Origin of the sequence: Calothrix anomala FACHB-343 (assembly GCF_014696435.1) — a bacterium.
Taxonomy (GTDB): Bacteria; Cyanobacteriota; Cyanobacteriia; order Cyanobacteriales; family Nostocaceae; genus Aulosira; species Aulosira anomala_A.
The window spans coordinates 1-57,671 of record NZ_JACJQG010000013.1 but is presented as its reverse complement, the minus strand read 5'-3'; the positions used below and the strand labels follow the sequence as shown (position 1 = coordinate 57,671).

Here is a 57,671-nt window from a genome sequence, read left to right as displayed (position 1 = left end):
ATCATCCCTACTGCTAAATTGCTGGTAGAGTTAGATTCTGTCCCCCTGGGGATATAGTCTTGGAACAACTCCCAAGGTATAGCAGTCAATATCCCTGCACCATCCCCTGAATCTCGATCGGCACTACAACCACCCCGGTGTTCTAAGCAAGTCAAAGCTGTTAAAGCTTTGTCCACAATTTCGTGGCTGGCAGAATTTAGGCGATGGGCGATAAACCCTACACCACAAGCATCCCGTTCCTCAACTAACCACCTTTGTCCTTGGTAATTACCCTGTGAGTCAGTATCTGAAAATGTCATATTCTGCACTTGCTTCCTTGGTTGATTATTCATAGACTGTTCCTGAAATCCTGAGTTACGAATTTTGCTGCTGCTTGTGAGAAAAACTTCTCAACCTTGAGCAATGGGGGAAAAATATCAACACCGAAATTTAGGGGAAAAATTTAACTTCGGTTCTATCTATAGGTTTACCCGTGTTAAAATATTCGCGTTATTTTTATGTGTTTATGCTGAGTTAGCTAAATTACTTTTCAACTATTAGCTTTATATTTATATCGTGAAGCTAAGTGTTTTCTCAATTCTTTTCCCGATGACAGTGATTTTTCAGGTAAAGGTAGTTATTACCAACCTGACAGCAAAGTTGCTGAAGTTACCTGAATACAGTCAGAAAATTCAGCCTATTCCACTATATGCCCATTTGACACTTCCTAAATATTGCTCTTGGTATCTAAAATTTTTGTTGATTTTATTGATTGCCACTGGCGTCACTACTAGCTATACCTCACTCAAGTAGCAACAGTAGCAAACATCGGTGAGGAGGGAATAATTCAATCCAGCATTAATTACCATGACGATTGTCTTGGGCTGCTGAAAGTGCCAGTTAAAACACTGAGTTGCAGTAGTTTTATGAAGAAATGGTTATTTTCGTCTACAAGAGATAACGAGCCATTATATATACTATCACTTTTATTTCCAACTCAGCTCGTGATTGTTTAATAATTCTGCATCATAAGTGAACCTATATCTTGGGTGAACACTTTTCCAAGTATCTCGTAAATAATGTTAAAAATGCCGAATTGCGATCGCCAAAAATACAGTCACGCTATTGTCAACCAGGGTCATAGCAGATGGTTTCTGACTTATATCTCACCTGTAGTTGTCACAGCACTGTGTTTATATACTACCAGTCTTACCAGGGCCCAAGAGTTACCGACAAGCAATATCCCCGCACCAAATGTAAAACCAGAGGTTTCTACAATACCCGGAGCTTGGGGTATCATCTATGGCAATCAAATTTCCCTTAATGGTCGGACTGTTGCAGGCGCTTGGTTACAGCGTCCGGGAAACGCAGATCAACCGACAATTTACATCAGTGACGGTGTACTCCGGCAATTAATCGGAGTGGATTTATTAAATACTAACAATCCTGTCGAACAACCAATAGATTGGTTTTCACCCAGTAACACCCCAATTTCTTTAAATGCTTGGCTGCAAAGAGGATACCGCTATTTAGAAATTACAAATTTAGTGCAGACAGCAGGATGGCAAATCCAAGCCAATGGCAACATTTTGGTGATTTCTACTCCATCTGCCAATGTCAGAGAAATTTCACAAACTCGAGAAAATTTTGGCGAGCGGTTGACTGTCAATCTCGATCGTCCCGCACCTTGGCAAGTTAGACAAGAGTTACCCGTCAAAAGTCCTCAAGATCCAGATACGCCAACTGCTAAACCAAGCAAAATCCCCAATCGCATCTGGAAAATTACTATCGATGGAATAGCTGACCCGGCTTTAATACAAAAGTATACTCCTATACCACCAGTTCCTTTACCAGCGCCTTTACCAGCACCAGTACCAAATCTGCTTAAACAGTTATTACCTGCACCAGAACCTTTGATTCAACAAGTAGAGGTAGTCAACAATCAAACAGTCATTAGTTTGAGCATTCCTTTTGGGATGTCACCCAGAATTACTACTGTTGCTAATCCTAATCGCCTGATCGTTGATGTGCGACCGGATGCACTAGTAGCAAAAGATATTACTTGGGCTAGGGGATTACGCTGGCGACAGCAGATAGTTAATTTAGGAAAAGAACGCTTTCCAGTTGTTTGGCTAGAAATTAATCCCCGCGCCTTTGGGCTAACCCTCAAACCGATTCGCAGTAATCCTAATGCAGTGGAGGGAACTGCCCCTTTAATGCAAATAGCACCGAGATATTCAGCCGCAGCTGCGATTAATGCTGGTTACTTTAACCGCAATAATCGCTTACCTTTAGGTGCAATTCGCCAAAATGGTCAATGGATATCCGGGCCGATATTAAACCGAGGTGCGATCGCTTGGAACGATGCCGGAGAATTTTACTTCGATCGCCTCACCTTACAAGAAACATTAACAACAGCGAATAATCTGCGATCGCCGATATTATTCCTTAACAGTGCCTATATTCAAACTGGTATAGCCCGTTACACCAGCCTTTGGGGACAGTTTTACACCCCCCTTTCAGATAACGAAATCATCTTGACAGTCCAGAAAGAGCAAGTTATCACTCAATTACCGGGTGGTAAAGCTGGGCAAACAAGCTTTCCTATTCCCCCTGATGGCTACCTGCTTGTTTTTCGAGGTAACGCTGTCAATACGGCTGCCCAATTACCAATAGGTACCGCACTAAACATTACTAGCACCACAATTTCTAGTGAATTTAGTCGTTATCCCAACATTATCGGTGCTGGGCCGCTACTCATCAAAAATCGTCAAATTGTCCTCGATGCTAAAGCCGAAAAATTTAGCGATGCCTTTATTACGGAAAAAGCAATTCGCAGTGGTATCTGTACCAATAGTACAGGTCAATTGATGATTACAGCCACACACAACCGTGCAGGCGGCCCCGGCCCAACTTTAGCGGAACATGCTCAACTCATGCAACTTCTAGGTTGTGTAGATGCCCTCAATTTAGACGGTGGCAGTTCCACCAGTCTTTATCTAGGTGGGCAATTGCTTGACCGTTCCCCTAATACTGCTGCCCGCGTTCACAACGGCATTGGTATTTTCTTGGAACAAAAGTAAGGAATTGGGCATTGGGCATGGGGCATGGGGCATTGGGCATTGGGTAGAGACGCGATTAATCGCGTCTTTACAATTGTCTCCCTTGTCCCCCTTGTCTTCCTTGTCCCCCTTGTCCCCTCTCTGCCTACTCAACACATTTCCTGCACTATATTTTTCTCTTTGTTATGGTAGGCAAGGTACGACTCAATTCTTGATGTTCGCAACTACAAGGTAACACCAGAGTTCTCATCAATAGTTCTTAGAGTACAGACGGTTTTTAATGTCTTTAAATGAGGTTACTATGGTTCAAATTTCCGAAACAACCCAAACTAACACTCTTCCTTTACCTTCATCTGTGACTTCTAGAGGCGTTGCAGCTACAGAATTACGCCCTTGGGGTTCTTTCACAGTGTTGGAAGAAGGACGAGGATATAAAATTAAACGCATTGAAGTTAAGCCAGGACACCGCCTCAGCCTGCAAATGCACCATCACCGCAGCGAACACTGGATTGTTGTCTGTGGTACAGCTAGGGTATTGTGCGGCGATCGCGAAATTTTATTAACCAATAATCAATCTACCTATGTACCTCAGTGTACAGCCCACCGTCTAGAAAACCCTGGTGTGATTCCCTTGGTTTTAATAGAAGTCCAAAATGGCGAGTACCTGGGTGAAGACGACATTATCCGCTATCAAGATGATTACGCCCGTACTGGCGAACCAAGCCGTTAAATTGTCTTAAATTAAAATTATTTCCACTCATCCCATCTGCTTGTCGGGTGGGATTTTGCGTTATGGTCAGTTGTCAGTTGTCAGTTGTTAAGAAGGCAATAGTCCTTTTCTCTCAATGCCCCATGCCCAATGCCCAATGCCCCATGCCCAATGCCCAATGCCCCATGCCCCATGCCCCATTCTGTAATACTCTAAAGATCGGGTTGAAAATGTCTCAAAATAAATTCTATGATTCAGTTGAGTCCCGCAGCTGCCAGTGAAATCAGGCGGCTAAAATTAAAACAGCCACAAAATGTTTTATTTCGATTAACAATTAAGTCTGGTGGTTGTTCTGGCTGGTTTTACGATTTGTCTTTTGATGAAACTGTCAAAGTTAGCGATCGCACTTTTGACCTCAATGGCATTCCCTCAGTTATCGATGCCGATAGTTTAAAATATATTAATGAATTAACAGTAGATTATTCAGAAGATCTAATGGGTGGGGGCTTTCGCTTCCAAAATCCTCAGGCGATCGCTATTTGTGGTTGTGGAAATTCTTTTGAAATGAATCCAGAATCTATAGTCAACAATCAATAATTCAGAACATTCCCAGACCCAAAAATCCCTCAAAAATACCAATTGACATGAAATCCTAAAAAAAGTTATAATTAGGATTTGTTAAAACTTAGACCCTAAGCAGCTTCACGCGCTGTAACTCATGCCAACTATACAGCAGCTCATACGTAATGAACGCGAAAAAGCGCGTCAGAAAACCAAGTCTCCCGCTCTGAAGCAATGCCCCCAACGCCGGGGCGTATGTACCAGAGTATACACGACTACTCCTAAAAAGCCTAACTCAGCCCTCCGGAAAGTGGCAAGAGTCAGGCTAACATCTGGATTTGAAGTCACAGCTTACATTCCAGGTATCGGTCACAACCTCCAAGAACACTCTGTTGTGATGATTCGCGGTGGTCGGGTTAAGGATCTCCCAGGCGTGAGATACCATATTATCCGTGGCACCTTAGATACAGCAGGGGTCAAAGACCGCAAGCAAGGACGTTCCAAATATGGAACCAAGCGTCCCAAAGAAGCGAAAAAATAGTAACTAGGCGGTTAATCGCATCAAAATATACGATTAATCGTCTGGTTTCAAAAGACGCACCGAACAAAAAAAGGCATTCGCCGCAGCATTAGTTATACTTCTTTTGTCTGTGTCAACAAATCAAGTTTTGCACTAAGCGAGCAAGTGTCAGAACTTTTGACCAGAATCTAAAGTAAAGTGACAGCAACGCTTTAATCTAGATATTAAGGTTTATTACTGTTGTCGCCTTGTTTATCTGAAGTCGGGTAACAAGTGAATTAGGTTGACCTGGCTGCATCTGTAAAAGAAAAATTCAGGAAGTTTGAGCGGCGGTTCGTACCGCTTTTAGTTTCCGGTGTCTGATAGCATATAATTTCGTTGCCAAAACCGAATTAAGGGTGAAGTATGTCTCGTCGTGGTGTTAGTCAAAGGCGCCCAGTTCCGCCTGACTCAGTTTATAATAGTCGCCTAGTTAGCATGATGATGCGGCGCGTAATGCGTCATGGAAAAAAATCACTAGCGGCACGCATCGTTTATGATGCAATGAAAACTATTGAAGAACGTACTGGTAATCCAGCGTTAGAAACCTTTGAAAGAGCAGTGCGCAATGCAACGCCTTTAGTAGAAGTCAAAGCCCGCCGAGTAGGTGGCGCTACATACCAAGTACCAATGGAAGTGCGTTCCGAACGGGGTACTACCCTAGCACTACGTTGGCTGGTACAATTTTCTCGTTCTCGACCCGGACGCACAATGGCTGGCAAATTAGCCAATGAGTTAATGGATGCAGCCAACGAAACCGGAAATGCTATTCGTAAGCGGGAAGAAACACACCGCATGGCAGAAGCCAACAAAGCCTTTGCTCATTATCGTTACTAAATCCAAAAGCGGTATATCGTTTATATGGTAACGATATATCGCGGGTTTCAAAAAAAAGACGGTTTTCCGTAAAAGTATAGAATCTTAACAAAGAGTAATATACAAGATATCATGAGGCGAAAACTATAGGAGGCTACTGTGGCACGCACGATCCCGCTAGAGAGAGTACGCAATATCGGCATTGCGGCGCATATAGATGCGGGCAAGACAACAACAACAGAGAGAATATTGTTTTACTCTGGGATAATTCATAAGATTGGCGAAGTCCATGAAGGAACCGCCGTCACAGACTGGATGGAGCAAGAGCGGGAAAGAGGAATTACCATCACCGCAGCAGCTATCAGTACCAGCTGGAAAGATCATCAAATAAACATTATCGATACTCCAGGTCACGTTGACTTCACAATTGAAGTTGAACGCTCCATGCGTGTGTTGGATGGTGTAATCGCCGTGTTCTGTTCTGTAGGTGGCGTACAACCCCAGTCAGAAACAGTATGGCGACAAGCAGATCGCTATAAAGTACCGCGCATCGCCTTTATCAACAAGATGGATCGTACAGGCGCGAACTTCTATAGAGTTCACGAGCAAATGCGCGATCGCTTGCGAGCTAACGCCATCGCCATTCAATTACCAATTGGTAGCGAAACCGACTTTAAAGGTATCGTTGACCTGGTACGGATGCGTGCCTATATTTACAACAACGATCAGGGAACAGATATTCAGGAAACTGAAATTCCCGCCGAATTGCAAGAGCAAGCAGCAGAATACCGCACCAAACTCATCGAAGCAGTATCAGAAACCGATGACGATTTGATGAATAAGTACTTCGAGGGTGAAGAACTTACAGAAGCGGAAATCCAAGCTGCTCTGCGCAAAGGAACCATCGCGGGTACAATTGTGCCTGTGCTGTGCGGTTCAGCCTTCAAAAATAAAGGCGTACAGCTGATGCTGGATGCGGTTGTAGATTACCTACCAGCACCAATTGATGTCCCCGCAATTCAAGGTACATTACCCAACGGCGATACCGTTGAGCGTCGTGCTGATGATAACGAACCTTTATCAGCTCTGGCATTCAAGATTATGGCTGACCCATACGGTCGCCTAACCTTCGTGCGCGTTTATTCAGGTGTCCTGAAGAAAGGTAGTTACATTCTTAACGCGACCAAGAATAAGAAAGAACGGATCTCCCGCCTCGTAATTTTGAAAGCGGATGAACGACAAGATGTCGAAGAAATGCGGGCTGGCGATCTAGGTGCAGCGTTGGGTTTGAAAGATACCCTAACAGGAGACACCATTACTGATGAAGGCGCGCCAGTAATTCTGGAATCTTTATTCATCCCTGAGCCTGTAATCTCGGTGGCGGTTGAACCCAAAACCAAGAATGACATGGATAAATTATCCAAGGCACTGCAATCGCTTTCAGAAGAAGACCCGACCTTCCGCGTCCACGTCGATCCTGAAACCAACCAAACAGTGATTGCAGGGATGGGAGAGCTACACCTGGAAATTCTGGTAGACCGGATGTTACGTGAATTTAAAGTGGAAGCAAATGTGGGTGCGCCCCAAGTAGCTTACCGCGAAACAATTCGTAAAGCAGTCTCCAAAATCGAAGGTAAATTTATCCGCCAAAGTGGTGGTAAGGGTCAATACGGTCACGTAGTGATCGATTTGGAACCAGGCGAACCAGGAAGCGGCTTTGAATTTGTTTCTAAAATTGTCGGTGGTGTCGTACCGAAAGAGTACATCGGCCCTGCAGAGCAAGGAATGAAAGAATGCTGCGAATCTGGTATTTTAGCTGGGTATCCGCTCATTGATGTAAAAGCTACATTGGTAGATGGCTCTTACCATGATGTAGACTCTTCAGAAATGGCTTTCAAAATCGCCGGATCTATGGCGTTGAAAGAAGCAGTAACCAAAGCTTCGCCTGTCCTCTTAGAGCCTATGATGAAAGTCGAAGTCGAAGTTCCAGAGAACTTCCTGGGCGATGTCATGGGTGACCTCAATTCCCGTCGCGGACAAATTGAGGGTATGGGATCTGAGCAAGGTCTTGCTAAAGTGACTGCTAAAGTCCCATTAGCAGAAATGTTTGGCTACGCCACCGATATCCGGTCTAAAACCCAGGGTCGGGGCATCTTCTCAATGGAGTTTAGCCACTACGAAGAAGTGCCTCGCAACGTGGCTGAGGCAATCATCGCTAAAAGCAAAGGGAACGCTTAATTAAAAAAGGAAACGAGCATTCATGGCACGCGCAAAGTTTGAACGGAATAAACCCCACGTTAACATCGGTACTGTTGGCCACGTTGACCACGGTAAAACAACATTAACAGCAGCTATCACCATGACCTTGGCAGCCCTGGGCCAAGCAGTAGCTAAAGGCTACGACCAAATCGACAACGCACCCGAAGAAAAGGCCCGGGGTATCACGATCAACACAGCTCACGTTGAGTATGAAACCACCAATCGCCACTATGCTCACGTAGACTGTCCCGGACACGCTGACTATGTGAAAAACATGATCACTGGTGCGGCACAAATGGATGGAGCCATTCTGGTAGTAGCTGCTACCGATGGCCCTATGCCCCAAACCCGCGAACACATCCTGTTAGCAAAACAAGTAGGGGTTCCCAGCTTGGTTGTCTTCTTGAACAAAGAAGACATGATGGAAGACGAAGAACTGTTGGAACTAGTGGAATTAGAATTGCGGGAATTGCTTTCCAGCTACGATTTCCCCGGTGATGACATCCCCATTATTAGAGGTTCTGGTCTGCAAGCTTTAGAAGCAATGACCAAGAATCCTAAGACCCAACGTGGTGAAAACCCCTGGGTAGATAAAATCTACGCCCTGATGGATGCTGTAGACTCCTACATTCCTACTCCTGAGCGCGATGTAGACAAGCCTTTCTTGATGGCGGTAGAAGACGTATTCTCCATCACAGGTCGTGGTACAGTTGCTACTGGCCGGATTGAACGCGGTAAAGTGAAAGTCGGTGATCCTGTCGAGTTAGTGGGTATTAAAGACACCCGTAACACCACCGTCACCGGGATCGAGATGTTCAAGAAGAGTCTCGAAGAAGGTATGGCTGGGGATAACGCAGGTGTACTCCTACGTGGTATCCAAAAGACAGATATTGAACGCGGTATGGTGCTAGCTAAACCCGGTTCAATTACACCTCACACTCAATTTGAAGGTGAAGTATACGTTCTCAAAGACTCTGAAGGCGGCCGGAAAACTCCATTTTTCCCTGGCTACCGTCCCCAGTTCTATGTACGGACAACTGATGTAACCGGCACCATCACAGCTTTTACCTCCGATGAAGGTGCTGCGGCAGAAATGGTCATGCCAGGCGATCGCATCAAAATGACTGTAGAATTGATCAACCCAATCGCGATTGAGCAAGGGATGCGCTTTGCGATTCGTGAAGGTGGTCGTACCATCGGTGCAGGTGTTGTTTCTAAGATTCTCAAATAGCAACACCGTTTGTAGCTCTCATTAAAAAGGAGCAGAGATAGCACAATCATTCTCTGCTCCTTTCTCTTCCCTTTGTTGAAAGGATTGGCAATTGGGAATCCCAGTCTCCAGTTCTTTCTAGTAACTTAACTAACCAGAACCTAGAAAACTAAAGATGGCAACTCTACAGCAGCAGAAAATTAGAATCCGCTTACAAGCTTTTGATCGTCGCTTATTGGATACATCTTGCGAGAAGATTGTAGACACCGCTAACCGCACCAACGCCACAGCTATTGGGCCTATTCCTTTGCCGACAAAACGTAAGATCTATTGTGTATTGCGATCGCCTCACGTAGATAAAGATTCCCGAGAACATTTTGAAACTCGCACCCATCGCCGGATCATTGATATCTATCAACCTTCTTCTAAAACAATTGATGCGCTGATGAAGTTGGATTTACCATCAGGTGTAGATATCGAAGTTAAGCTTTAATTAGTTATTAGTCCATAGTCAAAAGTCCATAGTCAAAAGTCTATAGTCCAAAGTCCATAGTCCGGAGTCATTAACCTTGACCGTTGACAAATGACCAATGACCAATGACCCTTGTATTCACATTGACATTGCCCTGATGTAATCTACCTCAGGGCTTTTTAATTAGCATTCAAAACAAATGATAGAATAAAAACAAATTACGGGAGAAGCAGAGTACTTTAAATCTTAGAGATTAACTTTATACCAAAGTAACTATGACATCCTCATCTAGAATTGCAGTTCGCGAACTACCTGTGTTCCCGTTGCCTGATGTAGTTCTTTTTCCCAGCAGACCATTACCTCTGCACATATTTGAATTTCGCTACCGAATCATGATGAACACGATTTTGGAAAGCGATCGCAGGTTTGGCGTTTTAATGGTCGATCCAGTCAAAGGAACCATTGCTAATGTTGGTTGCTGTGCAGAAATTATTCATTACCAGCGACTGCCAGATGACCGGATGAAGATGTTAACTTTAGGTCAGCAAAGATTCCGTATTTTAGAATATGTGCGCGAAAAACCTTACCGCGTAGCGTTAGTTGAGTGGATTGAAGATCAAGCACCAACCAAAGATTTACGGCCTTTAGCATCTGAAGTTGAACAACTGCTGCGTGATGTTGTGCGTCTTTCCGCTAAGTTAACAGAACAAAATATTGAATTACCCGAAGATGTCCCCGATTTACCCACAGAATTATCTTATTGGGTAGCTAGTAACCTTTATGGGGTAGCCGCAGAACAGCAATCATTGTTAGAAATGCGAGATACTGCTGCTCGTCTAGAACGGGAATCGGAAATCTTAACTTCTACCAGAAATCATTTAGCAGCACGGACTGTTCTCAAAGACACATTTAACCAAAAGTTATAGAGCAATAGCAAACCATAGCATTGCTGAATCAGGGCGATGAGGAAGACTTCATCAAGGTATGGCGTGTAAAAATAATCAATGCCCCATGCCCCATGCCCCATGTTAAATTTCTATTGGCAGAATATTATAGCTACCAAAAATTTTCAGAATTTCTGTGTAGCTGTTTAATTCTGCTAAAGCAGATTGCATTTTCGGTGTATCCGCATCTGCTTCTAAATCCATGAAAAATAAATATTCTCCCAGCGATCGCTTTGTGGGACGAGATTCAATCCGACTGAGATTGATGTCTAATTGTGCAAATATCTGCAAAGGTTTGACAAGTGCGCCGGGTAGATTAGCAGGTAAACTAAAAGCCAGGGATGTATGAGTCCGACTGGCTGAAGATTTGTGGTATGAATTGTCTGTTTCACCTTGACTGATTACCCAAAAGCGCGTGCAATTTTCTGGACGATCGTTGATACCTGTAGCTAATGTGGGGAGATTGTATAGTTCAGCTGCTCTCATAGATGCGATCGCAGCTGATGTAGTATCTTCTTTAAGTAACTTTAATGCTTCGGTGGTCGAATTGCTAGGAATTAACTGTACGTTTGGGAGAAACTGCTCTAACCATCCTTGACATTGTGCTAAAGCTTGTGGGTGTGAATAAACAGTTTTGATTTCATCTAAACTAGTAGCGCAAGAAATTAAAGTATGAGTAATTGGTAATATCAACGCTAACTGAATTCGCAAACTATCCAACATCCACAGCGCATCCATTGTCATGGTGACGCTACCTTCAATGGAATTTTCTACCGGTACAACTGTTAATTGAGTATTTCCTTGGGCAACAGCTTGGAGTGATTGGGCAATGCTAGGATAAGGACATAAAGTAGCTTCAATTCCTGTATTTTGCTTTAACCAGTTAGCATAAATAACAGCTGCTTGCTCTGCGTAAGTACCTGGCGGGCCTAAATGTGCGATGGATAATGTCATGTTTTTAGCTGTAAAATGCGATTTAAAGTGAGAAATAGACTGAGAAGGGACTTGCAACTAAAAAAATATTCCCGAAGTCATTGTTAACGGTTGACTGTTAACTGTAAAACGTCAACAGTCAACGACTTGAATGGAATAATTTATTTTTTAGAGTTCCCGAAATTCAATTGTAATTTGTCAGTAGTTAATATGAATTACACATTGACAAAAAATGCTCAACATCGATGTTATAGTTCATTTTGAATAGCTGGGAATAGTGCTACATATATTATTTGTGACTGAAAACTACTGAGGATGAATTTTATTTGCTCAACTCTTACTACCCATAAAATACTTGCCGAGAGTAAGGATTTTTACTAAGGGTAAATTAGGTTGCCAAAACTATTTTCTAGAAATAGATAATTCTTAACCTGTGATTTAATCTTGCACTGAATTAATGAGTAATTTTACTATTCATTAATTATCAGGCTTTACATAGTTTCTCTCTTTTGTCAATCATTAATTTCAATGACTACGCATATATTTTTCTATCTAAAGTTAGTAATCAGATTATCAAGTTTTTACCCATAGGCGATAGTTTTTGAGCAACAATTATTTTTATAATCAAATAAGTTTAAACTTTTTACCAGTCAATTTAATTTTTTTAAAGAACTAAAAAGATTAAATGACAAATTATATATAACTACCCATGACGACCCAGTTTACTGCTTCTCAATCGGTGGAAATAGTTGTTCCCAAGCAGCCTATTCCCATTCAGCACTACTTGCGTCAACCCCAGCGACTAGTTTATGCGTTGGTAGATAATAATCGCATTCAGCAAATTTCTGAAGAAGTATTTCGTTTGAAAATGCGTCCTTTAAGTTTTATGTCACTCAGTATTCAACCTACTGTAGACATGAGAGTATGGGCAGATTCTCAGGGAACTCTTTATTTACGTTCTGTAGGTTGTGAAATTCTGGGTGTTGACTATATTAATCAACGCTTTGCACTAAATTTGAAAGGCTATCTCTCTCCATTACAACACAATACAGAAACTCGCCTACAAGGCAAAGCGGATTTAGCAGTACAGGTAGAGCTACCACCACCATTTTGTTTTACTCCTAAACCAATTTTAGAAGCTACTGGTAATGGTTTACTCAAGAGTGTGCTGTTGACTGTGAAGCAAAGATTGCTACATCAACTTTTGGCAGATTATCGCCGTTGGGTGAGTGTACAAACAAAAGAACAAGGACTGAGCGATCGCACTGGAGAATTACCAATTCTCAATCCGGAATAAACGTCTTTTCCCTATTCCCAATCAGCAAGCCGAAGAACACAATGGTTCTTCAGCACGAGATTTGACAAGGACGAAAAGATTTGCGGTGCAGGGGCGAAGGGCCGTATTTTTGCAGAGCTAGTAAATGTTTTTGGCTACCATAACCCTTGTTACTTGTGAGGTCGTACATGGGGTATTTGGATGCTAGACGCAGCACCAAATCGTCACGCCAAACTTTAGCCACTATACTAGCTGCGGCTATATTTAGCGATCGCTCATCTCCCTTAACGATTGTTTGTTGTGGTAGCAATAAGTCTTTGATTGCCTGATTACCATCAATTAAGCACAAAGCAGGCTGTACCTTCAATTTCAGCACAGCCCGCTTCATTGCCAACAATGTAGCTTGCAAAATATTTAGGCGATCGATTTCCGCAGTGGCAGCGAAGCCAATTTTCCAGTCTATTGCTAGGGTACAAATTTGCTTTGCTAGTTGCGCTCTGCGGGAACTAGACAGCTTTTTACTATCGTTAATTTTAGCTGCGATCAGTTCCGGCAAAGCATCAGCAGGTAGTAACACTGCTGCTGCAACTACAGGGCCAAATAATGCCCCTCGCCCCACTTCATCTACACCCGCTATGGCTGAAGTACCTGAAAAGTCAGATAACTCCAGCCAATTGAATGTGCTGGGGGATGGTACGGAGCAAATATCTGCAGCAGCTTGTCTGGTTTTCACCATACTTAGATTAACTTTCTTCGGTGGAGCTACTGCCGTCAGTGGCGGAAGAACGGCGACGACGGCGACGGCTGGCGGTGGAAGTAGTTACTTCCCCTTCATCAGCAATGTCAGTAAATCCTGATGGTTCGATGACTGGTTGGGGTAAAACAGGTTGTGGTTCAACTTCAACTGGTGGTGCAGCTAATTTAACGGCGCTAACTTCAGTTTTAGTTTTCTGGGGAGCAGGAATTGGCTCTAAAACTGGTTCGGGGGATGCAGTTGGCGCTTGTCCGGGTTGGACAATGTTGATAATCACAGATTTGGGATTTTTGACTTCCCGCTCTAATTTCACCAAAGGCGAAATACCCATTAAAGCGAAAACATCCTGCTCTTCTATGGTCATTTCTACAGTCCTAATTTCCGGTGGTTCTACCACTGGTTTGACTGGCTCGACTTTGGTAATTTTTGTCCGTTCTCCACGTTCGCCCCAACTTTGTTTGTTGAGGGTAGGTGCAGGTATCTCTGATGTTGTTGCTAGTTCGTTATCAGCATCAAGATCTAAGTCGGCTTCGCTACTATAAGTGAGTGGACTGTTAATTACTCTGGGTTCATCTTTGCCATTGGGAGTACCGATACCAATGCGACTGCGACGAGTACGGGTGCGGCGCTTATCGCGATCGCTCATTTCTTGATAGCTGGGATGATTCATCAGATTCAGGGCACTTAAGTCTGAGTCTGTATCAAATGGTTCGCCAAAGCCATCGTATGTTTCCCTGGGTTCGGGAATCCGGGCTACTGGTAGCCGTGGTTCTCTGGTTTCGCGGATTTCTCTGGTTTCGCGGATTTCTCTGGGTTCTCTTGCTTCTCTTGGCTCTCTATGGGGTAAGACAAAGCGATCGGGAATTTCTGCTGGGGGTGTCGGCATTCTGCTTTCGCTTTCTCCAGGGAGACGCACTGTATGCCCTAAACCACCGCAGTGGGAACAAGTTTCACCAAATAGTTCGTAAATATTTTGACCTTGGCGTTTCCGGGTAAGTTCGACCAAACCTAACTCGGTGAGTTGGGCGATTTGCGGGCGCGCTTTATCTGCTTTCAGGGCTTTATTAAAGTGTTCCAGAACTTGCAATTGGTCGCGGCGCGATTCCATATCAATGAAATCGACTACAATTACCCCAGCAATATTACGTAGACGCATTTGGCGGGCAATTTCTGTGGCGGCTTCACAGTTTGTCCACAACACTGTTTCTCTAGCTGTAGCAGAACGTGTAAAGGAGCCGGAGTTAACATCTATAACTGTTAATGCCTCAGTAGGCTGAATGATGATGTATCCCCCAGAAGGTAAGTCTACTCTTGGTTTGAGGGCTTCTCTAATAGCAGCATTAATGCGGAAGTATTCTAAAATTGGCGAGCGATCGCGATGGTGATCGATTAACAATCCCTGCGGTGTTTGACCCCCGCTCCAGTTTTGCAAATACTGTTTGACTCGCTTCAAACCGGTACTGGAATCGACAACAATCCGATTCACATCTGCACCGTACATATCCCGCAGGACACGTTGAATAAAGTCATCATCTCGATTCAGTAAGGCTGGCGCGCGGGTAGATTGAGCTTCTTGTTGAATTGCTTCCCACTGTTTCTGCAATACTTCTAAATCTTCAATGATTGCTTCTTCTGGTTTACCTTCTGCTTCTGTGCGGACTAGTAAGCCCATTCCCGCAGGTTTAATTAAAATTGCTAGTGCGCGCAAACGGTTACGTTCGCTTTCACTTTTAATTCGCCGCGATAAGTTGACACCTCTACCATAGGGCATCAGCACTACATAACGCCCCGGTAAGGTAATGTTACCAGTGAGCCTGGGGCCTTTGGTTCCCGTTGGCTCTTTCATCACTTGCACCAGTACTTTTTGTTGTGGTGCTAATAATTCTGTAATGGCGGCGGCGGTACGCTTGAGCTTTAAAGGCCCCAAATCAGTAACATGAATAAAACCGTTACGTTCTGGATCGCCAATATTCACAAAGGCTGCATCAATACCTGGTAATACATTTTCGACTACACCCAGGTAGATATCACCAATTTGGTGATGACCTGTGGCTACCACCAGTTCTTGTATTTGATCTTCCGAAAAGACAGCCGCGATTTGATGCTGTTCCGCGATAATAATTTGCTTTGGCATTCAATTTCCTCAAAAATTTGCAGCACTAACTGGTAAAGGAGGTTTATTATGCCTCTCGCCCCTGCAATCCTTAAAAGGTGCTGCTGGTAATAAAATTTGTGAATCTAAGCTCTGAGTTAAAGAGCTAGGGAAGGTGTGATGGCGTTTCCACGCGCTATTATTCCAAAAAGGCTGCATATGTTTAAGCAATTGAATCAACCATCTATGGTTGATTTTTGATGCTATACCTTTAACGTTGAAGTATTAGGTATTCAGCAGTTGTTTTAAAAGCATGGAGGAAGAGTTGCCGACGAGCCTGTTATTAATGACTAATTCACTAAGTAGCTATAGAGAGAGTGTTCTTTAACCTGCCTCAGTTTTTCCGGGATACTATCCTAGAAGTTGCACTCTAATATTTTTGCTTTTGACCCTGAATCGGGTAGTGAATCAGCTGATTCAATGCAGCGCCAGAAAATTTCTCTTCATCCCATTCTAACGCAACCTTGCCAAAAATCAATTCCCACGATGTACCAAGTTAGGGCAACTACTAGCCAGTTACCCTTGACGGATTATATACCTAAAACTAGCCGATTGCGCTGGATGTGCAACAGAACAAATTCTGAGCCTGTTACTATTTCTAACATAAATAGAATTTGTTCGGGACGCAACGACACGCCATCAGGACGACAGCTGCCTAAATAACGTAGTTTGGCTGTAGACTCGGTGGGGCTGTTGTCGCTAGCAATCAATTCCAGTGCAAATAAGCGATCGCGCAGATTTACTACCTGTGTTTTCCCAGATTTGCTGGTTTGCTCGTAAGTAATTTCGGTTTGAGCTTGAATTTGCTCAATCCAGTTTTGCCATTGACTAGGCGTAACTTCTGTCATTGTAGACACAGTAATGAAATATTCTGCGGCGACAATTGCTTGACTAGCTGAAGGAGCTTTTAAATCCACTTGTTGGACATCGTATATAGGGATGTCTTTGGGTAATTCTTGAGTTAAATGTTCGCGGAAAGTTTCCACTGCCATTAACTGCGTTAATTCAAAATCTACTATTTCACCATTGCTTGTTACTCCCAAAGCTAAGGCATTAGCTACGGAAATACGCGGAGAGGGATGAAACCCGCCAGTAAAGGCTATGGGTAAACCAGCGCGGCGCACCACGCGATCGAACAGGCGGAGTAAATCTAAGTGGCTGACTAAAGCCATGTCGCCTTGCTTGCCAAACCAGACGCGCAAGCGTTGGACTTTAGTAGTATTAGGCACAAACTCACCAGCAAATTCCGGGATGGGCGGTGGCTCGATGACGATATTGTGACCAAAATCGGTGCCACAGACACCGCAATGAGAACAGCCATCAAAAGAACAGTCTGGAACAATTGCGGCTTCTAGGGCGCGTTGTAAATCTTCTTTCAGCCACTTTTTATCAATTCCGGTATCAATGTGATCCCAAGGTAAGGGTACATCAAGGGCGGTTGTCTGGGAAGGGGAAACGGTGGAAGTTGCTGACAGGGAATTTTCCTTGTCGTTGTCTTTTAGCGTTGCCGCCTTCTCTAATTGATTGTCTTGTTGATGAAACAGGTTCCATTCACCCTGTTCTACTTGACGGTATTTCCAGTCTAGACCTGCTTCGGCGATCGCTTCCCCCCAAGCGGCAAAAGCTTTATCTACACTGTCATACCAAGAATCCATTCCTGCTCCTAACTCCCACGCGCGGCGGAGGACTTTGCCTAAAGAGCGATCGCCTCTGCCTATAAAGTCTTCCATTGCAGAAATCCGGATATCAGTAAAGTTTAGCTTGACTCCTCTAATCCGGCGAAATTCTTGCCGCAATAGCTGCTGTTTGCGGGCAAATTCTGCTGTCGCCACTGAGTGCCATTGGAAGGGGGTATGGGGTTTGGGTGTAAAGTTAGAAATCGTAATATTAAAGTTGAGCGGTCTTCTACCTTGTCCTCGACATTCACGCTGTAACCAGCTGACGGTTTCGGCAATACCGACGACATCGGCATCGGTTTCACCCGGTAAACCAATCATAAAGTACAACTTGATTTTATCCCAGCCATTTTCCCAAGCTGTTTTTACCCCTCTGAGCAATTCTTCATTGGTCAGTCCTTTATTGACAATATCTCGCATTCTCTGGGTTCCCGCTTCTGGGGCAAAGGTTAGCCCGCCTTGTCTGGTACCGCCCAGGATATTGGCAATATTTTCGTCAAATCTATCTACCCTTTGGCTAGGGAGAGAGAGGGTAATATTTTCATTTTTTAACCGATTTTTAATTTCCATCCCCACGGCTGGGAGGGCTAAATAATCAGAACAGCTCAGGGAGAGCAAGGAAAATTCATTGTAACCTGTCGCCCGCATTCCCGCTTCAATGGCTTCGACGACTTTTTCGGGGGCGACATCTCTGGCGGGACGGGTGAGCATTCCTGGTTGACAAAAGCGACAACCACGAGTGCAACCCCGGCGAATTTCAATGGTTAGGCGATCGTGTACTGTCTCGACGTAGGGGACTAGCCCAATGGAATAAGCCGGGATGGGGGTAGCCACCCGGCGCAAAATGCGTTTGGGAACATTTGGCTCTATCGGATGTACCGAACCATCCTCTGCCATTTGATAAAACTGGGGTACATATACACCTGGGATTTGAGCTAAGTCCAGCAACAATTCTTTCCGGCTCAACCCGACTTGTTTACCTTCTTCTAAAACTAAGCCAATTTCTGGTAATAGTTCTTCTCCATCGCCAAGGGCGATAAAGTCAAAGAAGTCGGTGTAAGGTTCGGGATTGGATGTTGCTGTCTGCCCACCGGCAAAAATTAGGGGGTAATTGCCCTCTGTTCGTTCTTGCCAGGTTAGGGGTATGCCTGCCAAATCCAACATTTCTAAAATGTTGGTGGCTCCCAGCTCGTAACTGAGACTAAAGCCCAAAATATCAAATTCATTCAGCGATCGCTTCGATTCGACAGCAAATAACGGTGTATTTGTTTGTCGGAGTTTCGCTGATAAATCCGGGCCGGGTAGGTAAGCGCGATCGCATAACTGTCGCGGCTGGGCATTTAAGATGTTATAGAGAATGATATGTCCTAAGTTGGACGAGCCGACTTCATATACTTCTGGATAGGTAAGCACCCAGCGTATTGTTGCCGTTTCCCAAGGTTTGTGTATTGCTAAACGCTCATTACCTAAGTAACGCGCTGGCTTAAAAATATCCGGTGTGATTAATTTTTCAACTGCAACAGCCACTGTGCTATCTTCTAGCTACCTTAATTACAGCTACTCACCTCTAAACATAGCATTGATTAGGTCATTTCACAGAAACATCCGCTGCAACTTACAATTCTGTTACATACAGAGAAAATTAAAGTTTGAAGAGCAAACCGCCAGCTTGTTGAAGCCTTTATGAGGGAGATCTGGTAAATTACGGATTCAAGACCGAAACTACTGCCTTGTTTCTCATATTTTGCCATCTCCCTCAGCGATATTGCTGTTTATCCAGATTTAATTTAAAAAATTTCAAATACTTGGTCTAATTGTGTCAATTCAAAAATAATTCTTATTGACGCAGAAACAGAGGTCAGACGCAAACTTCGGCCTAAAGTTCCCGCTAGCCTCAAAGCCGATACTAAAGCCATCAAACCTGCGCTGTCTAACGATTCTACCTTTGCTAAGTCCACTACCAAAGTGGAGGTATCGTCCTTTGCCAAAGCGGTAGTCATCTCCCGCTCAAATTCCAACGCATTGGTAGCATTGAGACAACCTTGGGGACGAATAACTGTAATTTGTGGACACGTAAGTACCGCTTGCATAATCAAATCCTAATTAAAGTTATTGAACAGTAAACTCTAGCTGAGATGTATTAGAACATAAACTTTTTTCCATTACATCGGCCAATTGTCTGATGTTCCTTTGCTGAATCTTTATTCACTTACGTAGTCTTTTAAAGATTGTCCTAAATACATGGGAAATTGTATGTATATATACTTTTTTTTATTCAAAGTTAAAAAACAATCAACATAGCCAACTATAACAGCAGATTAACATAAGTAACTATGCTGAGAAAGTTACTTTGTCTGCTGTTGAAGTTGATTTATAATCGGGTTAGCCTTTCCGTGAAAATCCGGTAATTTTCTGCTGAACATCGGTAAATACTGAGTTTAATTGTGAAGTCCCTTGGTATATCATTGTGATCTAGATCACAACGTATTATGGTTTCAGATCACTTTTTATACCAAACTTTATCTTGGATAATTAAGATCAAATAAAATTTGGCTTACACTTTATGGGAACTAAACATGTTATTCGGCAATTAGTAGAAAAGGCTCTGGATATTAAAAAGTTAACCCCAGAAATTGAAAATGAAATCAACTCAGAATTAACACAAATGGGTTATATATCTGATGTTGATTATGAAGCTCTGGAATTATTAATGGCAGAGATGGATGCCGGAAGAATTAAATTAGTTCCGAGCTGGGGATAACAATCAATTATTGTGCGAATTGGCATTTTTTTTCTCTACCTAGAGCTATATAACTTCAGCATTCTCAACATTCATTTCGGAAAACTCTTGCACCAATAACTCCACTGCTCTCATCTAGGGCAATTTTGGGTGAGTTAAATATTTAGATCCCTCCTCTGGCGTAAACTGTGCTAATGAGCATTAACATTTGCACTATTAATAATTCGCCATGCACTTCGCTAAACGCCTAGAAAAAATTCCTCCCTATCTGTTCGCTGAGATTAATCGCAAAGGAAATGAACTCGTAGCTCAGGGAGTTGATATCATCAATTTAGCGGTGGGCGATCCAGATAGACCGACTCCAGCCCATATACTCCAAGTAATGCATGAGGCGATAGATAATCCCTCCACCCACAACTATCCCCCCTATCAAGGTACTCAAGCATTCCGGGAAGCAGCAGCTAAGTGGATGGAACGACGGTTTGGAGTAGCTGGGTTAAATCCCAATACAGAAGTTGTGTCTTCTATTGGTTCTAAAGAAGCAATTCATAATACCTTCCTCGCCTTTGTAGAAGCAGGAGATTACACGCTCATACCCGATCCTGGTTATCCTGTTTACCGAACTGCAACATTATTTGCGGGTGGCGAACCCTATACTATGCCCTTAAAGGCAGAGAATCAATTTTTACCCGATTTGACGGCGATTCCCGAAGAAGTAGCCCGCCAAGCAAAACTGTTGTGGATTAACTATCCAAATAATCCCACAGGAGCATTAGCAACAATAGAGTTTTTTGAGGAATTGGTAGCTTTTTGTAAGCAATACGGTATTTTGCTATGCCATGACAATGCTTACTCAGAAATGGCATACGATGGCTATAAACCGCCGAGTATTCTCCAAATCCCCGGTGCTAAGGATGTAGCCATTGAATTTCACAGTTTATCTAAGTCTTACAATATGACCGGCTGGCGGATTGGTTTTGTCGTCGGTAATGCTATGGGGATTAAAGGCTTAACACAGGTGAAAAGTAACGTTGATTCTGGGGTATTTAAAGCCATTCAAGTGAGTGCGATCGCTGCTTATTCTACCGATGAATCAGAACTGCAATCTGTCATTTCTGTATACCAAAATCGCCGAGATATTATCGTTAAAGGGCTACAATCTTTAGGCTGGCCGATTCAAGCGCCAAAAGCGACTCTTTACGTCTGGGTTCCAGTACCCTCAGGATATACCTCCACAGAATTTGTCAACCTTCTCCTTGACAAATGCGGCATTCTTGTGCCTCCAGGCAACGGTTACGGTGCCGCCGGAGAAGGCTTTTTCCGCATCGCCCTCACCATATCTGACGAGCGAATGCACGAAGCAATTCAACGCCTCAAGGATGCGGGGATTAGGTATGAATGATGGGCATTGGGCATTGGGCATTGGGCATTGAAACAATTTTGGATTTTGGATTTGCGATTTTGGATTGTATTTGAATCTAAAATCCAAAATCTAAAATCTAAAATTCCTAGTCCCTAGCCCCTAGCTCCTGCTGATATTCCTGCCAAACTAAGTGCATAAACTGATGGAGTTTCTGTTTAGCGCCTGAGTCGGGTTCAGTTTTCGGTTCTTTGGCTAATACTTGACTTAATATCGCAATAACTTCGGTATCTAGGGCGGGTTGAAATAAATTTACAGGCCAGAGTAAATCCGAAGCATCTCGCAAATCGGTGAGATGGGGTGGTTCAAGCATGTAATCAACTAGCACTACAGGACGTACCCAGCACAATTGACGGGAAAGCACAACTTGAATGACTTCTGCATAAAGAATTATGTCGCGATGCTTTAAAGAGACAATTTGTCCTGGTTGAAAGTCTAGGCTCATGTCCATAATCTGCCGCTTGTAGCAGGCGGTAATCTTGTCAAGGAAAAACGGCTGCAACCATTAGGTTAGCACTATTACACCTACCTTGTTGGAAACGGGATTGTCATCATCGGCTTTTAAAAGCAAAAATTTTTCTGGGCAGGCATCTGAATATAAATGCTATAAAATAAGTGAATAACTGTGAAGCGATCGCTTGACAGTCATTTTGTTGTAGTAAAGCAAACCTGAAAGAGCAAAGAACCGTGTCAGTCGAAACCATTGAGAAGCGTTCCACATCCCGCAAGCTCGCGCCTCAGTATCGCGTTTTGCTCCATAACGACGACTACAACTCTATGGAGTACGTGGTGCAGGTACTAATGACTACAGTGCCGAGCCTCAGCCAGCCCCAAGCTGTGAGCATTATGATGGAAGCCCATCATAACGGGCTAGCTTTAGTGATTACTTGTGCGCAAGAACATGCTGAGTTCTACTGTGAAACTTTAAAAAGTCATGGTTTAAGTAGCACAATTGAACCTGATGAATAAAAATAATTCGTAATTGATAATTCGTAATTCGTAATCAAGTAGGTAGGCACAATTGCAAGATAATTTTTGTCTTTAATTAAAGTTACCAGCTTTTTACATTTTGTAATATGCTGTGGTAACATTGCCTACTTACTAAAAATCCGTGTGGGTTTCTATCCTCAAAGATTAAGTCTAGACTTATCTTTAATAATGAATTACGAATTACGAATTACGAATTACAAATTATTTATGGCTTTGCTTTTATGAAAATTCAATTTATTCATCATTTAGCTCAACGCCCTGCCCCTATAAGGCTGGGTTGTTTTATATTAGCCTTATTATTGCTATGGTTGCCATTTGCTGCACCAATATACTTACTAGTCAAGGATGCTAATTTAGTAAGTATATTAACAATGGTATTGCTCTATGTAGAGTTTATTTTCTTATTAAGAATATGGGGTAAATATGTTTATCAAGAACCGCATATACTACAGCATTATGGTTTGGAGTTTTCTCGCAATAACGGCGTAGACTTAGTATGGGGTTTGGCTATTGGTATTAGTAGCGTTTTAATATTATTTGGCTTACAAGGGGCTTTTGGCTGGTTAATTTGGCAACAATCCCAGGTATTTTTACTAAAAATTGTTTTAGAAGGTTGTATTGTTGGTATAGGCGTAGGTTTTGCTGAGGAATTATTATTTCGCGGTTGGTTGTTGAATGAATTAGAGCGAAATTACAAAACCAATATTTCTCTATGGACAGATGCGATTATATTTGCAGGATTGCATTTTATTAAGCCATTAGCAGCAATTATTCATACTCTGCCACAATTTCCTGCTTTAGTATTATTGGGGTTAACCCAAGTGTGGGGGAAACGTTGGCGTAGAGGAAGGCTGGGCTTACCAATCGGATTGCATGGGGGTTTGGTTGGGGGATATTACATTATTAATGTCGGTCAATTAATTAAATATTCTGGTCAAGTTCCTGATTGGGTAACTGGGGTGAATAATAATCCTTTGCAAGGTGTAATGGGAGTATTGTTTATGAGTATCTTGGCAGCGTGGATGTGGAAGAAGAAAAATTAATAATTTTTAATATTAGACAACATAGACAGCTATGATTTTTTGAGTAAAGATTAATCAGGAAAATACATAATGATAGAGCCATTAATTTTACAAAAACTAGAAGAACTCCCTGAATCTCTTCAGACAGAAGTGCTTCATTATATTGAGTTTTTGTTAGAGAAGCACGCTAAACAGTCTACCCAAGAACAACTGACAAAGAAATTTCGTGTTGCGGGAACAATGAAAGATATGTTTGTTTTACCGCTACCTGATGACTTTGATGAGCCACTTGAGGATATGAAAGAATATAAGGATAAATGTAGGTTGGGGAGCCAGTGCGTTGCGGGGGTTCCCCCGTTGTAGCAACTGGCGTTTGAACGGAGTGAAACCCAACAAAGCGCCGAAAATGTTGGGTTTCGTCCCTCAACCCAACCTACGCTAAATCAGTTGTCTGACGCTAACTGAACCATACTGCTATAGCTGTAGCCAGATAGATTAGGACATCAACCTAAGATAAAACCCTGACAATAAAAGGCTTTTAAGTCTGTCAACTGTCAACTGTCAACAGCTATACATCATCGAGATCCATTTGATCGGATTTTGGTAGCGCAAGTGATGAATCATCGCCTGGTTTTAGTGAGCCGCGATTCGGCTTTTGATGCCTATTCTATTACGCGCATCTGGTTATGAAAAAGCCAAAAAATTCCTGTTTTTCATTAAAATAGTTGATTAGATTTCAATTGTAGAGTTTTCAGGTAAACGTAGTGTATTTACCTGAAAATATTTGTAGTTAAGTTAAATTTTCTCCACAACTGTGCCGACTACGCAAGCTTTATCTAAATTTACGCCATTTAAATTTGCTCCTTCTAATTCAGCACATAATAAATTTGCGCCTGTAAAATTAGCCCCGGCGAGGTTGGCACCGCGTAAATCGGCTTCTTCGAGATTGGCTTGACTTAATAACGCCCCTTGCAAATCAGCGCGGCTTAAATCTGCACCTTTGAGATTAGCACCCGTTAGGTTAGCACCGCGTAAATCAGCGCCACGTAAATCAACGCCTTGCAAATTGACGTTCATTAAATTAGCACCACTCAAGAAAGCACCAGCCAAGGATACATCAGCAAGTGTTGCACCCATGAAGTTAGCGCCGCGTAAATTGCTACCACGCAAGTCAGCACCAGTTAAATCTGCTTGCATCAGGTTTGCGCCCATAAGATTTGCCCGCAAGTCGGTGGCTTGGAGGTTTGCGCCCATCAAATTTGCGCCTTCTAAATGCCCGCCTTCGAGTTTGGAACCTGTGAAATTTGTACCAACAAGGGTAGCGCCTGCAAGATTAATCCGGCTTAAATCTAGTTGACAGAGTTCTTCGTCTTCTAAATTTGCCCCTGAAAGTTGTTTGAGGTTTCCTAATTTAATCGCTTCAATATTCATTGCGGGTAACTACCAATTTCCTGACTAGTCTTGCTTTGGCTATCCCATCGGGAATCTATAAGCCACATACCGGCACTGACTTTGGTTTCTATTAGGGTTAAGTCGAGTCCTTGTTGCAAACCCATGACTAACAAAGTTAGGGTATCTATTAGTTTAGGGTCAAAGCGGTTTGCTTGTTGTTTGCACTCATCTAAAGCTTGAGTAAAAATTTCTTCGCGGCTGATTTGGGCTAATTTTTTCTGATTAACTCGCCATTGAAAGTCTGCGACTAAGGATAAAATTCGCGATTCTAGGGGAATTTCATCTCCGGCTAAACCTGCTGGTTCGCCTGTACCATCCCACCATTCGGTTTGATGGGTAATAATTTGGGCAATTGCGCGTAATCTGGGCATGGTGCGCAATACTTGTGCGCCAGGTACTAGGGGACAGCTTGGAGGATTGGCGGATTCTTCTGGGTAACGTCTAGAACTACCAGCTACGAGAACGCTTTCGGCTTTTTGTAAAGGATCTATGCGGTGTAGTAGGGCGGCTAGGCGCAATCTTTTAATTTGCCATGCGGGAAGATTTAACAGTTGCCCCATTGTTTCTGAGAGGGCTACGACTTCCGCCGCCGCCATTGGGTTATTAATATCTGCTAAATCAATTAATTGCGCCATCCGCAAGAATGCTTGAATTTCGTTAGAAACCAAGTTGTTATCTAGGACTTTTTGACGCGGGGCTGTGGGAACGGGTAAATGTTCCTGCCCATCTTGCAGGTAATGTACCACCAGGGAGACAACAGTACTCAAATCTTCTGGGGTGACAAAGCTGGGCTGAATGGAATTTTTCTGGGCGGTGAGTTTGTCTGCGAGTTCGGGGTTGTATGGTTTAATATGAGCGATCGCTAATTCTGCTGTCTCTCTAACTAACTCTGGTTCAAATGTCCATAAACCGTAGAATTTGCGCTCTAAGTCCGATGCAGGTAACCCGCCACCACCATAATCAGCTTCTGATAATTCTTGACAAATTACCATTGCTGTGTATTTAGGTGAAAGAATAATTAAATGCCACTCTTGCGCTACGGCATCGCCTGGATCTAAGGCAACTAAGTCTACATTAGCTAATTGACTGGTAGGATGTTCGCCAAAGCCACCATCAGGGGCTGCCATAATTACTATCTGGCGGCTGTGTTGAGCGATGTCTGCGTATCTTTCTGCTTCTTGGAGATACCATTTACCTCGTTGGAAGGCAGTTATGACTAAAGGTTGACCATCATCTTTGAGGATATGGTCTTCTAGGGCATGACACAAGGCAACTAGGGTATTTTTGTAGTACACGCCAAACCGAATTGGTCGAGTACTACGGCGATGAATACTTTCTAATTGTTGGAGTATTGAGCCTTCTAACATGAGGTTTATTTAATTTCACCGCCAAGGCGGATAAAGTAAAGAATTGTAAATTTGTATCTATAACTCTTTTAAGTTTACTTTTTGAGGTACGAATTACGCTATATAGCAGAAATTATTGCTCAAGTTGCTGCTATGGAGCGAGAACAACTTTATCTGCCAAAAACAGCAGAAATTGGCTGGCTAATTATTTTACGCGATCGCTATTCTGACTCACTCTAGCTAGAAAATGGGCATGGGGCATTGGGCATTGGGCATGGGAAAGAGTGATTTTTTTGTGGGGTGGACATCTTGTCCGCCCAGGACGGGCGAGACGCCCATCCCACAAGAGTTTGACTAATGCACTACTTTATTCTAGACAGTCCACTAGTACAAAAAATCTGTTAATTAAGATTGTCTCAATCAAGAAAATCAACAGTATATCAAGCGTTGGCGGTAAAATTCTTTGCTCTTAACTCTGTGTTCTCTGTGTTCTCTGCGGTTCAAAAATGAAAAACTCCACCCACCAGGGGATGGAGTTTTTGGGCAAGGGGAATGGGGCAAAGAAATTACCAATGCCCAATGCCCTATGCCCCAAGCGGCGGGGCGGTTGTCCCTCTCCACCCACGGATCGGAGTTTCCCGCCGCTTTCATTAAACACCTACCAACTGTTTCTCGTTTTTCTCAATTGGTGCAGATAGTGCTTCCTCTAAATCAGCACAACCCAATTTCTCTTCTAAGATGTTCATGACTTCGCGCCCAAAGTCATTGGGGTTTTGTCGCCAAGCTTGTAAGCAGACTTCGCCAAAGAAGGAACCAAGGGGTTCTGGATTCCACAAAAGTTTTTTGGCTGTCCAAGGCATCAAGCTCATGGGATTATACCCTGGTTTGAGAATACCTTTTTTAAAGGCATATTCTTCTAAGTGGGTATGGGGTTGTAAGCCAATAAAGAAAATCGCCGGTTCAACTTTATCTGCGCCAAAAATCCGTTCGAGTTCGCGGTGATAAGCGATGGTTTGGCGGATGGTTTCGGGACGTTCGTCAATGACGTTAAAGGAGTAGTTGACGGAAACTAAGTCATTAAAACCAGCAGCTTTTAAATCGCGACAGTTTTGTAAGACAGTACGCAGGTTATAGCCCATGCGCATTTTCCGCACGAGTTCTTGAGAACCACTGGTAATCCCGATTTCAAAGTAATTCATCCCGGTTTTCGCCATCAAGTCGCACAACTGGGGTGTGAGGTTGTCGGCTCTGATGTATGCTGCCCAATGGATGTCTGTCATCCCAGAATCGACGATTTTCTGTAAAAGTTCTACTGCATCATCGATAAATCTCTTAGCAGGGATGAATTGAGCATCAGTAAACCAGAAATTGCGAATTCCGCGATCGTACAATTGGCGCATCTCGGCTACAACTTCATCTGCGGGATTAATCCGTACCTGTTTACCTTCGACTACGGTGTATACACAATAACAGCAGTTATGGGGACAGCCGCGCTTGGTTTGCACGCCGATATAAAAGTCTTGGCTTTGGAGATAATAGTTAAATTCCGGCCAGATGCTTTCGATATAGTCGTAGTTACAGGCAGATTTTTCCAGTGGGGTGGGTTGTTCGTGAATTAGCCGTTGTCGGGGTTGATTTTCACCCACGACATAACAGCGTTCATCCCGAAACTCTTTTCCACTTAAAAATTTTTCTAACAGAGTTTCCCCTTCACCGACAGAGATAATTGTCCCTGACGGTAAACTTTTACCCAACTGTTCGTAGAAGACGCTAACTGCACCACCACCAACAATTGCTCGCGCCGATTGCTGATATTTTTGAGCGCGTTTTAAACCGCGTTTAATTAATCCCAAATTCCGCCATAATTCTACGTAGTAAGCAATAAAAATTCGCAATCCTCCCAAAGCGCCGCGTAATTTTACTAGGGGATTCTTCGCATAGTAAAATTCAAAAGCATTTTGTAGAGGGTTACCACCACGACCACCAACAGGAGCGTATATTTGGATATCTCGCCAAGAAAATACTAATAGTGTGGGTTGAAATTCATCTATACATCGCTCTAGAGCTGATGTGTAATCTAAAGGTGGTACAGATCCCAAATCAAAAATACGTTGTTCGATATTGGGAAACTGTTTGTGAACGTGATCGCTTAGGTAGACAACCCCAATGGGAAAGATGGGGTTACAGGGAAGGCGAACGTAAAGAATTCGATTTTCCATTGTGCTTGCGTCAACTGCCATCTTGCCGTTTGTGTGGAGAAACTAAAGTGAAAGAGACATCCAGTATTAAACTGTCTGTGTAAGTTGTGCTTGTTTTCTTTGATGGCGATCGCGCTGGAGATTTCAGCTACCGTCCGCTCAAAGTCAACCCTCTCGTGGTAACCGGGGAAATAGCTATAATTGCTGCGCATCTCATAGCTATGACATCCATGAGATCGGTTTTATAAAGATATATTTCATATAGCTTTACCATAACATTCACCTTCTTCATTAAGCGATGAATCGTCATGTTTTGCTGTTTTTAGAGATGACAGCAAAAATTTTTGTGGCGGCGAAGCAAAGGTGAGGGGATCGTCGCCATGCCATATTCTTCAAGACTGGGATTGAGAATTGGCAAAGCATTTGTCAAAAAATCAATATGAAAAACTTCTGTTATAGTGTATAATTGTACAGAAATAAAAAATATTTACAAAAATTTTATATTAGACACCTATCTTTAGATAGAAATAATGCAGAAATATGCAGTTGGTAGTCGGAGTTACAGCTTGTGGGGATCGCCAAGTGTTAGTTTTGCTAGTGTAATGTAAAATTGTGGCGTAAAGCTCCTCAGCAGTTATGGCTCAAATACTAGATCCACTACCACCTGAGCAATCGGGGACAATTCTCTGCTGCTACGTAAATGCCACGAGCAAAATCCAGGTTGCCCGCATCACAAATATTCCCAATTGGTATTTTGAAAGGGTTGTTTTTCCTGGGCAAAGGCTCGTGTTTGAAGCCCCTAGAGAAGGTCAAATGGAAATTCATACGGGGATGATGGCAAGTGCAATTTTATCGGATACTATACCTTGCATACGCCTAGCAATTAATGAGCATGGTACTTATGAGTCAAGTAACAACTCAGATGTAACAATAGGCTCTATTCATAAAAATCCACTGGTGCAGCCAATTAATACAAAAATTGAAGATACAACAAAACCATTATCAGTAGCTGGTTTAGCATCAATTGATTAAAAAAATTTTTTTCTCAAATTTTAGGGTTGCTGGGTTCAGCAGCCTTTTTTGTTGATTGGGCATTGGGCATTGGGCATTGGGGAAGAGTCAACTGTCAATGGTCAACAGTCAACAGTCAAATAGAATTCTTAATTTTGAATTTTGAATTTTGAATTTTGAATTTTGAATTGTTTGTCCCCCTGCCCCCTGCCTCCTAATCCGCGTTGTACTCTACAATCAATGTATGAATTTGCCTTCTTTTCTTTGGTTGTGGAAAATAGCGGCTTGGTCGATGGGGTTATCCTTGCTGGCATACGTAATGTTGGCGACGACTGGCTTTTGGATGTATAAGGCGAGAAATTTGCAACAGCCTCCGAGTTTACCGATGTTTCAACGCGGACTTGGGAGAATGCGATCGCTTCACTTTACTATGGGTATTACTATGGTCAGCTTAGTACTGCTACTGCTGGCCATTGGCATTATCGGTACTTTGGGTCATTTTGGTTCCCTGGGTCACTCATCACACTTGGTTGCTGGATTATTAGTAGTTGTCTTAGTTTTGCTTTCGGCTTTCAGCGCTACGCAAATCAGCCCTGAGAGACCTTGGGTAAGAAATTTACATGTCACTCTCAATATTATTTTATTTATCGGTTTTGCTTGGGTATCACTCACCGGTTGGATTGTCGTGCAAAAATATTTACCTTAATTATTTATTGATTAAGCTAATCTGCTTTGAAGTTGCACAATCCATTGTGAGGGCTGTTGACTGTTGACTGTTGACAGCCCTTATTAGTAGTTACGCAATTTAGATGCGTATTAGCTTATTTACAACCTTGCAGCAGCAAGCCCAGTCTCAGAAGATACACTGGTACATGAAGCTGTCAAATGTTTGGTTGTTGTAAAATACTGAATTTGTGGCAGCTTTTGGCACATTACGGATAAGATAGTCCAAATATCTTATTTTCTCACTTATGCTGGAAAAATAAGATGAATGCGATCGCGATCGCTGATTTTTATTTCAGTACGAAATATTATTATCAGTGTTAAAATTAGCTAACAGTAGCAGCAAAAATACCATGATCGGTCAACTCTTGGACGGACGTTATGAAATAGTTCAAGTCTTGGGCGGAGGGGCCTTTGGAAAAACCTTTTTGGCAAAAGATCTCAAGCGTCCAACTCATCCGCAATGCGTGGTTAAGCAGCTGAGCTACTCAAGCCAAGACCCTTTAGCCTTAAGTGCGGCGCGCCGATTATTTAAAAAAGAAGCAGAAATATTAGAAAAATTGGGTAGACATGACCAAATACCCACTTTATTAGCAGAATTTGAGCAAGATAAAGAATTTTACTTAGTTCAGCAATTAATTGATGGTCATCCTTTACACCAAGAAATACAACCACATCAACCTTGGCATGAACAGCAAGTTACCCAGCTATTAACAGAAGTTTTAAGCATTTTAGTATTTGTACATAGTCAGGGAGTGATTCACCGCGATATTAAACCATCTAATTTAATGCGCCGCTCTACTGATAGAAGATTAGTATTAATTGATTTTGGTGCAGTTAAAGAAATCAACGCGCAAATTCCGCATGGACAATTGACACCCACTGCGGCTGTTGGAACTGCGGCTTATATGCCAATGGAACAATTTCATGGTTTTCCCCAATTCAACAGTGATATTTATGCTTTGGGAATGATTGCTATCCAAGCGCTGTTGGGTTTACCAGCCCATGATTTAACCAAGCTGCGCGGTAACAGCAGTCCTACACCTGGCGAAATAGTTTGGCGCAACCAAGTTAAAGTTAGTCCGGCTTTGGCAGATGTGATTGATAAAATGGTTGTGGCTGATTGGCGCAGCCGTTACCAAGCAGCTAGTGAAGTACTGGCAGATTTAAGTAAAATCGCGGCTTATTCTCCAGGTTTTTCACCACTGCCCACAAAAATTAGTAAAAATAATCCAATACCGTTAAAAATTCCCGTCAAACCATCTATTGTCATTGGGGTAATCGGATTAATTGCAGTTTCCGGAATTGGTTTTGCTGTATATCGTCAGCTACCGATAACCCAAGCAGTAGCATTTTATGAACGGGGACGAGAAAAATTAGAGAAAAAAGATAAGTCAGAAGCGATTAAAGAATTCACTCAAGCTATCAAGCTTAATCCTAAGTATGCGGAAGCATATTATGAACGAGCAAATGCTCACTTTTTGGCGAGTAACTTTCAACGTGCGGCGGAAGATGCAAGCAAAGCGATTGAATTAAATAAAAATTATTTTGAAGCTTATAGTCGTCACTGTGCTGCACTTTTGCTGCTACAACAACCCCAGAAAGCCGAAGAGCAATGCACGCAAGCCATTAAGCTTAATGCTATGTATGGTGATGCTTACTTAAATCGAGCTAATGCGCGGCGTAATTTAAAAAATAAAGACGGAGCATTGGCAGATTTTACTAAGTTAATAGACTTAAATCTCAACGATCCTCAGGCTTATATTAACCGGGGTGTTTTATATATTGAACAATTTCAAGATTACAATAAGGCGATCGCTGATTATAACCAAGCTCTACAATTAACCACTAATAAACCAGATATCGCCGCGATCGCCTATGATGGCCGAGGTAACGCTTTAGCCGCCCAAAATAAATTACAAGGAGCGATTGACGATTTTACTCAAGCAATCGAACACAAAAAAGATTTTGCCCAAGCTTACTTTAATCGCGGCCGGGTTTACGCTGCACTTGGCTCTAGGGAAGAGGCCATTCAAGATTTTGAGAAAGCTGATACACTTTGTAGTCAACAAGGACTGACGAATTGTGCCAAGCTAGCCCAATCTTTTATTCAACAACTTCAGCCGTAATGGGGCATTGGGCATTGGGCATTGGGCATTGGGCATTGGGTATTGGGCATTTCTCGGAGACGCGATGAATCGCGTCTCTACAATTGTCTCCGTTTTCTTTTTTATAAAGTTTTGTAAATAATTTGAATTATTCCTACCTGTAACGCCGATAAGCTATCAAACAGGTGAAAGGAGGTTCGCAATTGTCATGATATTCCAACCTATATTAATTGGGTCTGGATGACTTTTATGTCTAATGACTTGAAGGAATCTCCTTTGATTGGCTTGCTGGAAGCTGCTTTAAATAACTCAATGGCCAGAAGCAGGTTATTACAGCAACAAAAAACGCTCCAGGAAATTATGAATGATATTCCGGCGCGTCAATGGTTATTTGCACAATTATCTCAAGCCGAGAATCCAGAGCGGGTGAAGGATTTCATTATCGCGATGATGAAGTCTTCCCGGTTAATTTGGAACGGCGCAAGAATATCACCAGATGTATATAGTGAAGCTTTATCAAGAACTTGGGTATGGTTTATGGAAAATCTGGGGCAGTATCAGCCAACAACGGCTAGTTTTGTCACCTGGTTTAACCAAAAACTGCGCTGGATCATTCATGATGTAATTCGCCAAAAAGCTGATGAAGAAAGAAGACGGTTAAATGCTGTTACAGATGCAGAAAATCATCAGTGGATGGAACCACCAGCGCCAGATCCGGATCGCTGGGATGAAACTATCCAAGAATGGCTAGATTTATTGCAAAATCATCCCCAAGCCTTCAAAAATTGTCGAATGCAGAGTTATCCCCAGGTTAACTGTCAAATTTTGTTGATTCATATTTTAAAGGTGTTACAAGATTCCGGAAATTTTTCTTGGAATGCGATCGCTCAAGAATATGCAATCGAACCATCAGCACTGAGGAGATTTTGTCGCACAAGATGTTTCTCGCATTTAAAACAGTTGTTGGACTAGGGGCTAGGGGGACAATTGTACAGACGCGATGAATCGCGTCTCTGACAACTGAACAGACGCGATTCATCGCGTCTCTGACAACTGACAACGAACAAATCATGATAAATACCGCAGAAAGATTTCCGCAGATTGCAATTGCAATTACAGCAACGGATCGAATACAAGCTTACAAATTTGCGCAACAGCAATTAACCGAAGAGCGATCGCAACAAGTTTACCGCAATACCTTGGCTGTATTAGTCATGCGGCGTTATTTACAACTATTAGGTATCGACAGCGATTTAGAACTCAGTCATAGCTGGAATCCCCTAGAACGCCTGATTGAAAATATTGCGGACTTGTATATTCCTAGTTTGGAAGGCTTTTTAGAATGTCGGTGCTTGCGTCAGCGCGATCGCAAATGTCACATCCCACAAGAAGTTTGGACAGAACGCATTGGTTACGCGATCGTGCAACTCGATGAACCTTACCAAGAAGGGCACATTTTAGGATTTGTTGAATCTATATCAGTAACAGAACTACCGCGTAGCTATTTTCAATCATTGGATTTATTGTTAGAGCGTTTAACCTTAGAACCAGCAGCAGAACCAATTGTAAAACTAACACAATGGCTACAACATAAATTTGAATCTGATTGGCAACCTGCACCAACATTACTCAGCAATTTTCGCAGCATGAAAACGTTAATTGAGCAGCCACAACAGCAACTGCAAAATCGAGGTAACGATGTAATTCGCCAACGAGTTGAACAACTTTATCGCGGAAGTTATTGTGATTTATATCTCACTCCCCAAGAAGCTTTGGTAAAACTTATCCAAACAACTGAGGATGATGAAATTCGTTGGCAAGCTGCTGAGTTATTGTGGGAAATAGAACCAAAGCATCCATCATGTCCAGTAATTAATGCTAAAGATTTAGGTATTTATCTCCTGGGATATTCCATAGTCTTAATGGTAGGAATTTTGCCTAAATTAGATAGCAAAATGTTAATTTTATTGCGAGTTTATCCCTTAGAAAAATCGTCTCATTTACCATCAGGATTAAAGCTCATGGGGTTAGATGAAAATGGTAGGCCGTTTTTTTCTATAGAATCACGCCAGAAAGATGATTATATTCAGTTTAAGTTTACAGCCGATGCAGGCGATCGCTTCCGTGCCCTTGTTGTTCTCAATGATGCCAGCTTTAGCGAAGATTTTATAATTTAGCTAACTCTTGCGTAGTTTTGCGGAATCATGCTTATCTAATAATAAACCCTTGAATTCCCAATATCCTCGCTAGGTCGTTTATGGTGCTATCCTCCTCTAGTCTTCAACCTCCTCAAAATGTCGCTGTTGTACTTGAGATTAGTAGCGGTAGCTTTGATGACGGCTTTTGTGTCAGAGTGCAAATTTTTGAAGACGGTAAAATTATTGATGAACACTATGATTTAACTGAGATTCCCCCAGCGTCGCCGATACCAAAGTTATACGAAAATTGGCAAGATATATTACTGGAGAATAGTCGCACCCTACAAGCTGTTCCCGGACAGGTAACAAACGTAGCTTTAGATAGTTGGAAACAAAGAGCCGAAGAGCTAGAGAATTACTGTAAGAACTGGTTTCAAAATCCAGCCTTTAAAAGTTTACGCGATCGCATTCAAGCCAATATCAAAGTCAAAGCCGATCAATCTGTGCCGATTATCATTAGATGTCATACTGCAAATCATCGGCATAATGATGTTTTACGGAGACTACCTTGGCATATCTGGGATTTATTTTCTAAACTCCCTAACACTGAATTTGCCTTATTTACTAGATTTCACAATCAAGTAGCTACCTTTACAACACCAGTCAAAGTTTTAGCTATATTCGGCAGTTCTCAGGGAAATTTACAACTAGAAGCCGATAGAAAAGCTCTCGAACTTTTGGAAGCAAGAGGAGCAAGAATTACTTGGAAAGTGGAGCCAACAGAAGAAGATATTGCTCATTTATTATTTGATAATGTTTGGGATATTCTGTTTTTTGCTGGTCATAGTTCCAGTAAAGTAATAGGTGGACAAATTCAAATTAGTCAGGATAAATTTTTACCTTTAGAAGCATTAACTCCCAGCTTAAAGCGAGCAGTAAATAAAGGTTTAAAGTTAGCAATTTTCAATTCCTGTGATGGCTTAGGAATTGCAGATTTTTTGACACAGTTAAACGTTCCAGCCTCAATAGTGATGCGGGAACCCGTACCAGATAGAATTGCTGGTCAATTTTTACTCTATTTTTTACGAGAATTTTCGCAAGGTATACCCCTGTGTTTAGCAGTTAGGGAAGCACGCGATCGCCTAGATGCTTTAAAGGCTACTTTTCCCACTGCTTCTTGGCTACCTGTCGTTTGTCTCAATCCCAATCAACCAGAATTTGTTTGGCCTACTCAAACCTCAGAAATGATACCAAATCCCTCTCCTCCCCCTCCACCTTTCCCACTGCTTAAGAAAATCTTAGGTTTGGCTGCTGTCGTAGGAATTATTGCAGCCACTTTAATTTATATTAATCGCTGTTCAATTTTCTCTTCAAGCTGTAAACCCCCAGGAAATGATGAAACAATTCAACCTAAAATAGACAACTTTATGAGCTTGGGTGAAAAAGCAATTGCTGATAGCACAGTCAAATTGAGTCAACCATATCTTGGATTAAAAGAGCAAGGAATTAAAGAATTTGCTCAAGGTGACTATGATAGTGCATACAAAACTTTTGATAGTCTCCGCTTTCAAGCAGGAAACAATAAAAAAGTTCAAGGTTTACGTCAAACAGCTTTAGCAGCATTGCAAGATCCAGAAGTGCTAATTTATCGTAACAATGCTTTCGTAAATACGCGACATAAACAAAATCCTATCTTTCCAATTTACACCATTGCTGTAGCAGCACCCTTAAATGTTAATTCTGGATTAGATATCTTATTTGGCGTGGCTCAAGCTCAAGATGTAGCAGTTAAAAACGGTATAAATTTACAAGTTGTCATTGCTAACGATCTCAATCAACAAAAGCAAGCTCAACAAATTGCTACAAAACTATCCCAAAATCAAAAAATTCTCGCTGTAGTAGGACATTACACCTCACCTAATACCTGTGAAGCTTTAAAAGTTTATTCACCAAACGAACTTGTCTTAATTTCTCCCACCAGCACTGTATTGAATTTACAAAGTTGTGCTACTGCCAATAAAGTATTCTTCCGCACAACTACATCTACTCGAGACGAAGCAAAAAGTTTGGTGCAATATTTAGTTAGTGATTTGCGAAGAAATCAACCAAAAGTAGTCATTTTTTACAGTAAAGAATGGTTTAGCCGAGATTTGACTGACGAATTTGAGAAGGTAATCCAATCATATCAAGGAAAAATACTTCTTAAAGTTGACTTATCCGATCCAAACTTTGATGCTAGTAAACTTCCGTCCGAGGTTCAAGAGGCAGATGCTTTGGTACTATTACCTGATGGCGGAACTGATGGTAATAAAACATTGGAAAATGCGATTAAAATTATCAAGTTAAATAATGGTAAAAAACCTATTTTAGGAGCCAATACTCTTTATCTTCAACAAGTACTTACTCAAGCTAAAACAGCTACAAAAAGCTTATTTTTACAAAGTGAATGGCATCCAAAACAGTGTGGTGCGCAAGACTTCGCTGAACAGATTCGTCAATATTGGGGTGGTGATTTAAATAGAAGAGTCGCCCTATCATACGAGGCTGTGCAAGCAATTGTCCAAGCTATTAAAAATCAAGATGTAGGTAAACCTATTGATAGAAAAACAATTCAACAGAAATTGACTGAGACAGGTATTCACCCAGATAAAGCAGCCTCTAGTGATGTGCTGAAAGGTTGGAAGATTATTTTTAAAGCAACAGGCGATCGCGAAGGAATTGACACCCAACCCATATTAACTGTTAAAGAGCATAATCAGCAATTGAAGTTTGATCTCGCCAAAGATATTCCTTGTCAATAGGTGAGAAACAATGCGACAGATAATAGGGTTATGGCAGTGCCATGCCCTCTAGTATATATTTATGTGCCACTCTATTTAAATTGGTATAAGATTTCTATTTTTTATGCAAAACATGCGTAGGGTAACCTAGATTGTGTAAATTTTAGTAACAATTGCGGAAATTGTGACTCTAACTGTAGATATTCCTTTAGCGGGGTGAAAAGCGATCGCTTAATGGTCTATTTTCCAGAAGAATTTACTCCTATGAACCAATGTTTAGCAAAAAAAGTATCACTGCAAATTTTGCTAGTTGATAGTTATGATATTGCTCTCAATGCAACAGCCCAATTGGTAAAGACTCAATATCCTGATGGAAATATTATCAGTACGCGAACAGCAAATGACGCTATTAATAAAATCGTAAATTGGCAACCAGATCTAATTATCATGGATATTTACCTACCAGAAAAATTAGGAGAAATAGCACAAACTAAGACAGGTCTGGATTTCTTACAACAGGTAATGCAAAAATATCCTAAATTGAATATATTTGTCCAAAGTCCTTATGTTAAAAGACTAGTGCAAATTAAACCTGCAATTGTTAAACATCAAGGCGGCTTTGTCATTGCTGATAAAAATGTTACTAGTCAAGAAATGCTCTCAATAATAGATGGAGCATTAAAAGGATTTACTCGCATTAAAGGAATTACAGATATCTATATATATCCAGATATTTATGAGAAATTAAACCTGAAACCAGAAATATTAAAACTACTAAGCCTAGCTTTTAATGAAGGATTGCAAGATAAAGCAATTGCTGCACATATTTGCGTATCTGAACGTACTGTACGTAAACATTGGGAGACATTGCAAGCAGCTTTAGGTATTGATTGTCATGAATTAAGAAATCAAGGGATAAACATCAGAGTTTTTACAAAAATTCGAGCGAGAGCAGCAGGATTAATTGATTGATCGATAAATTATCAAGCTGGTATGGGTAACATTTTCAGTACAAAATAAGTAAATTTGTAGTGAGAACTGAAGTTATTACTACAAATTTAATTTCTCAACTTTGAGAAGCGGCACTAATTCAAACTATAGCCATATCCAATAATATTAATGAGTAAAACGATTTATGTACAGCAAAATAATTCAAAGGCTAATTCTCTTTTCGATTGCTCTAATTTTCAGTATCACATTTTCTATCCATCATGTCCAAGCTGAATCAATACCCTTTTATTGGGACTTTATTAATGTAGATGTTGCCGTACAAACTAATGGTGACATGTTAATTACTGAAACCCAAAAATATACTTTTACTGGCGATTACACAAATCAACGTTATCGCTACATTCTTATAGATAAAATAGACGAAATTCAGGAAGTAACAGTATCAGAAAACGGGCAAATATTTCCCAGTGCCACCAAAATAGAAAATAATAAATTTTGGATTAATTGGGAACATCCATTAAAAGCACCAGAAAGTCATACGTTTGTACTGAAATATCGTGTTATTGGTGGATTGGAAGTCAATGAAAATGATGCACAAGTCTATTGGAAAGCTATATTTCCTGAGCGAAAAGCTGCTGTTAAACAAGCAAAAGTCATAGTTCGGTTTCCGGAACAATTCGCTACAAAAATTAAAGCTTTTCAAACCTGGGGTACAGAAGCCAATATTCGCAAAGTTGATGCTAAAACTATTGAAGCGATCGCATCAACAGCCATCGAACCAGGAAAAGAGCTAGGAGTTCAGGTAAACTTTGATAGCACTGGTACTGATATCAAACCATCACGATGGCAAAGTTCAGGATCTTCTTCATCTTCTGGTAATTGGTTTAGCTGGATATTTTGGGGATTTTTTGGTCTTATATTCTTATACGGCATGATCTTTGGTAGTAACAGCAGTAGCGATCGCACTGGTGGCGGTAGCGGTAGCGGTGGTAGCTGTGGCGGCGGTGGTGGTGGCTGCGGCGGTGGTTGTGGTGGTGGTTGTGGCGGTGGTGGTTAACTAACACTACCAATTAAAAAAATAATTTCTCTGGGCGGGGAAACCCCGCCCTTGTGAGTTTCCCTGTAAGTTAAGATCGCCAAAAGTAAAAGCTGAATATTACTATTAAAAAATCGCGCAAAAGACCAGCTAGCGTGGAAAATATTGAGAGTGTTCCCCAAAATTATGGATAACTCCCCTGTGCTTGCTCAAATAGATGGCTCTCTACCTAACTACAATCTAGAAAATACCCCGCCCATGAATTCAACAGAGAACCGGGTAGGGAGTGATTTTGATTCCCTAATGATGCTGCGGTGTATAGAACTCGCCCGTCGCGCTTTGGGGCGCACTTCCCCCAATCCGTTAGTGGGTGCAGTGGTTGTCAAAGATGGGGAGATTGTGGGCGAAGGGTTTCATCCCCGTGCGGGCGAACCTCATGCAGAAGTTTTTGCCCTCAGAGCCGCAGGAGAAGCTGCTCGTGGTGCTACTGTTTACGTAAATCTGGAACCTTGTAACCATTACGGGCGTACTCCACCTTGTTCGGAAGGTTTAATTAATGCGGGAGTCGCAAAAGTAGTAGTGGGGATGGTAGATCCAAATCCCCTAGTCGCTGGGGGCGGGATTGCCCGTTTACGTGCTGCTGGTATAGAAGTTTTAGTAGGGGTAGAAGAAGCTGCCTGTCAGCAACTCAACGAAGCTTTTGTCCATCGCATTCTCTACAAACGCCCTTTAGGTATTTTGAAGTATGCTATGACTTTAGATGGCAAAATTGCTACAACTTCCGGTCATAGTGCTTGGGTGACAAATCAAGCAGCCCGCAGTGAAGTACATCAGCTACGGGCTGCTTGTGATGCTGTGATTGTCGGCGGAAATACTGTGCGACAGGATAATCCTTATTTAACCAGCCATCAGGTAGGGGTTCATAATCCTTTACGAGTCGTGATGAGTCGCCATCTCAACTTGCCAGAAAATGCTCGCCTATGGCAAACATCTGAGGCTCCTACCTTAGTTTTGACAGAAGTAGCTGCTAACCCTAATGTTCAAGAAATGTTACGACAACGGGGGGTGGAAGTGGTAGAGTTCACTTCCTTGACACCAGATAATGTTATGGCGCACTTGTATGAACGGGGTTTTTGTAGCGTATTGTGGGAATGTGGTGGAACTTTAGCTGCGAGTGCGATCGCCAACAGAGCAGTCCAAAAAATTCTTGCTTTTATTGCTCCAAAAATCGTTGGTGGTAGTAATGCTCCTACACCCGTAGGCGATTTGGGCTTTACCACCATGACTGAAGCGTTACCCCTCGAAAATGTTCGTTGGCGTGTAATTGGTTCTGATTGCTTGGTAGAAGGTTATCTTAAGCGACATACTTAATTAATCTTCAATATTACAAAAGCAAAGAGCGATCGCTCTTAACACTGTCGTTCATAAGCTAAATCGCGAATCAGAGACAGGCGCGATTGAATATAATCACACAGAAAATCAGTCTCTTTCTGTTCTAACAATGCTTCGGTGTTGGTTTGCTTGACTAACCATTGCACCAAGCTAGCATCGTCTAGTTGTAATAAAGTCTTGGTCTGGGCAGTTTCCACCACCGACCAAAGCTGACGCATAATCTTAGGAGTCATCAGACCTCAATTTAATTATTAGCTTCGCTGTTTTCAGATTACACAATTCTGGCAACAGATTGCGGCATGAATGTAGAACCTGAGATAACTATTATCAAAAGCTTAATAAAGCGATTTATAACTTTATGAAGGTTAAGAATTATCAATCGCTATCGGCTAATTGTTGGGCTAGTTTTACTTGTTTTTCAAGTATATATACTTAATATTACCCTAAAACTTACTGCTTTCAGTGGAAGAAATAATAATATTATTCAGTTAACTCCAAATCTCGCTCTAGCAGGGCTTACCGCCAACATAAACCACAGATTTTAATTGCGATATTGCCATTTATTGCTAGAGAAACGTTATTAATACGAGGATTAGAGATTAATGTCCGGCAAAAACACAATAAAAAGAATTATTAATAGCATTTATTTTACTTGCCCTTAAAGATTTCTATACCTTAAGGAGGAAGAAAAATATTAAGATTTATTGGTCATGTGGAGTATAACAAATTACTCAATAACTTTGCAATCTTTATTCATCAGCTAGCAGTAAGTTATTAAAAATAATGGTAGAAGTTAATTGTTTAACCTCTACCACTGGTAAAAGTTTTTACTCGTCTTCAGACAAGAGCAAAAAATTCATGGGACAGATTGCTAATACTTAACGCCATTACCCAACAATTGGTATAACTTTTATCTCTAGAGTTGCTGTTGGTAATAGATCTCGATTGCACCTACAGCTTTCAGTAACGGAGAATCTAAATTCTCAATCCAATCAGCTACTTCACGCGCCAATCCTAGCGTCACATGTCCATCAGATGGTTGGAGGCGATCGCTAATTGTATTAGCTTTGATCTGCTGTAATTGCGCAATCAACGTATTTAATCGTTCTGAAGGTGAATCGTCAGCAGCAAGCATACCTTTCCCGACTTCTAGCGCTGTATCTACCAGTTGGAGAAATTCTTGTTTTTTTGCTTCCATCTTTTTTAAGTTAGACGATCATGTGATAAATCACACAAAGAGTGCATGAAAATGTCTCTTCCCAGTCAACAGTCAACAGTCAACGCTATTTTCTAGCTAGCCCCTTGCTTAGGGACAAGTAAATTTCTTAACTTTCATTGGAGTCCCTTCAGACCATTTTAAATTGGGATCTTTGGAATCTTGAATAAAGGTTTGCTGTCCACCACCAGGGTAACATTGTGCTGGGTCTTGGGGAGCTACTACCCCTTCATAAACTGTCGTTCCCGCAGGTACCGTCACAGTTAACATCATCGTCGCTTGGTTACCCCATTCTTGCTTTAAAGCTAAATTCCTGATGACATCAACATTTTTCTTATAGAGATTAGTAGTCAGATATCTGCCAAATTTATTTTTATCGGTACTGAAGTAGCGGTAGTAAGTTTTGTCTTCTTGGAGTTTAATTTCCTGACATTTAGAGTCTAAGAAAGTGACTGCAATTTCTACAGGTAAAGGACAATCAGGCGCAGTGGTTTGTGTCTGCGGGCTAGATTGATTTGATACTTTATATTGAGCAAAACTACTACCAACAACACCACCCAAAGAAAGCGAGCATAAAGCTATGCTAGTGAGTATATGTTTAAATTTCGTCATTTTTCGCTTGTAAACTCAAAGGAATTTGATTATAAAAAGTATAACTATATACTTTTTATTCGGCTAATTTTTTTATGAAAATTTTTGCTTCAACAAAAATTAATCCGATCGCCGACTTATAAACGAGCGATCGGATTAATTTTTAGATGATTATTGCGTCAAATTACGATAAATTACCCGAATAATTGGCGAATAAGAGACGAAGAAAGTTATTTTAGCCAAATTTTCCTACATAATGGCAAATGACCACTGTACGGGCGGGTTCACCGATATCCTCATTTATTAACAAAGATCCAAATAAACCCGCCCCTACTGACTATTGACTATTGACTATTGACTATTGACCAATGACCATCTTCAATCTTGATACTCTACCCAACTATTCGGTGTTTCGGAAACTCGAACTTTGAGCTGTACCTCTGCGGGTAACTTCTGCTTAGTTTGATCGTAAATATACTTGGCGATCATCTCCGCAGTTGTTTCGTATTCTGGAGGTAAGACTTCATTGAGAACGCAATGATCGAGTCCGCCTTTGGTTACATCTTGTTTAGCCCATTTTAAGGTTTTAAAATCAGCTACCATAACTGGATGCGGGCAATATTCTGAAGAGTGCAACGTTGATGATGTAGCTTCGAGTCTCACTTTATAAGTATGTCCGTGCATTCGACCACAAGGGCCATCATAATCTTTGATATAGTGAGCGCTATCAAAGGTGAATTCTGTAACTAATTTCCATTTGGGCATTTTGACATCACCTCATAGTCTATAGTGACTGAAATACTCACGCCACCATATCTCATTCACAATCACAACTAGATATATACAAGTATTGCTTAATTCTTGCAGGCTTGACTATGAGCGGGTTTGTCAGACAAACAATTAAAAAGCGCGATCGCACTTGATGCTACCGATACTTTTTTGCTAACATTCATTAACAAATACACTCACGAAGTGAGGGCGTATCAACCAATGCACGAAGGAAAATCCCTCGCGCACCATTTAGATCCCTTGGCATCACTCGCCCGTCAGTTAGTGACTTAATGAATTTACCTCCACCAAGATTGTGGATTATTTCACCAGTCCAACTAACTGTCTTGGATGTATACGCCTCATTAACATCCATTACCAACTTGCTGTTTTCAAAAGCTTTGTGCTTAAGAAACTGCTTAAAACGGTAATGAGATAGTGTCAACATCTGACGTACTGACTTTGATCTAATTCGCCGTTTTGCCTTTTTCGACATTTGAGATGTTTCAAAGGTCGGTAACAGAATAATGTCAAAGTTATCAACCAAAAATCGGGCGGTCTTTTTGTGCAATTCATCTACAAGGTTTTTGATTTTATCTCGTAGTTTTGTTGCAGCAAATTTTAATCTTCTCTTCTGCTTACACTTGGCTTTGGTGATTTTAGAAATTAACTTATCCAACCGAAAACAGAGTTTTTGAATTTGGATATTAGCTGAAGTTCCGATTTCACCAAAATTAGATTCTGAAAAGAATGTAATAAATGTTCTGATGCCTGGATCTAGTGCCACGACACGCCCTTGGTTATCGAACTGTTGTCGTGACACTACCATAGGTGTTGTCAGATAGTAGTCGCCATAAGCAAACACTAATCGACAGTCACCAAAGCTCTGAGGTAAGGCTTCCTTGAATACTACCTCACCCAAAATAGTGTGGTAAATTCCTTTGTCTGACACCGCAGATTTAGGAATATAGCAAGATTGAATAGGGGCTTTTCTAGACCTAAACTTACAAAAGCTAATAGCACCACCATTTTTAAACTTTTTCTTAGCATTACTAACAGCCTTGCAGGAATCTTTGATGGCAATTGACTTGATTTGATAAGGTACTGATTTGCAAAAATCAGGTAGTCCATTCAATATATCTGTCTTAATTGCTTTCCAATTCGCCTTAACAGTTGAATCTTGCAGTAGTTTGACTGTGGTGTTATAGACAAACCTAGAAACACCAAACCACTGTTTAATCGTCTGTCTTTGGGTTGCTGTTAGGAATATCCGGATCTTCCTTGATTTTTTTACTGTATTTCCTAAGTCCGTGCATTCTACAAGAGAAGACATGGAGGATGGAGAGAAGATCCGCCCTAAGCTCTGATTCGGGGCAGTGTACAGTGTTGTCGAGAACCACGATTTGTCCACCGTTTTGCTCGACCATGTACTGAATAAGCTCAAATCCAAACCGTGCGAGTCGGTCACGACAGGCAACAACAAGCGTGAGCTTATCTCCGCGCAGAAGTCTGTCCAGTAAGGTTTGCAGTCCTTTACGCTTGAAGTTGATTCCACTGCCGATATCTTTGATGATTTCGGCTTCCGGGTAGAGTGATTGCATGTAGGCAATTTGTCTACCAAGGTCGTCTCGTTGTTTAGTTGAACTAACTCGGCAGTAGCAAACAAGGGAGCGATATGTTGCACCGCGAAGGTAGGACTCGACGTTAAAAAGTCTTTGCCCTGCTTCGTTTTTGATGCTCTCGATTTTCCCATTGTCGGCGTATTTCCTTAAAGTATTTGGGTGTAATCCCAGCGCTTTAACCGCTTCTCGTAGTGGTACGTAAGCCATACCACTATATTAACATTTGTGAGGAAACATAATCTATTGTTAGCAAAATACTAGCTATTGACTAGCCCTCCCCAAATGCGATCGCGCTAGTTAGCTGAAAAAATAAGTATGAAGGAAACCAAAATGATTAAGCTAATGAATAATTCTCTGCTGTAGGTATTTCACAGCACACTTTACCAATCAGGTTTTCACTCACATATTCCATGACTACAGTTGGTTGAGTATAACTAGCCGAGCGCTGTTCAATTAGCGATCGCCTTTGTAAAGAAAAAAGTGCTTCTAGTAATTCTCGCTCTGAGATTTGCGGAATCACATACTGTTGTAAATGTTGTAAACTTACCCAATCTTGCTTAACTGCTAGGGAATACATCACCTGCTTTTCGTTAGCAGATAAGCGGTTAAACTGTTGCTCTAATATTTCCCAAATATCGCCAAAAATCACCGAGCCTTGCTGTAAAAATTGGCAAATATTGCCATCAAACAAATGCTGAATTGTCGTAGCGACAATTTTCAAAGCTAAAGGATTACCTGCATAACGCTGAATTAACTGCTGACATTCATCTGTAGAATCTACTAATCCTTTAGTTGCGAGGATTTGCTGTGATTCTACCGCAGATAAACCAGTAAGTTGGAGCGATCGCACCGGTAAAGCGTCACCTTCTCTAGCTGTAAACCCACTAGGGGTTTCTCTGGTAGTAAAAACTAGACAACTTTGATGGACTTCATCTCCTATCCTTCTGAGAAGTTGACCGTATCCTTCATATCCAGTGCAATAATGTCCGGATGTCTCTCCACTTTGCAAAAGCGATTCGATATTATCCAATAAAATGAGGCAGCGTCGAGAGCGCAAATACTTCATTAAGTAAGAAATTTGTACATCCAGGTTTTCTGGTAAACTTGCTGCTGATTGCTGGGAGACGAAAGAAATTAACTCTCGCATCAAATCAGAAATTGCTGGACTATTGCGCAGACTGCGCCAAAAAACAAAATCAAACTTACTTTGTAACTTTTCTGCAACTTTCACAGACAAAGCCGTCTTACCAATCCCCCCCATTCCTAACAACATGAGCAAACGGCATTTTTCATCAATAATCCAGCGTTGCAGCAATTCTTGTTCTTTCTGGCGTCCATAGAACACAGAAACATCAATCGCCTCTCCCCAATCTTGCTGCTGTTGGATTTTCGGGGTGGGAAATGCGGCGATAGTAGATACTTGTGAATCTACTTGCTTCAGGCTGGAATAATGGCGGCGCAAGACTGTTTTGACATTACTTTTAGCAATATTTTCCCCCAGCGCTTTTGAGAGCATTTGCCATAACCGAAAGCCTACATCTCGGATGTAATCATCATCGTAACCCGAGCTTTCGGCAATTTCTGCATAAGTATATCCACTCCAGCACAATCTAAGCACCATCTCTTGGATATTACTCAGATGCTTCTTTTGCAATGCTTTGTCTAAAACCAGCATTGCTTGCTCAAAACTTAACTCTATGACTGTCACATAAAATATTCCTAGCTAAGATCTGCATCCACCTATCGGAGATTGTTTAGAGTTTTATGCAGTTCCCGCAGAAGTTTACATTTTGTTATGGGGCATGGGGCATTGGGCATGGGGCATGGGGCATTGGGCATTGGGCATTGCTGAGTTATGCACAGTCAACGGTCAACTGTCAACGGTCAACTGTCAACGGTCAACAATTACCCCTAAACTAAAATCCCCCCAGTAGTCTCGACAAAAAGATTAGATGACTGGGGGAAAATGTTTTATCAAAAATATCTTCAAAATTCCATACCACACGACCCCTTGATCAAAGCAGGTAATATGCTATAATCATCTGCGTTGATTAGTGGTAACTACCATTGACCCCAGCAGGGCATTAGTAGTAATCGTGTTGTGGTTCTGGTTCTGGTTGCACCATTGCAAAGTTTGAGGCATCGTATAGGTAGCGGCTGGCTTCCTCTTCGAGGCGATGAATCAAATAGGGTTCAATGGCGTTCCCATGTCTCAGCGCGGCTAAATATCCATCCAAATACATCCGCATATCGTCCATACGATAACCGCGATTCCATAACTCGACGAAGGCGTCGGTAATTCTTTGGTAATAGCGGATGGTTTGTGTGTCTTGGAGCATAACTGCTGAATAAATCTCTTTGGAATGAGAATTGTAAATGATTCGGGCAAAAATGTGAAGTGTGACTTTCCCCCTATGCAGGAGTCAAAATCAATTTCTCTCTTTTGGGCGTTACCCTCCAGCAGCTACAACGTATTCTGATCCTATTCCAGAAAGCACAAAATAAGTCAAGTAAGTAAGTTATTTTTATAATTTGCTTTTGTAACTTCCTGCGTTTTTAGACTATCTTAAAACTAAGTTTTGCCGGGTGCGATCTGCTTTGGGAATGAAGTCAGGATATACCTTTGGGCAGGATCGGCGAGTTTAGCGATCGCTTGTTGGTGCTTTACCCCCTTCGATGGAGCTAGGATGTGTAGCCAGAAATAATTTTCATAAGTCTAACAAAAATTTAAGAATATTACTAATCGGCTGAAGTTAAAGCATAAGTTAAACTTTTAGCTAATATTGTCATCAGAAAATGTCAAGTTAATCATAATTGGAGTAACAAAGACTACAAAACCTTGGGCATGGGCTTGTTAATTTGAAAGTCATCAACGCTAAGGGGTCTTGCCACCGTGGGTTCGGTTTGTATTGAAATCGTTGAGGGGAATCCCCATCTGAGGTCGTTGCTCGGTTGGCACTTGCAGCAGCTCGAATATCGCGTACATCAAGCCGCCAGCATATATCAAGCAAGGGAAGTGTTTTTAAGCCAGCAACCAACACTGGTGATTCTAGATGCTGATTTACCTGATGGTGATGGCATTGAATTTTGCCGTTGGCTGCATCGTCAGCAACAGCCGTTAATTTTAATGCTATCTGCCCGTGCGAATGAAAGTGATGTTGTAGTCGGTTTAAGGGCGGGAGCAGATGATTACTTGAGCAAACCATTTGGGATGCAAGAGTTTTTAGCCAGAGTAGAAGCGCTAATTCGTCGCAACCGCACACCTGTTGCACCAGCTTACTTAGATTATGGTGCCTTGCAAATTGATTTAGTGCAACGCCGGGTGAGATTTCAGGGAGAATTTATTGATTTAACACCTCAAGAATTCAGTTTACTATACGTTTTAGCACAAGCTGGAGGAGTACCTCTGTCTAGGTCAGAATTGCTCAGAAGAGCTTGGCCTGACGCCATTGATAATCCACGCACTATTGATACTCACGTTTTATCGCTGCGGAAAAAAGTTGAACTAGATCCTCGGCAACCCAGTTTAATTCAAACTATCCGGAATGTAGGATACCGGTTTAACATGGAAATTTTAAATTCCAACTTACCGCAATCACCAGCAAAATTGCCCAAAGAGAGATTTAGCAATCAACGCTCAACCCTGAGTACGCAAAGGGTGTAGGGGGTGTTGACTGTTGACTGTTGACTGTTGACTAAATCCACTCTTGGGAGGCTTGAGCTTCTGCTTGTTGCAAGCTGGCGCGTAAATTAGACCAGTCTACCTCAGCAGTTGTTCTATCTGTTAACAATTGACCTTGCTGGAGGTGGAAGAGTCTTGTACCAAATACCTGTGCTAATTCTAGCTGGTTATTAATTGTTAAAATTGTGGTGTGATGGCTGGCAGCCAGCTGAATTAAGATTTCTATTACATGGGTGGCAATACCAAAATCTAAGGCGGAAGTTGGCTCATCTAATAATAATATTTTTGGTTGGATGACTAAAGCTCTGGCGATCGCAATTAGTTGGCGCTGTCCCAGAGAAAGTTGTACTTCAGTGCGTCCTAACCAATCATTGGGTATATGCAGTTGTTCCATCCAATAACTGACTCGTTGCTGTATTGTCTGTTTGGATAAACCACGCAATACCAGTGGATAAGCCAATGCTTGTTGGACTGTCATCCCCAAAAGCTTAGACTCTTGTAATCCCAGCGTGACTACCTGGCGTAACTGGACGATGGGGATTTGGCGATATTCCCTATCTTCTAGAATAATTTTGCCGCTAGTTGGTTCCATCAGGCGGTTAATCAGCTTAAATAAGGCTGTTTTTCCCGCTCCTGATGGCCCGACAATGACAATGCGATCGCCTGGGTAAACCTCAAAGGAAATATCCTGCAATATGGGATATCCTTGGTGATTGGCTGATAGTTGGGTTTTGAGCTTTGTAAACAGATTAACTTGCTCTAATTCGAGTATGGCTTTTGGGGTGACAGTATCCAAGTTCAACTTTCTTTAAGAATTGGTCAAAATCAATCGTAATTACGAATTACGAATTACGAATTAGTAATTATTGGGTGAGTTAAAGCTGTAGAGATAGTCCAAGCATCTACCAACAGCAACAATAACGTGAAACCCAGCAATATAAAATACATCCAAGGTTGTGCTAAAGGACGCACATCTGTGGTGTCGATACCTGTTTTTGCTTGTACTTGCCTAACGAGTTGAGCAAATCCTACTACACGCATCGGCAATAAATAAGCTTGTCCAGACTGACTCAGGAAATAATATACAATACCTCCTTGACCAGTGGTACGGGGTTTTAATTCTTTCACATCTGACCAAGCCAAAGACCAACCTTTACGAAAAAATCGCGGTACCCATAGAGGATAGGCGACTTGTATTCCTTGGTCGTCTACAATAACTCTTTCGGTCAACACTGCATATAAAGCAACCAAACCGATACCAATTCCTACCCATAATAATGACGGTGGGATAGGTGCAGCTGTAACTTGGGCTAAAAAAGGTAAGGGAACTGTGAGTGCGATATATAGACTCAACAGTGTAATCCGAATTAACGGTGAGAGGCGAAAAACAGAGGTTGAAGGATTAACTAGGTTTGCTGTCACGGCTCAAGTTAGATATCTTTATCTTTATTGTGAACGAAGCGAGAGGTGAGGGAATATGGGTAGGTTGGGTTGAGGAACGAAACCCAACATTTATGTCACTTCGTAGCGAAGTTTGTCAAAGATGTAAGCCAACGCTAAAGTACAAGCCGTCATCTTGCGCATTTGTTCCGCGATCGTCTAGCTCAATTAGGGGAACGGCATAATCTAGACGCAAGTTAAAATCTGGTAGGGGTTTCCATAAAACGCCTAGCCCTAAACCACTGATAAACTTTTGTCTTTGGATTAGGTTGGGGTTGCTATCGACATTCCAGATATATCCTAAATCAAAAAATGGCGCTAATTGCAGCACATCTTGACCGTTGTCGGGGTTTTTTTGTAAACCTATGCGGTTTTCTATAGATAATCGCAATCCATTATCACCTGCGCGGACATTTTGACGATAGCCACGCACTGATTGACCGCCACCAATGACAAACTGTTGGGAGGGTAATAAACCGTTGGGTGTGAGTTGCAGGTCAAGTTGGGCGATTAACAGATGATTTTGACTTAATTTTTGCTGTCGCTGTAGTTGCAATAACCAACTAAAAAACCGACCATCGGGTTTGGGGTCGTCGTTAATGGTAGCATCAAAAGCACCTATGCCAAAGTTAAATTGCGATCGCAATCCCCAAACACCCTCAAGACTGCGTTGTACGTAATCTTGGCTAAATCTAATTGTTCGGGTTTGGCTATTACCATCATTGTCAGGCCCGATACCGAAGGGGGTTGGCCCTGCAAAGGTGAATGTTTGACCGTTTTGGACGCTAAAACCTAAGGATAGAGCAAATTCTTGCGCAAGCGATCGCACTATTGGCTGACGGTAGGTAATTTCATACAAAGTAGATTCACCGCGAATATCAAAAATATCGAATGGTGCTTGAACTACTTTGACTTTGTTAATTGCAGTTCTTAATTGCAAAGTCCCATTCATCGGATTTAGCGGTACTTGATAGCTAAAGTCGTAAAGATTGGAACCGCCACTTTTAGTAGTAAAGTAATAATTTGCGCTGATTTGGTCGCCAATTCCGGTCAGGTTGCGATAAATAGCACCAATACCCAATCTTTCCGAACCCAAACTAGGGGGAGAATAGTTATCTGCACTCAAATTTAAATCAAAGGGTTCGGCTTCGGTGAGGCGCACTACTACAATACTTTGACCTCGATTGGTTCCCGGACGAACACTAGCTTCTACTTTGCTAAATAACGGGTCAATTTGCAATAACCTTAATTGTTCTTCTAGCTTAGATGGAGAAAAAGGTTTATGAGTGCCCATTCCCAACCGCGATCGCACATAATCAGGATGAATGCGTTTTGTTGGTGGGTCAAATTGAATTTCTTCGATAGTACCTTCAATTACCTGAATTCTCACTACGCCATCTTTAATAGATGACTCGTCTACAATTGCTTCTGAGGTAATGTAGCCTTGCTGAAAATACCAACCAGTAATTTGGTCTGCAATATTCTTTAACCGGGCTAAACTGACTGTCTGTCCTTCTACAGTCTTCAAGATAGATTGGATGGCGGCTGATTCGGCAAAACTACTACCTTGTAAATCGATTTTCGTGACGGTAATCGGCGGAGAATCTGGCGTTGGTGAAGCTTCTGGGGTGGGTGTTGCTTGCGCCATCTCTAATTCCCCAGCAGAGTTAGGCACAAAAGGATCTCTATAGGGAAGGACTAAGCCCCCTGCACCCTGTCCCTTTTCCTCTCGTTGACTGTTGGGATGCAAAGATGTATTGCTAGCTGCCGTTGATATTGCTGTGGCTAATTTGGCATCAGCATAATTAGGGAATATCCCAGCAATCACAAGGCTGCTAGAAAATAACAATACAATCCCAGCAACAAATTTCTGTAATAAAAAATACATTTTTGAGTTACGCAATAAAAACTTTACTTAAGCACTAATACCCAATCATACGTAATAAATATCACATTTTACAGAATCTTTATAAAGCTATAAAAACCGATCGCCCCATGAGATGGGTGATTTTGAGCTTTTTTGGAGAATTCTTATATTTTATGTATTTTTTCTGTAAAAATATCAGTAATTACTCGGTTTTATATTAGATTGATATGTGATCGGTTAAAATTTAGGTATTTCTTGTGTGTTTTTTTATAGGCATGGTTTAGATACTAAAAATAAGGCTAAAGCATGATAGCAGCAGAAAATGAAGACAAATTCACCAAAATTTGTATTTAGTAGCGATAACCAAGCAGATTGTTCTTATCTACGTCTGAATCAACAACTGAGGCAGATTAGCATCCAAGGGAAAGGAAAGTAAATGTTAAATAAATCTTTAGTAGCAACTTGTCTCGCTAGTGTCACTATACTCACAGGAGTTGTACCGACGCTGGCACAAAAGCCTGTACAATCGCCAGCAATCAATCAAAAGTCAGACAAAGCTAAGGAATTGCAGCCAAAAGAAATAGCAGCGATCGCCCAAGCAACGGTAGTCAGGATTGAGCCAAGTGTGGGTGCTGCGGGTTCGGGGGTAATTAGCGGTGCCTATCAAGAAGGAGGAACCAACGTTTACGCCGTACTCACAACCAAGAAGGTAGTACAAGACAAAAATATTCAATATGACATTATTACACCCTTATCTTCCGGTGTAGGGGGCAATAAGCGCCAAAAAATCAGAATTTCTGCCGCAGACATTGAAGAAATTCCGGGTGAAGATTTAGCCATTGTGCGTTTTAAAAGCGATCGCACTTATGAAATTGCCAAACTAGTAGAAACAGAAGATCCGCAAGATTGTCTACAAGCAGATCCACAGCTATGTAATGGTGCATACGTCGGTGGATTTGCTAACCCTCCTAGCGGTAAAAACCGGATGTTTCATGTCACAGAATTACAGAAAAAAGATAAATCCCGGACTTACACTAACTTACCTTCTCGGTATAATTTATCAGGATTAGCGGGTGGCCCGGTGTTTGATACTTCGGGGCGTGTGGTGACGCTATTCGACAAAAATCAAAACCAGAGCAAGGCATTTGGCAAAAGAAGGGGGTTTAGCCAATTGCGTAATTATTCGAGAATGCGTGTTAGATTAGACCTGACACCGCCATTATTAACTATGTCCTTGAGAGGCAACACACCATTTAATTTCCAACAAGAAATTTTCGAGACAGATATTGAGGCTGTGAATCGGTAACTTGGCAATTAAGTAAAAGCTCTGAGGAAAAATCAGTATTAATAAGGCGCTGTCTGACACTCTGAATCGAATTGAGGTGAAGATAGCACATCCACCAAGGTTTTGAGTGGTCAACAATTCCCCTATCTGCTGGGATGGGGGAATTTCTTGCTGCTTTTTTATACCCTCATACCAAAGTAACTGAGTTACCTCTATAGCGGAAAATACTATGAATTCACTAGCGCAAAAGATTAACCTATTAATACTGATCGTGAGTCAAGCGATCGCGCAGATATTTTCTTTAAGCGCGATCGCCCCAGCTAAAGGGCAGTCAATTACACCAGCAGTTGACGGTACAAATACTATAGTTACGCCTAACGGTAACCAGTTAGATATTAGCGGGGGTACCCTTTCGGGCGATAAAGCCAATCTTTTCCACAGTTTTCAACAATTTGGCTTAGATAACAACCAAATCGCCAATTTTCTTTCTCAGCCCAACGTGCAAAATATCTTAGGGCGGGTAGTTGGCGGCGATCCTTCCATTATTAACGGTTTAATTCAAGTTACTGGCGGGAATTCTAATCTATTTTTGCTCAACCCGGCTGGCTTTATGTTTGGTGCCAACGCCAGCTTAAATGTACCGGCTGATTTTACCGTCAGTACTGCTAATGCTATTGGTATTGGTGGCAATTGGTTTCTAGCATCAGGTAATAATAACTACGCGGCTTTAATCGGTAACCCCACAAGCTTTAGTTTCAACACAGATCAACCAGGGAGTATTATTAACCTGGGTAACTTGACTGTAAATACAGGTAATTTAAATTTACTGGGTGGTACAGTAGTTAGCACCGGACAGCTATCTGCACCAGCTGGTAATGTTACCGTCGCCTCCGTACCGGGGCAAAGTTTGATCCGTATTAGTCAAGCAGGACATTTACTCAGTTTAGAAATTCCCACCAACGCAGCAGTATCGGGAAATGTTTCTGTAGCCTCATTACCAAAATTATTAACTGGTAGAGGTACGGCAAATAATCAGAGTTTGACAGTTAATAATGGACAGGTGCAACTAGCTGCATCAGGTATCCCTGTAAATGCTGGGGATGTAGTCGCCACAGGAGTGACAGCAAAAACAGCTACCCTCAACGCCGCCCAAAATTTAATTTTGCCAGAAAGTCAACTGCGCACCACTGGCGATTTAAATTTATTAGCAAAAAACACAGTCTTAGCACGGGATACTGTCGCCAATCCTTTTTTAGCCCAAGCTGGGGGAAATCTTTACATCCAGGGAAATCAAAGTATTGATATTCTCGCTTTGAATCATCCCCAGACACCCTTTGTCAGTGGTAATAACCTGAGTTTAGTTAGTGATGGTAATGTTTCTGGTGACGCCCATTTTCGCAGTGGTGGACAATTTAGCATTCGCAATCTATCAGGCGGTGCAGGTAATTTTGTCAGTTACTTCGATCCGATTATCACAGCTAACAGCGATGTTAAGTTTGGCGATTACAAAGGTGCAGCCTTAATGATACGGGCGACAGGGAGTGTCCAGGGAGGAGATATTACCATTACGGGCAAAGATCAGAATGTTAATATTTCTGTACCAGATGAAGATTTAAATGCATTGAAAACAACTAGCGCTTTAATTATAAGTGCTGGTCTAGCTTCAGTCGGAACAGATAATCTCCCAATAACTGAGGGAGATACAGACTTCAAAAAAATCACACCTCCCTTAAACGATGGCAGTATTCAAGTAAGAAATATCAAAACCACATCAACAATAACCGATGAGACTGGGAAGATTAAACTGACTGCAACAGGTGACATTACTACAGGTACTTTAGATGCTTCCGCTAGTACGGGTAAAGCAGGGGCGATCGCTCTGACAACAACAAGCGGTAACATTACCATTGGTGGAATTGTTGGTGGAGATACTTTAACCGCAGATGCAGGAACAGGAGATATTAATGTTGCTGGTAATATCACTACCACAGGCGATCAAACATTTAATAGTGCTGTAACCCTGACTGGTAGTGAAAATAAAACATTTACATCCAATACAGGTGCGATCGCTTTTAATAATGGTTTAACAGCAGGTAGCAATAACCTGACGCTGACAGCGAATAAGATTGACTTCGCATTGGTAAATGATTCAGTCACCGGTACTGGTAAGCTGACACTTCAACCCTTCAAACCTAACCAAAATATTATTCTGGGTGGTGATACCAATAGTAATGCCGATACTTTAGACTTGACAGCAGCAGAAATCGCTACTTTAAAAAACGGTTTTGATCTCATTACCATTGGACGTAGTGATGGTAGTGGTGCAATTACAATTAATCCTGCGGGGTTTAACCCTGTTAGCTTCCAAGATCCTGTAAAAATTCAGTCCCCTAGCGGTACAATCGCAGTTGAGACGGGAATTACAACTATAGATAATGCTTCTATCACCTTAGATGGTAAGACGACGACTCTCAAAGCTGGGATTACCACTGATAATCAGGCGATCGCTTTTAATCAACCAGTATTATTGGATAACAATACTAATATTACTCTCGACGCAGCAAATGGTGACATCACTTTCAAGAGTACATTAGGTGATAATGGTAATTTAATTCTCAGTGCAGGTGACATTAAATTCCAGGGTGAAGTCAGTTTAAGTAGTTTAGATATCACTGCAAGTAATACCAATGTCGCTAGCGACATTACTACCACAGGCGATCAAACATTTAATAGTCCTGTAACCCTGACTGGTACTGGGGATAAAATATTTACATCAAATACAGGTGCGATCGCCTTTCAGAGTACTGTTGATGGAGATGGTAAATTAACCCTGAATGCTGGTAATACCAATATCGCTAGCGACATTACCACCACAGGCGATCAAACATTTAATAGTCCTGTAACCCTGACTGGTACTGGAGAGAAAATATTTACATCAACTACAGGTGCGATCGCCTTTCAGAGTACTGTTGATGGAGATGGTAAATTAACTCTGAATGCTGGTAATACCAATATCGCTAGCGACATTACCACCACAGGCGATCAAACATTTAATAGTCCTGTAACCCTGACTGGTACTGGAGAGAAAATATTTACATCAACTACAGGTGCGATCGCCTTTCAGAGTACTGTTGATGGAGATGGTAAATTAACCCTGAATGCTGGTAATACCAATATCGCTAGCGACATTACCACCACAGGCGATCAAACATTTAATAGTGCTGTAACCCTGACTGGTACTGGAAATAAAACATTTACATCAGATACAGGCGCGATCGCTTTTAATAATGGTTTAACAGCAGGTAGCAATAACCTAAAGCTGACAGCAAACGAAATTAACTTACCCACAGCTAATTCAGTCACGGGTAATGGTACGCTAACACTTCAACCCTTCACAGACAGCCTCAATATTATCTTGGGTGGTGCTAGTGATAGCAGTGCGACAACTTTAGATTTAACGACAACAGATATCAGCGCCTTAGCTGATGGCTTTAGTAGCATCACCATCGGACGGAGTAATGGTAGTGGTGCAATTACAATTAATCCTGCGGGGTTTAACCCTGTTAGCTTCCAAGATCCTGTAAAAATTCAGTCACCTAGCGGTACAGTCACAGTTGAGACGGGAATTACAACTATAGATAATGCTTCTGTCACCTTAGATGCTAAGACGACGACTCTCAAAGCTGGGATTACCACTGATAATCAGGCGATCGCTTTTAATCAAGCAGTATTATTAGATAACAATACTAATATTACTCTCGACGCAGGAAATAGTGACATCACTTTCAAGAGTACATTAGGTGAGAATGGTAATTTAATTCTGAGTGCAGGTGACATTAAATTCCAGGGTGAAGTCAGTTTAAGTAGTTTAGATATCACTGCAAGTAATACCAATGTTGCTAGCAATATTACTACCACAGGTATTCAACAATTTAATAGTGCTGTCAAATTAACAGGTCTTAGCACAATTTTCAACTCTGACAATAACGATATTACCTTTAAAAATACCGTTGAGGGTGCAAGCAATTTAATTGTGGATGCAGGTATTGGTAAAATTAATCTTGCCAATAACATTAATACCACGGGTACTCAAGAATTTAATAGTGCTGTCAAATTAACAGGTCTTAGCACAATTTTCAACTCTGACAATAACGATATTACCTTTAAAAATACAGTTGAGGGTGCGAGTAGTTTAATTGTGGATGCAGGTACTAGCAATATTAATCTTGCCAATAACATTAATACCACGGGTATTCAAGAATTTAATAGTGCTGTCAAATTAACAGGTAGTAGCACCACTTTCAACTCTGGTAATAACGATATTACTTTTAAAAATACAGTTGAGGGTGCGAGTAGTTTAATTGTGGATGCAGGTACTAGCAATATTAATCTTGCCAATAACATTAATACCACGGGTATTCAAGAATTTAATAGTGCTGTCAAATTAACAGGTAGTAGCACCACTTTCAACTCTGGTAATAACGATATTACTTTTAAAAATACAGTTGAGGGTGCGAGTAGTTTAATTGTG

Annotated in this window: 51 protein-coding genes (1 of these 51 running past the window's edge); 30 read left to right on the top strand and 21 right to left on the bottom strand. The window is 41.6% G+C overall.

Going from position 1 to position 57,671, the window contains the following annotated elements:
- Positions 1 to 332 carry the 5' portion of a glutamate synthase-related protein gene (locus H6G08_RS09575; RefSeq protein ID WP_190540927.1) on the bottom strand. 4,423 nt of this gene lie to the left of the window's left edge, so only the first 332 of its 4,755 coding nucleotides appear in the window; the start codon lies at positions 330 to 332; its stop codon lies beyond the left edge, outside the window.
- Positions 333 to 588: 256 nt separating this feature from the next.
- Here H6G08_RS09575 and H6G08_RS37195 point away from each other — a divergent pair, with 256 nt between their 5' ends.
- From H6G08_RS37195 to H6G08_RS09530, 10 genes are all read left to right on the top strand, one after another.
- Positions 589 to 792 carry a hypothetical protein gene (locus H6G08_RS37195; RefSeq protein WP_190555581.1) on the top strand — a complete coding sequence of 68 codons (204 nt, stop codon included), beginning with the start codon at positions 589 to 591 and terminating at the stop codon, positions 790 to 792.
- 266 nt (positions 793 to 1,058) lie between these two features.
- On the top strand, positions 1,059 to 3,062 hold the full coding sequence (locus H6G08_RS09570; protein ID WP_190540924.1) for a phosphodiester glycosidase family protein: 2,004 nt from the start codon (positions 1,059 to 1,061) through the stop codon (positions 3,060 to 3,062).
- A gap of 280 nt (positions 3,063 to 3,342) precedes the next feature.
- Positions 3,343 to 3,771 carry a phosphomannose isomerase type II C-terminal cupin domain gene (locus tag H6G08_RS09565; protein ID WP_190540921.1) on the top strand — a complete coding sequence of 143 codons (429 nt, stop codon included), beginning with the start codon at positions 3,343 to 3,345 and terminating at the stop codon, positions 3,769 to 3,771.
- 228 nt (positions 3,772 to 3,999) lie between these two features.
- Positions 4,000 to 4,347 (top strand): HesB/IscA family protein, encoded by a 348-nt coding sequence (locus tag H6G08_RS09560; protein WP_190540918.1) that lies wholly within the window; start codon positions 4,000 to 4,002, stop codon positions 4,345 to 4,347.
- A 121-nt stretch (positions 4,348 to 4,468) separates the two neighbouring features.
- Positions 4,469 to 4,852 (top strand): 30S ribosomal protein S12, encoded by a 384-nt coding sequence (rpsL, locus tag H6G08_RS09555; protein WP_086687982.1) that lies wholly within the window; start codon positions 4,469 to 4,471, stop codon positions 4,850 to 4,852.
- A gap of 384 nt (positions 4,853 to 5,236) precedes the next feature.
- Entirely contained in the window at positions 5,237 to 5,707 is a 471-nt protein-coding gene (gene rpsG / locus H6G08_RS09550; protein WP_190540915.1) for a 30S ribosomal protein S7, read from the top strand.
- 138 nt (positions 5,708 to 5,845) lie between these two features.
- Positions 5,846 to 7,924: an elongation factor G gene (gene fusA, locus H6G08_RS09545; RefSeq protein ID WP_190540912.1), complete on the top strand. Its 2,079-nt coding sequence runs from the start codon at positions 5,846 to 5,848 to the stop codon at positions 7,922 to 7,924.
- A 22-nt stretch (positions 7,925 to 7,946) separates the two neighbouring features.
- Positions 7,947 to 9,176 carry an elongation factor Tu gene (tuf, locus tag H6G08_RS09540; RefSeq protein ID WP_190540909.1) on the top strand — a complete coding sequence of 410 codons (1,230 nt, stop codon included), beginning with the start codon at positions 7,947 to 7,949 and terminating at the stop codon, positions 9,174 to 9,176.
- Between the two features lie 154 nt (positions 9,177 to 9,330).
- Complete coding sequence (gene rpsJ, locus H6G08_RS09535; protein ID WP_010998474.1) at positions 9,331 to 9,648, top strand: 30S ribosomal protein S10; 318 nt, start codon at positions 9,331 to 9,333, stop codon at positions 9,646 to 9,648.
- 254 nt (positions 9,649 to 9,902) lie between these two features.
- The gene (locus tag H6G08_RS09530; protein WP_096645619.1) at positions 9,903 to 10,553 is read left to right on the top strand and encodes an LON peptidase substrate-binding domain-containing protein; all 651 of its coding nucleotides are present in this window, start codon (positions 9,903 to 9,905) and stop codon (positions 10,551 to 10,553) included.
- Positions 10,554 to 10,655: 102 nt separating this feature from the next.
- Here H6G08_RS09530 and pheA read toward each other — a convergent pair whose 3' ends face one another.
- Positions 10,656 to 11,525, bottom strand: coding sequence for a prephenate dehydratase (pheA, locus tag H6G08_RS09525; protein ID WP_190540906.1), 870 nt, complete (start codon positions 11,523 to 11,525; stop codon positions 10,656 to 10,658).
- Between the two features lie 688 nt (positions 11,526 to 12,213).
- Between pheA and H6G08_RS09520 the strand changes: the two genes are divergently transcribed.
- Positions 12,214 to 12,801, top strand: a complete 588-nt coding sequence (locus H6G08_RS09520) for a DUF1997 domain-containing protein (protein WP_190540903.1) — start codon at positions 12,214 to 12,216, stop codon at positions 12,799 to 12,801.
- Between the two features lie 49 nt (positions 12,802 to 12,850).
- Here H6G08_RS09520 and H6G08_RS09515 read toward each other — a convergent pair whose 3' ends face one another.
- The 4 genes from H6G08_RS09515 to H6G08_RS09500 all read right to left on the bottom strand — a co-directional run bounded on the left by H6G08_RS09515 (position 12,851) and on the right by H6G08_RS09500 (position 19,452).
- Positions 12,851 to 13,516 (bottom strand): ribonuclease HII, encoded by a 666-nt coding sequence (locus tag H6G08_RS09515; RefSeq protein WP_190540901.1) that lies wholly within the window; start codon positions 13,514 to 13,516, stop codon positions 12,851 to 12,853.
- A 7-nt stretch (positions 13,517 to 13,523) separates the two neighbouring features.
- On the bottom strand, positions 13,524 to 15,668 hold the full coding sequence (rne, locus tag H6G08_RS09510) for a ribonuclease E (RefSeq protein ID WP_190540898.1): 2,145 nt from the start codon (positions 15,666 to 15,668) through the stop codon (positions 13,524 to 13,526).
- Positions 15,669 to 16,216: 548 nt separating this feature from the next.
- Positions 16,217 to 18,889 (bottom strand): TIGR03960 family B12-binding radical SAM protein, encoded by a 2,673-nt coding sequence (locus H6G08_RS09505; RefSeq protein ID WP_190540895.1) that lies wholly within the window; start codon positions 18,887 to 18,889, stop codon positions 16,217 to 16,219.
- A gap of 260 nt (positions 18,890 to 19,149) precedes the next feature.
- Positions 19,150 to 19,452: an STAS domain-containing protein gene (locus H6G08_RS09500; protein WP_190540893.1), complete on the bottom strand. Its 303-nt coding sequence runs from the start codon at positions 19,450 to 19,452 to the stop codon at positions 19,150 to 19,152.
- 473 nt (positions 19,453 to 19,925) lie between these two features.
- On the opposite strand from H6G08_RS09500, the gene H6G08_RS09495 reads away from it, so the two are divergent.
- Complete coding sequence (locus H6G08_RS09495) at positions 19,926 to 20,123, top strand: hypothetical protein (protein ID WP_190540890.1); 198 nt, start codon at positions 19,926 to 19,928, stop codon at positions 20,121 to 20,123.
- A gap of 208 nt (positions 20,124 to 20,331) precedes the next feature.
- Positions 20,332 to 21,504: a pyridoxal phosphate-dependent aminotransferase gene (locus H6G08_RS09490; protein WP_190540887.1), complete on the top strand. Its 1,173-nt coding sequence runs from the start codon at positions 20,332 to 20,334 to the stop codon at positions 21,502 to 21,504.
- 106 nt (positions 21,505 to 21,610) lie between these two features.
- On the opposite strand, the gene H6G08_RS09485 is transcribed toward H6G08_RS09490, so the two are convergent.
- Positions 21,611 to 21,973 (bottom strand): hypothetical protein, encoded by a 363-nt coding sequence (locus H6G08_RS09485; RefSeq protein WP_190540884.1) that lies wholly within the window; start codon positions 21,971 to 21,973, stop codon positions 21,611 to 21,613.
- Between the two features lie 236 nt (positions 21,974 to 22,209).
- On the opposite strand from H6G08_RS09485, the gene clpS reads away from it, so the two are divergent.
- The 3 genes from clpS to vapB all read left to right on the top strand — a co-directional run bounded on the left by clpS (position 22,210) and on the right by vapB (position 23,897).
- Complete coding sequence (gene clpS / locus H6G08_RS09480) at positions 22,210 to 22,491, top strand: ATP-dependent Clp protease adapter ClpS (protein ID WP_190540881.1); 282 nt, start codon at positions 22,210 to 22,212, stop codon at positions 22,489 to 22,491.
- 242 nt (positions 22,492 to 22,733) lie between these two features.
- On the top strand, positions 22,734 to 23,555 hold the full coding sequence (locus tag H6G08_RS09475; RefSeq protein WP_190540877.1) for a CPBP family intramembrane glutamic endopeptidase: 822 nt from the start codon (positions 22,734 to 22,736) through the stop codon (positions 23,553 to 23,555).
- Between the two features lie 69 nt (positions 23,556 to 23,624).
- A complete protein-coding gene (gene vapB, locus H6G08_RS09470) occupies positions 23,625 to 23,897 on the top strand; it encodes a type II toxin-antitoxin system VapB family antitoxin (RefSeq protein WP_190540873.1) in 273 nt (90 codons plus the stop codon).
- A 432-nt stretch (positions 23,898 to 24,329) separates the two neighbouring features.
- On the opposite strand, the gene H6G08_RS09465 is transcribed toward vapB, so the two are convergent.
- Both H6G08_RS09465 and H6G08_RS09460 read right to left on the bottom strand, forming a co-directional pair.
- Complete coding sequence (locus H6G08_RS09465; protein WP_190540870.1) at positions 24,330 to 24,965, bottom strand: pentapeptide repeat-containing protein; 636 nt, start codon at positions 24,963 to 24,965, stop codon at positions 24,330 to 24,332.
- Entirely contained in the window at positions 24,962 to 26,353 is a 1,392-nt protein-coding gene (locus tag H6G08_RS09460; RefSeq protein WP_190540866.1) for a DICT sensory domain-containing protein, read from the bottom strand. Before H6G08_RS09460 ends, H6G08_RS09465 begins: the two co-directional genes overlap by 4 nt.
- A gap of 81 nt (positions 26,354 to 26,434) precedes the next feature.
- Here H6G08_RS09460 and H6G08_RS09455 point away from each other — a divergent pair, with 81 nt between their 5' ends.
- Positions 26,435 to 26,572: a hypothetical protein gene (locus H6G08_RS09455; protein ID WP_190540864.1), complete on the top strand. Its 138-nt coding sequence runs from the start codon at positions 26,435 to 26,437 to the stop codon at positions 26,570 to 26,572.
- A 410-nt stretch (positions 26,573 to 26,982) separates the two neighbouring features.
- Here the strand turns inward: H6G08_RS09455 and H6G08_RS09450 are convergent, their stop codons facing one another.
- A complete protein-coding gene (locus tag H6G08_RS09450; RefSeq protein ID WP_190540861.1) occupies positions 26,983 to 28,572 on the bottom strand; it encodes a photosystem II high light acclimation radical SAM protein in 1,590 nt (529 codons plus the stop codon).
- Between the two features lie 65 nt (positions 28,573 to 28,637).
- Between H6G08_RS09450 and H6G08_RS09445 the strand changes: the two genes are divergently transcribed.
- From H6G08_RS09445 to ribD, 10 genes are all read left to right on the top strand, one after another.
- Positions 28,638 to 28,778, top strand: a complete 141-nt coding sequence (locus tag H6G08_RS09445) for a hypothetical protein (RefSeq protein WP_190540858.1) — start codon at positions 28,638 to 28,640, stop codon at positions 28,776 to 28,778.
- 388 nt (positions 28,779 to 29,166) lie between these two features.
- Positions 29,167 to 29,562, top strand: a complete 396-nt coding sequence (locus tag H6G08_RS09440; protein WP_190540855.1) for a DUF1830 domain-containing protein — start codon at positions 29,167 to 29,169, stop codon at positions 29,560 to 29,562.
- A gap of 223 nt (positions 29,563 to 29,785) precedes the next feature.
- Positions 29,786 to 30,247, top strand: coding sequence for a DUF4079 domain-containing protein (locus H6G08_RS09435; protein ID WP_190540852.1), 462 nt, complete (start codon positions 29,786 to 29,788; stop codon positions 30,245 to 30,247).
- A 370-nt stretch (positions 30,248 to 30,617) separates the two neighbouring features.
- Positions 30,618 to 32,393, top strand: a complete 1,776-nt coding sequence (locus tag H6G08_RS09430) for a serine/threonine-protein kinase (RefSeq protein WP_190540849.1) — start codon at positions 30,618 to 30,620, stop codon at positions 32,391 to 32,393.
- Positions 32,394 to 32,621: 228 nt separating this feature from the next.
- Positions 32,622 to 33,344, top strand: a complete 723-nt coding sequence (locus tag H6G08_RS09425) for a hypothetical protein (RefSeq protein ID WP_190540846.1) — start codon at positions 32,622 to 32,624, stop codon at positions 33,342 to 33,344.
- A gap of 98 nt (positions 33,345 to 33,442) precedes the next feature.
- Complete coding sequence (locus tag H6G08_RS09420; RefSeq protein ID WP_190540843.1) at positions 33,443 to 34,549, top strand: DUF1822 family protein; 1,107 nt, start codon at positions 33,443 to 33,445, stop codon at positions 34,547 to 34,549.
- Positions 34,550 to 34,629: 80 nt separating this feature from the next.
- A complete protein-coding gene (locus H6G08_RS09415) occupies positions 34,630 to 37,311 on the top strand; it encodes an ABC transporter substrate-binding protein (RefSeq protein ID WP_190540840.1) in 2,682 nt (893 codons plus the stop codon).
- Between the two features lie 213 nt (positions 37,312 to 37,524).
- Positions 37,525 to 38,262, top strand: coding sequence for a helix-turn-helix domain-containing protein (locus H6G08_RS09410; protein WP_242046110.1), 738 nt, complete (start codon positions 37,525 to 37,527; stop codon positions 38,260 to 38,262).
- A gap of 163 nt (positions 38,263 to 38,425) precedes the next feature.
- Positions 38,426 to 39,298, top strand: a complete 873-nt coding sequence (locus H6G08_RS09405; RefSeq protein WP_190540837.1) for a DUF2207 domain-containing protein — start codon at positions 38,426 to 38,428, stop codon at positions 39,296 to 39,298.
- Positions 39,299 to 39,463: 165 nt separating this feature from the next.
- Complete coding sequence (gene ribD / locus H6G08_RS09400) at positions 39,464 to 40,648, top strand: bifunctional diaminohydroxyphosphoribosylaminopyrimidine deaminase/5-amino-6-(5-phosphoribosylamino)uracil reductase RibD (RefSeq protein WP_190540834.1); 1,185 nt, start codon at positions 39,464 to 39,466, stop codon at positions 40,646 to 40,648.
- Between the two features lie 38 nt (positions 40,649 to 40,686).
- Here the strand turns inward: ribD and H6G08_RS09395 are convergent, their stop codons facing one another.
- From H6G08_RS09395 to H6G08_RS09360, 8 genes are all read right to left on the bottom strand, one after another.
- Positions 40,687 to 40,902, bottom strand: a complete 216-nt coding sequence (locus tag H6G08_RS09395; protein WP_096645595.1) for a hypothetical protein — start codon at positions 40,900 to 40,902, stop codon at positions 40,687 to 40,689.
- 683 nt (positions 40,903 to 41,585) lie between these two features.
- Complete coding sequence (locus H6G08_RS09390) at positions 41,586 to 41,867, bottom strand: hypothetical protein (RefSeq protein WP_190540830.1); 282 nt, start codon at positions 41,865 to 41,867, stop codon at positions 41,586 to 41,588.
- Between the two features lie 108 nt (positions 41,868 to 41,975).
- Positions 41,976 to 42,497 carry a hypothetical protein gene (locus H6G08_RS09385; RefSeq protein ID WP_190540826.1) on the bottom strand — a complete coding sequence of 174 codons (522 nt, stop codon included), beginning with the start codon at positions 42,495 to 42,497 and terminating at the stop codon, positions 41,976 to 41,978.
- Between the two features lie 357 nt (positions 42,498 to 42,854).
- Complete coding sequence (locus tag H6G08_RS09380) at positions 42,855 to 43,241, bottom strand: 6-pyruvoyl trahydropterin synthase family protein (protein WP_190540823.1); 387 nt, start codon at positions 43,239 to 43,241, stop codon at positions 42,855 to 42,857.
- Positions 43,242 to 43,428: 187 nt separating this feature from the next.
- Positions 43,429 to 44,577, bottom strand: a complete 1,149-nt coding sequence (locus H6G08_RS09375; RefSeq protein WP_190540819.1) for an RNA-guided endonuclease InsQ/TnpB family protein — start codon at positions 44,575 to 44,577, stop codon at positions 43,429 to 43,431.
- Entirely contained in the window at positions 44,480 to 45,073 is a 594-nt protein-coding gene (locus H6G08_RS09370; protein WP_190540817.1) for an IS607 family transposase, read from the bottom strand. Before H6G08_RS09370 ends, H6G08_RS09375 begins: the two co-directional genes overlap by 98 nt.
- 127 nt (positions 45,074 to 45,200) lie before the next feature.
- The gene (locus tag H6G08_RS09365) at positions 45,201 to 46,574 is read right to left on the bottom strand and encodes a helix-turn-helix domain-containing protein (RefSeq protein WP_190540814.1); all 1,374 of its coding nucleotides are present in this window, start codon (positions 46,572 to 46,574) and stop codon (positions 45,201 to 45,203) included.
- 376 nt (positions 46,575 to 46,950) lie between these two features.
- Positions 46,951 to 47,205, bottom strand: a complete 255-nt coding sequence (locus H6G08_RS09360) for a DUF6761 family protein (RefSeq protein ID WP_096645592.1) — start codon at positions 47,203 to 47,205, stop codon at positions 46,951 to 46,953.
- Between the two features lie 554 nt (positions 47,206 to 47,759).
- Between H6G08_RS09360 and H6G08_RS09355 the strand changes: the two genes are divergently transcribed.
- Complete coding sequence (locus tag H6G08_RS09355; protein WP_190540810.1) at positions 47,760 to 48,530, top strand: response regulator transcription factor; 771 nt, start codon at positions 47,760 to 47,762, stop codon at positions 48,528 to 48,530.
- A gap of 31 nt (positions 48,531 to 48,561) precedes the next feature.
- Here H6G08_RS09355 and H6G08_RS09350 read toward each other — a convergent pair whose 3' ends face one another.
- From H6G08_RS09350 to H6G08_RS09340, 3 genes are all read right to left on the bottom strand, one after another.
- A complete protein-coding gene (locus H6G08_RS09350) occupies positions 48,562 to 49,344 on the bottom strand; it encodes an ABC transporter ATP-binding protein (RefSeq protein WP_190541114.1) in 783 nt (260 codons plus the stop codon).
- Positions 49,345 to 49,397: 53 nt separating this feature from the next.
- Positions 49,398 to 49,970, bottom strand: coding sequence for a hypothetical protein (locus H6G08_RS09345; protein ID WP_190540808.1), 573 nt, complete (start codon positions 49,968 to 49,970; stop codon positions 49,398 to 49,400).
- Positions 49,971 to 50,085: 115 nt separating this feature from the next.
- Entirely contained in the window at positions 50,086 to 51,876 is a 1,791-nt protein-coding gene (locus H6G08_RS09340; protein ID WP_190540805.1) for a ShlB/FhaC/HecB family hemolysin secretion/activation protein, read from the bottom strand.
- 415 nt (positions 51,877 to 52,291) lie between these two features.
- Between H6G08_RS09340 and H6G08_RS09335 the strand changes: the two genes are divergently transcribed.
- Both H6G08_RS09335 and H6G08_RS09330 read left to right on the top strand, forming a co-directional pair.
- Positions 52,292 to 53,161, top strand: a complete 870-nt coding sequence (locus H6G08_RS09335; RefSeq protein ID WP_190540802.1) for a trypsin-like peptidase domain-containing protein — start codon at positions 52,292 to 52,294, stop codon at positions 53,159 to 53,161.
- Positions 53,162 to 53,369: 208 nt separating this feature from the next.
- Positions 53,370 to 57,671 (top strand): beta strand repeat-containing protein (locus H6G08_RS09330; RefSeq protein ID WP_190540798.1); only part of this gene is annotated, 4,302 nt, incomplete at its 3' end.

Coding starts and splice junctions, on each gene's coding strand:
- H6G08_RS09420 (WP_190540843.1), top strand. CDS start 33,443: ATGATAAATACCGCAGAAAGATTTCCGCAGATTGCAATTGCAATTACA.
- H6G08_RS09520 (WP_190540903.1), top strand. CDS start 12,214: ATGACGACCCAGTTTACTGCTTCTCAATCGGTGGAAATAGTTGTTCCC.
- H6G08_RS09335 (WP_190540802.1), top strand. CDS start 52,292: ATGTTAAATAAATCTTTAGTAGCAACTTGTCTCGCTAGTGTCACTATA.
- ribD (WP_190540834.1), top strand. CDS start 39,464: ATGGATAACTCCCCTGTGCTTGCTCAAATAGATGGCTCTCTACCTAAC.
- H6G08_RS09380 (WP_190540823.1), bottom strand. CDS start 43,241: ATGCCCAAATGGAAATTAGTTACAGAATTCACCTTTGATAGCGCTCAC.
- H6G08_RS09565 (WP_190540921.1), top strand. CDS start 3,343: ATGGTTCAAATTTCCGAAACAACCCAAACTAACACTCTTCCTTTACCT.
- H6G08_RS09465 (WP_190540870.1), bottom strand. CDS start 24,965: ATGAATATTGAAGCGATTAAATTAGGAAACCTCAAACAACTTTCAGGG.
- H6G08_RS09385 (WP_190540826.1), bottom strand. CDS start 42,497: ATGACGAAATTTAAACATATACTCACTAGCATAGCTTTATGCTCGCTT.
- H6G08_RS09515 (WP_190540901.1), bottom strand. CDS start 13,516: ATGGTGAAAACCAGACAAGCTGCTGCAGATATTTGCTCCGTACCATCC.
- H6G08_RS09475 (WP_190540877.1), top strand. CDS start 22,734: ATGAAAATTCAATTTATTCATCATTTAGCTCAACGCCCTGCCCCTATA.
- H6G08_RS09430 (WP_190540849.1), top strand. CDS start 30,618: ATGATCGGTCAACTCTTGGACGGACGTTATGAAATAGTTCAAGTCTTG.
- rpsJ (WP_010998474.1), top strand. CDS start 9,331: ATGGCAACTCTACAGCAGCAGAAAATTAGAATCCGCTTACAAGCTTTT.
- H6G08_RS09375 (WP_190540819.1), bottom strand. CDS start 44,577: ATGTCTTCTCTTGTAGAATGCACGGACTTAGGAAATACAGTAAAAAAA.
- H6G08_RS09390 (WP_190540830.1), bottom strand. CDS start 41,867: ATGGAAGCAAAAAAACAAGAATTTCTCCAACTGGTAGATACAGCGCTA.
- H6G08_RS09450 (WP_190540861.1), bottom strand. CDS start 28,572: ATGGCAGTTGACGCAAGCACAATGGAAAATCGAATTCTTTACGTTCGC.
- H6G08_RS09485 (WP_190540884.1), bottom strand. CDS start 21,973: ATGGACATGAGCCTAGACTTTCAACCAGGACAAATTGTCTCTTTAAAG.
- H6G08_RS09395 (WP_096645595.1), bottom strand. CDS start 40,902: ATGACTCCTAAGATTATGCGTCAGCTTTGGTCGGTGGTGGAAACTGCC.
- H6G08_RS09370 (WP_190540817.1), bottom strand. CDS start 45,073: ATGGCTTACGTACCACTACGAGAAGCGGTTAAAGCGCTGGGATTACAC.
- vapB (WP_190540873.1), top strand. CDS start 23,625: ATGATAGAGCCATTAATTTTACAAAAACTAGAAGAACTCCCTGAATCT.
- H6G08_RS09460 (WP_190540866.1), bottom strand. CDS start 26,353: ATGTTAGAAGGCTCAATACTCCAACAATTAGAAAGTATTCATCGCCGT.
- H6G08_RS09435 (WP_190540852.1), top strand. CDS start 29,786: ATGAATTTGCCTTCTTTTCTTTGGTTGTGGAAAATAGCGGCTTGGTCG.
- H6G08_RS09530 (WP_096645619.1), top strand. CDS start 9,903: ATGACATCCTCATCTAGAATTGCAGTTCGCGAACTACCTGTGTTCCCG.
- H6G08_RS09495 (WP_190540890.1), top strand. CDS start 19,926: ATGGGAACTAAACATGTTATTCGGCAATTAGTAGAAAAGGCTCTGGAT.
- H6G08_RS09490 (WP_190540887.1), top strand. CDS start 20,332: ATGCACTTCGCTAAACGCCTAGAAAAAATTCCTCCCTATCTGTTCGCT.
- H6G08_RS09425 (WP_190540846.1), top strand. CDS start 32,622: ATGTCTAATGACTTGAAGGAATCTCCTTTGATTGGCTTGCTGGAAGCT.
- rne (WP_190540898.1), bottom strand. CDS start 15,668: ATGCCAAAGCAAATTATTATCGCGGAACAGCATCAAATCGCGGCTGTC.
- pheA (WP_190540906.1), bottom strand. CDS start 11,525: ATGACATTATCCATCGCACATTTAGGCCCGCCAGGTACTTACGCAGAG.
- H6G08_RS09570 (WP_190540924.1), top strand. CDS start 1,059: ATGTTAAAAATGCCGAATTGCGATCGCCAAAAATACAGTCACGCTATT.
- H6G08_RS09440 (WP_190540855.1), top strand. CDS start 29,167: ATGGCTCAAATACTAGATCCACTACCACCTGAGCAATCGGGGACAATT.
- H6G08_RS09500 (WP_190540893.1), bottom strand. CDS start 19,452: ATGCAAGCGGTACTTACGTGTCCACAAATTACAGTTATTCGTCCCCAA.
- rpsL (WP_086687982.1), top strand. CDS start 4,469: ATGCCAACTATACAGCAGCTCATACGTAATGAACGCGAAAAAGCGCGT.
- H6G08_RS09410 (WP_242046110.1), top strand. CDS start 37,525: ATGGTCTATTTTCCAGAAGAATTTACTCCTATGAACCAATGTTTAGCA.
- H6G08_RS09560 (WP_190540918.1), top strand. CDS start 4,000: ATGATTCAGTTGAGTCCCGCAGCTGCCAGTGAAATCAGGCGGCTAAAA.
- H6G08_RS09340 (WP_190540805.1), bottom strand. CDS start 51,876: ATGTATTTTTTATTACAGAAATTTGTTGCTGGGATTGTATTGTTATTT.
- rpsG (WP_190540915.1), top strand. CDS start 5,237: ATGTCTCGTCGTGGTGTTAGTCAAAGGCGCCCAGTTCCGCCTGACTCA.
- tuf (WP_190540909.1), top strand. CDS start 7,947: ATGGCACGCGCAAAGTTTGAACGGAATAAACCCCACGTTAACATCGGT.
- H6G08_RS09360 (WP_096645592.1), bottom strand. CDS start 47,205: ATGCTCCAAGACACACAAACCATCCGCTATTACCAAAGAATTACCGAC.
- H6G08_RS09415 (WP_190540840.1), top strand. CDS start 34,630: ATGGTGCTATCCTCCTCTAGTCTTCAACCTCCTCAAAATGTCGCTGTT.
- H6G08_RS09405 (WP_190540837.1), top strand. CDS start 38,426: ATGTACAGCAAAATAATTCAAAGGCTAATTCTCTTTTCGATTGCTCTA.
- H6G08_RS37195 (WP_190555581.1), top strand. CDS start 589: ATGACAGTGATTTTTCAGGTAAAGGTAGTTATTACCAACCTGACAGCA.